Source organism: Stenotrophomonas sp. 05N423 (assembly GCF_056397145.1).
Genome location: NZ_JBFTMV010000004.1, coordinates 1 through 57,671, shown reverse-complemented (window position 1 = coordinate 57,671; position 57,671 = coordinate 1). Strand labels below are relative to the sequence as shown.

Below are 57,671 nucleotides of genomic sequence, written 5' to 3'. Positions count from 1 at the left end.
CAACCCGGCGGTGATCGCCGACAACGTCGGCGACAACGTCGGCGACTGCGCCGGCATGGCCGCGGACCTGTTCGAGACCTACGCGGTGACGGTGATCGCAACCATGCTGCTGGGCGGGCTGATGATCGCCGAGGCCGGCCACAACGCGGTGCTGTACCCGCTGGTGCTGGGCGGCGTGTCGATCATCGCCTCGATCATCGGCGCGTTCTTCGTCAAGGTGAAGGCCGACGGCTCGATCATGGGCGCCCTGTACAAGGGCGTGATCGTCTCCGGCGTGCTGGCGGCGATCGCGTTCTGGCCGGTGACCACGCAGCTGATGGCCGACTCCAGCTACGGCGCGACCAACCTGTACCTGTGCGCGCTGATCGGGCTGGTGCTGACCGGGCTGATCGTGTGGATCACCGAGTACTACACCGGCACGCAGTACAAGCCGGTGCAGCACGTGGCGCAGGCCTCGACCACCGGCCACGGCACCAACATCATCGCCGGCCTCGGCGTGTCGATGAAGTCCACCGCGCTGCCGGTGGTGGCGGTCTGCGCGGCGATCTGGGGCGCGTTCCACTTCGGCGGGCTGTACGGCATCGCCATCGCCGCCACCGCGATGCTGTCGATGGCCGGCATGATCGTCGCGCTCGACGCCTACGGCCCGATCACCGACAACGCCGGCGGCATCGCCGAGATGGCCGAACTGCCCAGCGAGATCCGCGACATCACCGACCCGCTCGACGCGGTGGGCAACACCACCAAGGCGGTGACCAAGGGCTATGCGATCGGCTCGGCGGCGCTGGCCGCGCTGGTCCTGTTCGCCGACTACACCCACAACCTGCAGGCCGCGCACCCGGGCGAGACCTTTGCCTTCGACCTGTCCGACCACACGGTGATCATCGGCCTGCTGATCGGCGGCCTGATCCCCTACCTGTTCGGCGCGATGGCGATGGAAGCGGTGGGCCGTGCCGCCGGCGCGGTGGTGGAGGAAGTGCGCCGCCAGTTCCGCGACATCCCCGGCATCATGCAGGGCACCGGCAAGCCGCAGTACGACAAGGCGGTGGACATGCTCACCCGCTCGGCGATCCGGGAAATGATCGTGCCCTCGCTGCTGCCGGTAGCGGTGCCGATCATCGTCGGCCTGCTGCTGGGGCCGCGCGCACTCGGCGGACTGCTGATCGGCACGATCGTGACCGGCCTGTTCGTGGCGATCTCGATGACCACCGGCGGCGGCGCCTGGGACAACGCCAAGAAATACATCGAGGACGGCCACTTCGGCGGCAAGGGCAGCGAGGCGCACAAGGCAGCGGTGACCGGCGATACCGTCGGCGACCCCTACAAGGACACCGCCGGCCCGGCGATCAACCCGCTGATCAAGATCATCAACATAGTGGCGCTGCTGCTGGTGCCGTTGCTGTAGCCGAAGCTGGCGGCGTGCGGTCCTTTACCCTTCCCCCGCCTGCGGGGGAAGGGAACGGGAGCGGACCACGGGGCACGGATCGGGATCATCGACGTCGCCGCGCGGTTGCCGGCGACGGTGCAGGAGCACGCCTTCCCTGCCCCGCACCGGCGCAAGGGCGTCCAACGAGCGGCCCGCCTGGGCCCGCGGGCTGCCCACCCATGCGGGAGAGCAGCCATGCTGCGCGCCGCGTTCAACGTGCGCGAGGACGCTTCACCGCATGCACCCGGCCATTGCGGCCGCCACCGCAGTAGAACAGCTCGCCGCCATCGGCCTCCAGGCCGCTGACGCTGATTCCCGCCGGCATCTGCAGCCGCTCCAGCACCGCACCGGTTTCCGGGTCGATACGGCGGATGTCGCTCTCCTCGCCTTCGCCGGTGGCATGCCACAGCTCGCCATCCACCCACGTCACGCCGGTGACGAAACGGTCCGATTCGATGGTGCGCAGGATGGCGCCATCGGCCGGGTCGATCTGGTGGATCCGGCGCTGCCGGTACTGCCCCACCCACAGGCTGCCCTCGGCCCAGGCCATGCCGGAATCGGCACCGGCGCCGGGCGCGGGAATCGAGGACAGCACCTCGCCGCTGCGCGGATCGATCCTGTCGATGCGCGCTTCGGCGATCTGGTAGAGGTGGGTGCCGTCGAAGGCGGTGCCGGCGTCGCAGGCCAGCGCCAGCGTGCGGACCGGCGCGCCATCGCGCGGGTCGAAGGCCACCAGCGCCGCGCCGGTGGCCGCCCATACGTTGCGACCGTCGAAGCTGACGCCGTGGATGCAATCCGAACCGGCGAACGGGCCGTAGTCGCGCACCACCTCGGCCGGGCGCACCTGCGTCGTGGTCTTTTCGGGGGCAAGGGTTCCAGTGTTCATCGCTGCAGTCTCCTGGCATGTCCGGGATTCGGTGCCTGCCGACGACACTAGTCAACCGGCAGCGCGGCAGGGAGTAACAAGATCGTCGTGAATCCGCCCGCGGGCAGCGACCACCAGCGCTGCGCCCGCCCGCGTCCGCTCGAACGCACGCGCCCGGTGGCCTCCAGCTCCACCAGGGCGCGCTGCACGTTGCGCTGGCTGCCGCCCAGCGCCAGGGCCAGCGCCGAAGTGGACCAGCCCGCGCCGTCGGCAAGCAGCGCCGCGAGCGCAGCCTGCTCGCCCTCGAAGGGCGGCGCCAGCACCCTCACCGTCTCCGCCATGCGCGGCGCGAGCCGGAAGCCGCCCGGCGTCGCCTCGATGCCCGCCTGCGCGGCGATCAGGGCGCGCAGGCGGCCGATCTCCACCCGCAGCCGCACACGCAGGCTGTCGTCGCAGTGGCGCATGCCGAACACGCGGCCGATCAGCGCATCGCGCTCGACATCGGCGGGCCAGGCTTCGGCCAGCGCGCGGACCAGGGCGAACAGCACCGGGCGCCTGGCCAGCGACTGCCAGCGCTCCCCCAGCCGCAGGCCACGGCGGCATGCATCCACGATCAAGCCGCCGGAGTCCAGCAGATCGCGTACCTGCCCGATGTGCAGCGGCGTGTCGACGCCGCCACCGAGGCAGCGCGCGGCGGGTTGGTCGAGCTCTGCGCTGGCGGCGTCGACTTCCGCCTGCAGGGCCGCGATGCCCGCGTTGCGCGCAGCCATGCGTGCGGCATCGAGCGCGGCGCGGGCCTCGGCGACCTGCAGCGAGCGCAGCGCCAGCGCCGCGGCGGTCAACCCGGCCATGGCCGCCAGCGCCGGCGGCATTCGCTGGCCGTGGAGGCGGGCCAGCGCATCGGCCGCCTGCGGCAGCTTGCCGAGCAGCAGCCAGCGGCGCGCCAGGATCAACCAGGCCTGCAACGCGTTGCCATGGTCGCCGCGCGACTCCAGCTGCGTCGCGACGGCCAGCAGCGGCTCCGGCGAACCACCAAGTTCGCGCATCGCCAGCGCCACCTCCGCATCGGCCAGCGCACAGCGCGCGCGCGACAGCACCTCGTGCGCCCCGAATCCGCGCTGGGCCCTGCGCAGCAGTTCGCGGGCGCGGGCCAGCTCGCCGAGCCGGGCCATGGCGATGCCGCGCAGGGCCAGCGCCGCCGGGTCCTCGCGCAGCGCGACGTGGTTGAGTGCCGCCAGGACATCACCCGTGGCCAGGGCCCGCGCGGACGCGGCGATCAGCGAATCCATCGCCGCAGGCTACCCGCCTGCTCCCGTACGTGCATGCGAAGGAGCGTACGGAGCGCATCGCCGGCTGCGGCCCCGCTACTTCCGGCCGGCCCTTTGGTGCGCCGCACCAGCGGCCGGCGTAGAATGGCGGCCTTCTGTCAAACGTACGATTCGGAGCAGCGCATGGGTCTGGAACTCGTTTCCGCGGGCAAGAACCCCCCGGAAGAAATCAACGTCATCATCGAGATTCCGAAGGATTCGGAACCGGTGAAGTACGAAGTGGACAAGGAATCGGGCGCGATCTTCGTCGACCGCATCCTCTCCACGCCGATGCGCTACCCCTGCAACTACGGCTACGTCCCCAACACCTTGGGCGGCGACGGCGACCCGGCCGACGTGCTGGTGGTGCTGCCGCTGCCGCTGGTGCCCGGTTCGGTGGTGCGCTGCCGCCCGGTCGGCGTGCTGAAGATGACCGACGAGGCCGGCAGCGACGAGAAGATCCTGGCCGTGCCGGTGTCCAAGATCTTCAGCGGCTACGGCCACGTGGAAGACATCGCCCAGGTATCCAGCCACTGGCTGGAGCGCATCGGCCACTTCTTCGAGCACTACAAGGACCTGGAAAAGGGCAAGTGGGTCAAGATCGAGGGCTGGGGCGACGCCGCCGAAGCCAAGCGCATCCTGGTCGAGGCCCAGCAGAGCTTCGCCGCCAAGCAGGATTGAATTGCGCCGGCGGCGGCCCCCGGGGCCCTGCCGCCGCCAGCGACGACGATCACGTTTCATCCGCGCGGGGCATGACCTCGGCGGGGTGTTCCGCTACATTGGCAGGCCGGTTTACCGGCCTGTTCCAGTCGCGGCCGGACGGTTCCATTGGGGGAAATGTCGTGCGTATCCTGCTAGTCGGTGACGAAGCCAGCCTGTCGGCCGATCTCCTCGAGTACATCACCGACCTGGGCGAGGACTGGCAGGTCCAGACCGCCCCGGACGGCAATGCCGCCATCGCCACGGTGGCGTCCAGCACGATCGACGCGGTCATCGTCGCCCCGGTCCTGCCCGACCTCACCCCCGCCACCCTGCTCGGCCAGATCCGGACCCTGCGCCCGGAGACGATCCGCATCGCGCTGATCGACGCCGCGCAGAGCCAGCGCGCGCCCGCGGCCCGCATCATCGGCGTGGCGCACCGCTTCCTGCCGCTGCCGCTGTCGCCGGAAGTGCTGCTCGAGGCGCTGACCAGCCTGGAGGAACTGCGCGACCTGCTGGACAGCCCGCGCCTGCGTGCCGCCATCGGCCGCATCGAAAAGCTGCCCTCGCCGCCGCACCTCTACCTGAGCCTGATGCACGCGCTGGAAGAGGACGAGAACAGCGACGCCAACGACATCGCCAAACTGGTGTCGGCCGACCCGGCCATCGCCGCCAAGGTGCTGCAGCTGTCCAACTCCGCCTTCTTCAACAGCGGCCGCGCGATTTCCGACCTGCGCGGCGCGGTGACCCGGCTGGGCCTGTCCACCCTGCGCGACCTGGTGCTCGCCAGCGAAGTGTTCTCGGTGCCGTCGGTCTCCCCCACCGAGCGCAACGCACTGCAGGCGCGCGCCCTGGCCGCCTCGCGCCTGGCCGCGAAGATGCTGCCGTCCTCCAGCGCCGAGCTCGGCTCGACCGCGGCGCTGCTGGCCGACATCGGCCTGCTGCTGCCCGGCGTGCGCGACGAGCGCGAGCCCGCGGCCGAAGGCGACGAACGCCCGGGCCATGCCGAGGCCGGCGCCTACCTGCTGGGCCTGTGGGGCCTGCCGATGCCGATCATCGAAGCGGTCGCCTTCCACCTGCAGCCGCAGCGCTCGAACGTGCGCAGCTTCTGGGTCACCGGCGCGGTGCACGTGGCCACGGCCCTGGCCAGCGGCAGCCAGGTGGACGAGCAGTACCTGGAACGCACCGCGGTGCTGCCGCGGCTCGACGGCTGGCGCGAGATGGCCAACGATCTCGCCGGGCTGGCCGCCACCGCCTAGGCGGCGCCCAGCGCATGCCCTCCGCAACGGCCGCATTCGATGCGGCCGTTTTTTTTGCGCTCTGAAACACTCGGCAACGGCGGAAGCAGGGGCTTGGCCTGCCCGGCATGCAAGCCTCGACAGGATGGCCCATGCGGGGCGAGCCCCGTATCTACGGTTCCACGTGCTTCTGCAGGAACGGGAAGAAAAAAGGCGACCCTTGCTGCACCCGGGACCGGAAGCAGGTGCCGGCTCCCGGCACGCAAGCTCCGACAGGAGGAGGCCCATGCTGAGCGAGCCCCCGTGTCCACGGCTCCAGGTGCCTGCAGGAGCGAAAAGAAGAAGGGCGGGCCTTGCGGCCCGCCCTTCGTCATGCTGCACAGAACTTCGATGGATCAGAAGCGCTGGGTGTACTTCATGTAGATGAAGCGACCGATGTCGAAGCCGCCGTAGTAGGCGAAGTCGCTGTTCGGTGCCGAGTACTGCAGCGCACCGCGGTGGTTGAACACGTTGTTCGCACCGACGGCGATGGTGGCATCCCACGGCGCCTTCCAGTTGACCTGCAGGTCGTGGAAGGTGTTCGAGCCGGTCTTGCGCAGCGGATCATCCTCGCCATTGGCGATGTGGTCCGGAGCGTTGCACCAGAACGAATCCAGGTCGATGCAGCTTTCCTTCATGCCGGAGTAGTAACGCGCGGTGTAGTTGACACCGAAGTCACCGTAGGTCCAGTTCACGCCCACGTTCGAACGCAGGCGGAAGATACCCGCGGTACCGACGTTGCCAATGGTGATGTTCTCACCGGTGGAGTTCTGGCCGGCTTCGTCGTACTTGGCGGTATAGGTGGTCTGCCAGTCGATGCTGAACTGACCGATCGCCAGTTCCGGCAGGCGGTACTTGATGCCCAGGTCGTAGCCTTCGGTCTCCATCTGGCCCAGGTTGGCCAGACCGTAGAACATCTTGCTGATGTGGCCGTCGGCTTCGCGCACGATGCCTTCGCAGCGGGCGCTGTTGCCCAGGGTGTAGCAGTCGCGCAGGATGCGGTCGACGCTGTCCTGGATGATCATGTCCTTGATCTGGTAGTTGTACCAGTCAAGCGAGATGTCCAGGCCCTGCACCCAGCGCGGGCTCCACACCAGACCGGCGGTCTTGCTCTTGGAGGTTTCCGGCTTCAGGTTCGGGTTGGAACCGTTGATGAACTGGTCCGGGGTCGCGCACGGATAGGTCGAGCACGGCACCAGGCCCTGGCCGACCTGGACATAGCCCAGCGGCACGCCAGCGGCGTTACAGGCGGCATTGCCGTTCACGCTGGCCGGAGCGCCCACGCCGCACGGATCGATGTACTTCTCGAAGCTCGAGCCGGTACCGCCGTACATGTTGTCGATCGTCGGGGCGCGGAAGCCTTCAGCGTAGGTACCGCGCACCAGCAGGTCGTCGGTCGGACGCCAGGTGATGCCGAACTTGCTGTTGGTGGTGCCGCCGAAGTTGCTGTAGTCCGAGTAACGGCTGGCAACGTTCACGGTCAGTTCCTTGGCGAAGGCCATGTCGGCCAGCACCGGAACATTCAGCTCCAGGTACACCTCGTCCAGGCTGTATTCGCCACTGGTCGTGCTCGACGCCAGGCCGGTGTACTCACCCGACTGCGCGAACGCGTCCGGAACGTAGCGGCCTTCTTCCTTGCGGTGTTCCACGCCGACGGCGAAGCCCAGGTCGCCCGCCGGCAGGGTCACGATCGAACCGCTCAGGTCGGCGGTGAACGAGGTGGTCTTGCTCACGCCGGTGGTGGTGAAGATCGGGAACAGGAAGTTGCGCAGTTCCTGGCTGTCCAGCGAGCCCGGACCGGCGACACCGGCTGGCAGCAGCGGATTCCATGCATAGCAGCCGTCGATCGGATCAGCGGCCGTACCACAACGGGCAACACCGTTGGCATCGATGAACGACGGGCCGAGTGCCTGGCGCGCGGCGATCAGGCTCATGTCGCCATAGTTGGTCTTGGTGACTTCGTTGCGGTTCCACAGCGCGCCGACGTTCCAGTCGAAGCTCTTGTCGGCAAACTCGAAGAAACCGCTGATCGACGGCGCGAAACGCAGCGTCTTCAGCTTGCTCTCGGTGGTGCGCGGCACTTCCCACAGACGGCGGCGGAACTCGATGTCCTGGCCGATCGGGTTGAATGCGCTGTCGGCCGACAGCGGGGTGCCGAACGACTGCGACTGGTACGGGTAACCGGCGATCTGCTGGTCGGTGGTGCGGTCGTTGTACAGCAGGTCGGCGTTGAACGTCACCGAATCGGTGAAGTCGTAGTTGCCATTGATATACACCGACTTACGCTCGATGCCGGTCTGCAGCATCATCTGCTGGTTGGCGTTGGCGTATTCGGCCGGCGTCAGCTGGTGATAGTCATTCGGGTTGTTCGGGTTGCCGCCCGGGTTGAGCGTCTGCCAGATCGGGGTCGGCTTGCCCTTGGCCGGCTTGCAGTCGCCGAAGACGCGCGGGTCGCACCACACGCTGTTCGGGCCGACCGGGCTCCAGTCTTCATTGGTGGTGTTCGGACCCAGGCCGCCGTCGCGCGAGAACCAGCGGTCCTTGGCCCACACCGGATCCTGCTTGGAGTATTCGGCCGACAGGGTCACGCCACCGCGCTCGCCTTCGGCGCCGAGGGTGAAGGAGTACTGGTCGGTCTTGCCGTCGCCTTCGCTGAACTGGCCGACATAGGCGCTGGCTTCGGCGCCGTCGAAACGCTTGCGGGTGATCACGTTCACCACACCGGCGATGGCGTCGGAACCGTAGATGGCCGAAGCGCCGTCCTTCAGGATCTCGATGCGCTCGATCGCCGACATCGGGATCTGGCTCAGGTCCTGGTAGCCGCCGCTGGTGGCGCCCAGGCGCTTGCCGTTCATCAGCACCAGGGTGCGGGTCGCGCCGAGGTTGCGGATGTCGATGTAGTAGCCGCCCACGTTCTCGCCCGAGGCCAGGGCTTCGGAACGGGAGATCGCCGGGGAACCGGCCGAGGTCAGGTTCTGCAGCACGTCGGCGACCGAGGTGAAGCCCTGCTTCTCCAGGTTCTCACGGCTCAGCGTCATGATCGGCTGCTGGGTTTCCATGTTCGCGCCACGGATGCGCGAGCCGGTCACTTCCAGACGATCCAGGGTGGTGGCGCCAGCGGCGGCATCCTGCGCGGAAGCGAAGGCAGGCGTCAGCGCAATCGCGATGCCGGCCGGGAGCAGGCCCAGCCGCACTGCGGGAGTACGAAAATTCATCAATCTCTCCGGTTACGTTAGTGGTGCGTTAAACACCCCTGAACGTTACGTTTGTACCGAAGTGATGGGTTTGCGCGAACCAGTCGCAGACTTTGCCGATTGTGGCGAAAGAAGGGCGGGGGTTTCACGGTAGCGCGTGGCCGACATGCCGAACCGCGCGCGGAAGGCGCGCGCGAAACTGCAGCAGTTGTCGAAGCCGCTGGCCGAAGCGACCTCGCCGATCATCATGTCGGTATCGCGCAGCAGCATCGCGGCCCGCTCCAGGCGCAGGCGCGCGGACAACGACTGTGGGCTTTCCTCGTACAGGCTCTGGAAGGTCTTGGACAGGTACCAGCTGGAGAAGTTGGTCAGTTCAGCGAGCTCGCCGATGCGCACAACGCGGTGGCTGTTGCCTTCCAGGTACATGCGCGCGCGCTGCATGCGCCCGAACACCTGGCGCTTGCGGATGCGCGAGCGCCCCGGGCAGCGCTGCACACCGTCGGAGAAGTCCCGCTGCAGCGAAGCCACGTGCAGCAGCAATGGCCGCAGGACATGGGAGCCGGGCCCCTTGGCCTGCGCTTCACGCCACAGGTGCAATGCCGTTCGCGCCTCGGTCCGGCTCATGAGGCCATGACCGGCATAAAGCGCACTGTCGGCCAGGTCGCCCAGCGTGCGCAGCGCCCCGGCATCCAGGGCCACGCCGATGCAGAGCCCATCGCGGCTGGCCTGGATCAAGGGCCGCGACTCCTTTTCGAACGCGATCCACTCGCGCTGCCTCAGGCGGAAGCGGCCTTCCTTGGATTCCACCCAGGCGCTGCCGCGCAGCTGCATCCAGACGGTGAACACCGTCCCCGAGGTCTGCAGGCTGCCCAGCCGGGCGACACCTACGCAATTGGGACGCGGACCGTCCTCCGGCTGCTTCTCGAACGAAACCGACTGACCGCGATCGACCCAGGCCACCTGTCGCATGACTCACCATCATTTGCCTTCAATGGCCGATGGTTTTGCCAATTCTGGCCGCAGGCGTCAGGAAGTTCCCACGATAACCTCACGAATTCTTCCGGAACGCCGGACGAAGAAATCACGAATCCGGTTTTCCCAATGCCGGCAACCACTTGAGGACACCAAGCAGGGGCCGCGATGCGGTTTCCGGCACCGGCATGATCCCGATATCAGTGCCGTCCGCCACTGCCAGCGCCACGTAGATGGCGCTGCCGTCGGGCGACATGCTGAATCCATTGGTCGCGCTCGCCGCATCGGCTTCCAGGCAGCGAGGCGCCTGCGACTGGTCGAGCCGGCTCATCTGCACGGAGCAGCCAGCCTCCTGGTGCAGATAGGTCACCCTGCCGTCATTGCCCACGGCCCAGGTGCGGAAACGCCACCGGCTCGGCACCTCTCCACTGAGCTCGCGGAGACTGGCCGGCAACAGGTCGGCATCGGCCGACCACAGGCCGCCTTCCGCCAGCCGGGTGAACAGCACCCGCTGCGTCCGGCCGTCGTAGCGCACCTGCGACGCACCGGGCACCTGGGCAAGGCGCCGCCAGTTGCCGCCGCTGCGATCGAACAACGACAAGGTGACCGGGCCTTCCCCCTCCCGCCCGATCACGAAGAGCAGGTTGGACGTGGGGCCATATATCGCCTGCAACGGCTCGGAAACGGGAATCGGCAGCCGCTTCCATTGTCCCTGCTCCGGCGCCACCTCATAGATGCCCGGCTGCCCGGCATCATCGCGCCCGCTGACCAGCACCTGCTGGCTGTCGGCCGACCAGTCCGGCGATTGCCGCGCCTCGGGGCGCAGGCCTTCCACCAGATGCAGGGAGTCAGGCTGTCCCAGGCGCGCCCACCACAACGCGAACGCCCCGGAGCGGCTCGAGCTGAAAACCAGTTGCTGCCCATCGGGCGCGATCATCGGCTGCGCATCGCGCCCCGACGATGCGAACAGCCGCTCCTTGCGCTCCGGATGATCGAGCGGGATCCGGAACAGGCCGAACTGCGGCGCACGATGCACGAAGGCGAGCAGCTTGCCCATGCCGGCCACGTTCGGGCTCTGCGCGTCGTCCACTCCCAGGTCCTTCAGCAGGCCCGATCGCAGATCCACCTGGTACAGCCTGGATTCGCTATCCACCCGCCGCCCGAACACGATGGTGTTCTCCCCCAGCCATCCCCAGCCACGTATTTCCGCACTGCCGCCGGTGACGCGGCGGGCAGCGCCGCCGCTCGCCGCCATCACCCACACGCTGCCCATCTGCGGGTTGCGCGTGAATCCGAGCTGGCGCCCATCGGGCGAATAACGCGGCGCGTAGTCGAAATCGCCCTCGCCTCTTTCGTAGTCCAGCGCCGTCCAGCGTCCCGTCGCCAGATCCAGCGTACGGATGCCGGGCGCTTGGTGGCTGCCGGTCATCGAGCCGAACACCAATCCGCGCCCATCCGGCGTCCAGTTGAAGCTCAGCATCTCCGCACCATCGCAGACAGTGGCGCGGCGGGCGCTGCCGCCGGTGGCGCCGATCACCAGCACCTCGCAACTGCCATCGACACGGAAACGCGCGAACGCGATCTCGCGCCCATCCGGCGACCAGGCGGGGAACCGGTCCATGGCCTCCGCAGGCGCCTCCACCAGCGTTGCCGAAGTCGCACTGCCGGTGCTCTGCACCTTGAGCGTCGAGCCGCCATCGCTTTCGTCGGCAAAGGCGACCAGCGCGCCATCCGGCGACAGCGCAGGAAACGTCCCGAACCCCTGCCTGGCGGTGATCAGGCGATAAGGGCGCTCCGGACTGCCGATCACGCCGGTACCATCGGCCGTCGCCGCGTCCAGCGCGCTTTCCTTCACCGGGCTGTGCCACAGCAACCAGGCCATCGTCACTGAACTGCACAGCAGCAACAGTCCCACCGCCAGCAGCAGCCTGCGCCGCGCCTGGCGCCAGAATCCGCCGTTCTTCCGCTGGCCGGGGAGATCCGCGGCCACCTGCGCGGCAGGCATCGGCGCGGCTGGACTGGACGCAGGCCCGTCCACCTCCGCCGTTTCGCTGGTCTCCGGGACCTGTTCTTCCTCTGTTCCCCATGTCACGGGAGCCAGCAGGCGATAGCCTGTCTTGGCGATCGTCTCGATGTATTCCTGCCCTTCCGGGAACACGCCGCCGGCGGAGAAGGCCTTGCGCAGCTGTGTGACCGCCTGGGTCAGCACATCGTTGGTGGGAAGAGTGTCGGGCCACACCTGCGCGAACAGTTCATCGCGGGTAATCACACTGCCCGCGCCTCGGGCCAGCACCAGCAACACGCCGATCGCCTTGGGCGTGAGCCGCGCGGGACGACGTGCGCCGGGTGCATGCACCTCGCGCGATGGCAGGACGATCAGGCAATCGCCGATATGCAGGCGATCAGTGAGGAGGAGGCCGCTGTCGATGGTTTCCATGCCGGTCAGGGAATGAAACGCTGGAGGGCATCGTCCTGAGCCCGCCCCCTGGAGGCGCCGCCACCAGTGAACCGCCAAACTCCGCAAGTGGCGTCAACGCAATGAGCAAATGTTTCAAGGCGCGCGGATATTAGCCTATGCACGTTACCTGTATAGCCATGCGGGTCGACATCAGGCTCTCTCTCGCCGACGCAATCCATATAATCCGCTTCAGAATTCGCGCCCCAGGGCGCGATTTTTTTATCTACCGTTCATCCTGCGACAGCTCTGGCGAAGCGGTGCACGCAGCGCGAAGCCCTTTGAATGCTGGTACGCAGGCCCATGGACGCTTTGCCGCAACGCAGTGCGGATGCCGTCACTTCAACAAGCTGAAGAAAACCTAAAGGGCCGGTCAAACAGCACAGCTGCCTGGCGCCTGCCGAAGCGTGCGCACCATCCGCCCGCCGCCAGCCAGACGGCGCGGAGCGAACGCTCACTCCGCGCATTCATCCAGCGTCACTCCACGCGATACACCTCGGCGCCCTGCGCGCGGAATTCGGCCGACTTCGCGGCCATGCCCATCTCCAGCGCGGCGGCTTCGTCGATGCCCTGCCCGGCCGCGTAGTCGCGCACGTCCTGGGTGATCTTCATCGAACAGAAGTGCGGGCCGCACATCGAGCAGAAGTGGGCGAGCTTGTGCGCGTCCTTCGGCAGGGTCGCATCGTGGAATTCCCTGGCCTTCTCCGGATCCAGGCCGAGGTGGAACTGGTCTTCCCAGCGGAACTCGAAGCGCGCCTTGCTCAATGCGTTGTCGCGCACCTGCGCACCGGGATGGCCCTTGGCCAGGTCGGCCGCATGCGCGGCGATCCTGTAGGCCATGATGCCGTCACGCACGTCCTGGCGGTTGGGCAGCCCCAGGTGTTCCTTCGGCGTCACGTAGCAGAGCATGGCCGTACCGTACCAGCCGATCATCGCCGCGCCGATGGCACTGGTGATGTGGTCGTAGCCGGGCGCGATGTCGGTGGTCAGCGGCCCCAGCGTGTAGAACGGCGCCTCGCCGCATTCGCGCAACTGCTTGTCCATGTTCTCCCTGATCAGCTGCATCGGCACATGGCCGGGACCTTCGATCATGGTCTGCACGTCGTGCTTCCACGCGATCTTCGTCAGCTCGCCCAGCGTCTCCAGCTCGCCGAACTGCGCGGCGTCGTTGGCGTCGGCGATGCAGCCCGGGCGCAGCCCGTCGCCCAGCGAGAAGGCCACGTCGTAGGCCTTCATGATTTCGCAGATGTCCTCGAAGTGGGTGTAGAGGAAGTTCTCCCTGTGGTGCGCCAGGCACCACTTGGCCATGATCGAGCCGCCGCGCGAGACGATGCCGGTGACCCGCCTGGCGGTCAGCGGCACATAGCGCAGCAGCACGCCTGCGTGGATCGTGAAGTAGTCCACGCCCTGCTCGGCCTGCTCGATCAATGTGTCGCGGAAGATTTCCCAGGTGAGCGCCTCGGCGCGGCCATCCACTTTTTCCAGTGCCTGGTAGATCGGCACGGTACCGATCGGCACCGGCGAGTTGCGGATGATCCACTCGCGGGTTTCGTGGATGTGCCTGCCTGTCGAAAGATCCATGACGGTATCGCCACCCCAGCGGATCGCCCATACCAGCTTCTCCACTTCCTCGGCGATGCCCGAGGACACCGCGCTGTTGCCGATGTTGGCGTTGATCTTGGTGAGGAAGTTGCGGCCGATGATCATCGGCTCGCTTTCCGGGTGGTTGATGTTGTTGGGCAACACCGCACGGCCACGCGCGATCTCATCGCGCACGAACTCCGGCGTGATGATCTTCGGGATGGACGCACCGAACGCCTCGCCCGGGTGCTGCTGCAGCAAGTCCGTATCGCGGATTTCCTCCAGCCGCTGGTTCTCGCGGATGGCGACGAACTCCATTTCCGGCGTGATGATGCCGCGCCGCGCGTAGTGCATCTGGGTGACGTTGGCGCCGGCGCGTGCGCGGAGTGGCAGGCTGCGCGCGGGGAAGCGCACCGCGTCGAGCTTCGGGTCGTGTTCGCGGTCGCGGCCGAACGAAGAACTGGGGCCGTCGAGCTGCCCGGTGTCGCCGCGCTCCTCCACCCAGCCGCGGCGCAGTGCCGGCAGGCCGGCGGACAGGTCGATGTGCACGCCCGGATCGGTGTACGGGCCCGAGGTGTCGTAGACGGTAACCGGTGCATTCTCTTCGCCGCCGAACAGCGTCGGCGTGCGGGTCAGCGCGATCTCGCGCATCGGCACCTGCAGATCCGGGCGCGAGCCGGGCACATGGATCTTGCGCGAACCGGGAATCGGCCGGGTCACGGATCCGGAGAGTTGCTGCGCCTGCTGCTGCAGGGCGGAAAGCGGTGCGTTCATCGGGCGTCGTCCTGTTGGAGGCCCGCGCGGATGCACGGGCCGGACGAAGCGAAGGCGCACTGCCGCAGGCGCATGGATGTACCTTGGGCAGGCATCCACGCACGATGGGGCATTGCGAAGCTTCCCTACGCCGGTATCAACCGGATCAGGTTCCAAGGGACTGTCTCAACCGCGGCGCCATGGCCGCGGTACCCCCGCTTCGGGCGGCATTAGAGCATGAAGCCGGGAACAATGGCACCGGCCTCCAACAGCGCGCGTACAGGAGCGCGCTTGGTGCAGGAACGCACTTCAGTGCGCGATGGAGCCGTCCCCTCTGGACCTTGGCACAGGTTGCGCGAGCTGTTGCGGAAAGGCCTTCATGCAAGCCCCATCGCGCACTGAAATGCGCTCCTGCGGCGCATTCCACGGTGGAAGCATGAAGCGGGTTCTAACGGAATCGTGACATCCCTTTCAGTAGGATGCGCCGCTGCCGCATTCATGCCGCCCTCGTGCCGCCACGCCGGCCTTCCATTTCCCGCCCCTTCGTGGCCGGTTCCGCTGCAAGCCCTGGCTCGCTCCATCCCCAGATCGGAGAAGCTCCTCCATGGTATTTCGTGTTTCCATCGCATTGGTCGCCGCACTGGTGCTGCTGGCCGGCATCGCGCCCGGCCCTTTCAACGACGTCGTGCAGGCCGCACTGGTCGAGGTCGTGCGCAGCGTCGGCTGGTTGTACCTGCTGATCGTGTTCCTGACGCTGACCTTCCTGCTGTACCTGGCCATCGGCCGCTTCGGCACCCTGCGCATCGGCGGCGAGGATGCCGAGCCGGATTTCTCGCGCGCCAGCTGGCTGGCGATGCTGTTCGCCACCGGCATGGGCATCGGCCTGGTGTTCTGGGGCGCGGCCGAGCCGATCTCGCACTTCAGCAAGCCGCCGGAGGGCCTGGCTCCGCAGAGCGTGGACGCGGCACGCGCGGCGATGCGCTACGCCTTCTTTCACTGGGGCCTGCACCCCTGGGCGATCTATGCGCTGATCGGCCTGGCGATGGCCTGGTTCCAGTACAACCGCAACGGCCGCGGCCTGATCAGCGACATGCTGCAGCCGCTGATCGGCCGCCATCACCGCGGCGCCATCGGGCATACGGTCAACATCGCCGCGGTGGTCGCCACCGCGATCGGCGTGGCGACCACGCTGGGCTTCGGCACCATCCAGATCGCCGCCGGCCTGCAGCGCGTGTTCGGCATCGCCGCGACGGTGCCGGTGCAGCTGACCATCATCGCCATCGCCTTCGTGCTGTACATGGCCTCGACCCTCAGCGGTGTGGAGCGCGGCATCAAGTGGCTGTCCAACTTCAACCTGCTGCTGGCGGCCGTGCTGCTGGCCGCACTGCTGGTGCTGGGCCCGACCGGCTTCATCTTCGATACCTTCACCACCACGCTCGGCGCCTACCTCAACCAGCTGGTGACGATGAGCCTGCGCATGTCGCCGTTCTCCGGCAGCACCTGGGTGGCGGACTGGACGATCTTCTACTGGGCCTGGTGGATCGCCTGGGCGCCGTTCGTCGGTGCATTCATCGCGCGCGTGTCGCGCGGCCGCAGCGTGCGCGAATTCGTCGTCGGCGTGGTGCTGGCGCCGACCCTGCTCGGCTTCCTGTGGTTCTCGGTGTTCGGCGGTACCGCGCTGTGGGCGCAGATCACCGGTCACGCGGACCTGCTGCAGGCACTGTCCAACGGTTACGAGACGGTGCTGTTCGCCCTGTTCGACAGCCTGCCCGGCCCGCTGCTGCTGTCCATCGTCGCGCTGGTGCTGCTGGTGATCTTCTTCGTCACCTCGGCCGATTCGGCGGTGCTGGTGCTGGCGAGCATGTCCACCGACGAGGCCGGCGATCCCCCGCTGTCGCGCAAGGCGGTATGGGGCGTGGCGGTGGCGCTGATCGCCGCGGTCCTGCTGCTGGCCGGCGGGCTGGACGCGCTGCAGGGCATGATCACCATCGCAGCGCTGCCGTTCGCGCTGCTGATGGTGCTGGTGATGGTCAGCCTGTACCGCGTGCTGGACGCCGAACACAACCGCCAGCGGCGCCTGGCGCAGCGCGCGCGGCACATGATCGAGGCGTGGATTGAGCGCGAGAAGGCCGCGCAGGAGGAAACCCGCATCGAAGCGGCGCGCGCGCAGGATCCTGGTTGACGGTAGGGAGCCTGGCGATGCCCGGCTCCTCCTGCATCAATATCAATAGCCGGCAGCCTGCCCGTCCTTGCGGCTTTCCGAAGCGCCGTAGTACACGCCGGTTGCCGCGTCGCGCATGATCGCCTGGTAACCGCCGTACGGGCCGTCGGCGAACACCACGCGATGGCCCTTGCGCATCAGCGCGCGGATGGTCTCGTAGGGGAAACCGGTCTCCAGGTTGACCTCGCCGCCGTCGCGCATCGCCTTGCCCTGCCCGGTCGGCTCGGTGGAACCGTCATGCTGGATGCGCGGCGCGTCGCCGGCTTCCTGCAGGTTCATGCCGAAATCCACCAGATTCATCACGATCTGCGCGTGCCCCTGCGGCTGCATCGCACCGCCCATCACGCCGAAGCTGGCGAACGGCTGGCCGTCCTTGGTGATGAAGGCCGGGATGATGGTCTGGAACGGGCGCTTGCCCGGCGCGTAGCCATTGGGATGGTTCTTCTGCAGCACGAACATCTCGCCGCGGTCCTGCAGGATGAAACCCAGCCCCGGCGGCGCCATGCCGCTGCCCATGCCGCGGTAGTTGGACTGGATCAGCGAGACCATCATGCCGTCGGCATCGGCCACGGTCATGTAGATGGTGTCGCCCTCCTCCAGCTGCTTCGGCGTGCCCGGCTGCGCCTCCTTCAACGCCTTGTCCATCGAGATCAGCGCGCGCCGCTGCGCCGCGTAGTCCTTGGACACGAGCCGCTGCACCGGCGCCGGTGAGAACGCCGGATCGGCGTAGAAGCGCGCGCGATCGGCGAAGGCCAGCTTCTTGGCCTCGACGAACAGGTGCACGTGTTCGGGCGAGCCGAACGGGATCTTCGAGAAATCGTAGCCTTCCAGGATGTTGAGGATCTGCAGCGCGGCGATGCCCTGGCTGTTCGGCGGCAGCTCCCACACATCGTAGCCACGGTAATTGCTGCTCACCGGCTCGACCCATTCGCCGTGGTGGCCGGCCATGTCCTCGTAGCCCAGGAAGCCGCCGTTGGCCTTGAAGTAGGTGTCGATGGCGCGGGCGATGTCGCCCTTGTAGAACGCGTCGCGGCCGCCATCGGCGATCTTCTGCAGTGTGTCGGCCAGGTTCGGGTTGCGCCACAGCTCGCCCTTGCGCGGCGCGTGGCCGTCGATCGTGAACTGCTCCCTGAAGCCGGGGTACTGCGACAGGCGCGGCACCGAGCGGTCCCAGTAGTACGCGATCACCTCGGCCACCGGATGGCCCTCGCGCGCATAGCGGATCGCCGGCGCCAGGTTGTCCGCCATCGGCCTGCGTCCAAAGCGCTCGTGCAGGGCGAACCAGCCATCGACCGCGCCGGGCACGGATACCGGCAACGGCCCGGTGGCGGGGATGTCCTTCAGCCCGCGGCGCTGGAACTCGGCCAGGGTGAGCGACTTCGGCGAGCGGCCGGAACCGTTGTAGCCGTAGAGCTTGCGCGTCTTCGGGTCCCACACGATGGCGAACAGATCGCCGCCGACGCCATTGCCGGTCGGCTCCATCAGGCCGAGCGCGGCGTTGGCGGCGATCGCCGCATCCACCGCCGAGCCGCCGGACTTCATCACGTCCAGCGCGATCTGCGTGGCCAGCGGCTGCGACGTCGCCGCCATCGCATGCGGCGCGATCACCTCCGAGCGGGTGGCGAAACCGGGGCCGGTGATGCGGTCGGCGGCATGCAGGGCGGGAATGGCGAGGCAGGACAGGAGCAGCAGCGGGAGACGTTTCATCGGCGCAACCGGGAGCAGAGGCGGACCCGGAAGATAACCGGCCCACCGGTATCTGCACACCCGGCACGCCATACGCAGCCGTGTCCATGGGCCGGCATCCGGATACCGGGGCTTGCCGCACAAGGCCCGTCCGTGCCCGAAAGACGGGATCCGGGTGCTCTTACGTTCCTCTTACGTCCGTGCACTATCAAGTTGCCCCGAAACAACACACGCCCGCCGGAACCTCCATTTCGGGTGGGCCGCGCAGGTTTCCATCAAAGGGGCAATCCAATGCAAATGTCTTCCAAGCGCCGCCAGGGCGGCTTCACCCTTGTCGAAATGGCCGTGGTGCTGGTCATCATCGGCGTGATCATCGGCGCGGTGATGATCGGCCGCGACGTGCAGCGCAACGCCGAATACACCCGCATCAAGCAGAAGTTCGTCGACCAGTGGGTGGTCACCTACAACAGCTACCACCAGCGTTACGGCGCGCCGATCGGCGACAACCAGTCCGCACCGCAGCTGATGGTCAATGGCACCCACTTCACTGGCTTCTCCGGCGGCGACATGAGCCAGAACGCCACGGAGCCGTCATTGATCTGTTCCGGCACCGATGCGCTGCCGACCAGCAACGGCTTGACCCGCACCCGCGAAGGCGACACCGGCTTCGACCTGCGCGACCTGGTCCGCAAGGCCGGCATCACCCTGCCACCGGGCCGCGGCGAGGGCAAGGAAGACCGCTACGCCTACCTCGACACCAACGGCAACCCGCAGGAAATCCGCGTGTGCTTCGGCTGGAACAGGCCCGGCACGCTGTGGGGCTCGGGCAACTCGATGATCATCACCGGCCTGACCCCGGATCTGGCCCGCGCACTGGACCAGATGATCGACGGCAAGCCGGACGCCAGCAACGGTGCCTTCCGGCAGGTCGGCATCCAGTCCCGCACCGCCACCGCTTCCGGCGGCGCGACCACGGCCAACGCCATCGGTGCCGAATGGGGCGGCAACAACACCGGCTCGATGTCTTCGGCCGTCAACGATGGCAAGACCTTCGGCGCCGGCACCGACGACGACCAGGTGATGACTGTCGTCGCCAGCTACAAGATGAACCAGTAAGCCGATGCGCCCGCCCTCCCTGCTCGTCCGCCTGCGCCACTCGCGCCGCACCTCGCTGCTGCTTTTCTCCGCCACCCTGGCCTCGCTGGTGGTGGCGGCAGTGTGGTTCATCAAGGAACGCTCGGCCTTGGCCGACGCCTACCAGCGGCTGGGCGACCGCAACCAGTTGTTGTCCGAAGCGAAGGTGCGCGAGCAGGAGACACGACTGCGCGTGGAGCACGCGAACTCCGCGCGCCAGCTGCTCGACACCGCCCGTGCCAATGGACTGGTGCCCGAAGCATGGGGCGAACGCCTGATCAATCTGCGCCAGAGCCAGATGAGCCGCGAGGAGGCACTGCCGCTGCTGGCCACCGTGCAGCGTTCGTCCGACCACCTGTTCGGCGCCGAGTCCTTCGAGATCTCCGTCTCGCATCCTGACGAGGGACTGTTCGATCCCCCTGGCAGTCTCGACCGCCGGCCTGCGCCGCTGTCACTGACCCTGCGCGGCAGCCTGCTGTTCCAGACCGCCAGCGACACCGGCAACCACGGGAATCTCCTGCCATGAGCCTGCTCCACGTCATCCAGCAACAGGGCCAATGGCTGCTGTTCGACGGCGCCACCGTCGCACGCAGCGATGGCCGTCCACGCCTGTCGGGTGCGGCGGTGGTGGTGAGCGATTTCGAGAATGCAGTCAGCAACGTCATTTCGCTGGAAGGTAGTCCTGCGCATGCGGTGGCCCTGATCGAACGGCGACTGCGTTCGGACGGCATGATCGATGGCGAAAGCAAGATCCTGATCCACAAGACACGCAGCATCGGCGCCGGCTACCAGACCCTGTTCACCGCGGTTCCATTGGATCTGTGGCAACAGACCTATGCCTGGGCGGAGGCGCAGCCGGACCATTGCCTGCTGATCCCTTTCACCTCCCTGCTGTTCAAGTCGCTCCGTCCGGGCCTGGGGCTGGTGCTGCAGTCCGGCCGCCAGGTCAGCGTGCTGGCCGTGCTCAAGCACGACATGGTCTACCGCACCGCACTGGCCTACAGCGAAGATCCTTCCGATCTGGCAATGACCGTCGGGGCGCTCGCCGAGCAGTTCGCCGAGGACCTCGGCAATGGCGAGGACAGCCTCGAGCCGCTGTCCCTGCAATGGTGCCCGGTACTGGTGCCGCGCCCGGCCGAGGACCAACCTTGGGTCGACGATGCCCTGCGCGAAGTCTTTTCCGCGCGCAGCGGCCTGAAGGTCGACAGCGTGCCGCTGCGCGTGGTGCGCGATGCGGATGGCAACGAGTACCGCAGCGGCATCGGCTGGATCCAGTCCCAGGCCGGCCCGGGCATCGCCGTCAACCCGGCGGCCAGCCGCCTGGCCTGGAGCGCCGAATCGCTGCTGCCCGTGGCCAGCGCCGCTTCGCTGGTATTCGCGCTCATCCTCGCCGCGCTCGGCGCCCGCTGGGCGTTGACCGGCAGCGAGGCCAATGCACGCGCCGACCAGCTGGGCACCGAGATCGACGCCATCGAGCAGCGGATCGCCGCGATGCAGGCGCAGGAAGCCATGCCGGAAGGGTTCGCCCCCGTGCAGGCCTTCATCGAGCGCGCCACGCGCCTGCAGGACGGTGCCGATCCGAGTGCCAGCCTGGCGCTGGTACGCGATGCCGCTGCCGGGCAGGTGCGCATCCTGCGCGTGAAGCTGGAAGAGCCACCCGTCGCCGTCGTCGCGCCCGGCATGCCTGCCCCGCCGGCCCCGCCCGCGAGCGACTACACCCTGCGCGTGGACGGCGTGGCCGATGCCTGGCGCGGCACGCCGGGAATGCAGGTACCGGCCTTCGTCGAGGGCCTGCGCCGGGCCGGGTTCGATCCGCAGCCTGTCGATCCGCAGGGCGGCGGCATGAATACCCGTTCGGCTGGCGGCTTCTTCTCCTACCTGCTCAAGCGCCCGCCGGCTCCGGCGGCTGAGGTCCGTCCATGAAGATCAAGTTCATCGCCGCCATCGCCATTGCGATCTGGCTGGCGGTCACCGGCTGGCTGGCGACAATGGTTGTGGTCAAGCCCGCCGTGCTGCAACTGGGCAACGACGCCGACGAAACCGCCGCCATGGTGGAGCTGCGCGCGGCCGTCGCGCACAACCAGCGGATGCAGGCGCAGGTCGAACGCCTGCGCCGCAGCGCATCTGTCGGCGACGGCCAGCCACTGCTGGCGCTGCCACTGGCCACCCCGCCCGCCAGCGAGGCCGGGCCGTCGTCCGCCCTTGCCGGCAATACGGAAACAGACGCCACACACAACGTATCGCTGGTGCTGATCACCGATGGTCGCCATAGCGCGGTCGTCGATGGCCAGCGCGTTCAGCGCGGTTCGCGCCTGGCCGGTGGCGCGCGCGTGGTCGCCATCGGTCCGGACTGGGTACGCATCAGCAACGCGGCGGGCGAACAGACCACCCTGCCGGTGCCATCGCCCTTCAAGACCGATGCCGGGGCACGCCGATGAATCCCGCTTACAGGAAACCCCTGCTCTGGGGCGCTGGCCTGATCGCCGGCGGCGCGCTGGCAATGCTGGCCGTACGCCAGTTCGGCAAGGATGCCGCTCCCCCGGCTCCCGCACCGATCGCGGCCACTGCCGCCACGGCCGGCACCGCTACCGGCGCGCAGCCTTCGAGCGAAGACACCCCGCCGTGGATGCAGGCCGAGTCCATCGCTGGCGGTACCGCCATGCAACGCGCCGCGGCCGCCGCCGCGCCTCCCGCATCGGTGGCGGACATCGGCCGCTCGTTGAGCGACATCCGCCAGAAGTCCGACCACAACGTGCGCATGGCCGACGACCTGCTGGCCCAGCTCGACCAGCTCGAGAAATCCGGCAAGACGCCACCGGATGTGCGCCTGGACGCGCTGCGCAACAACCTGCTGATCGCCAAGCGCGCGCAATCGCTCGCCGTGGAACTGGCCGAGTCCACGCAGAAGCCGGACAGTCCCACGCAGCGCCAGCGCAATGCCGACATCCTGGCCGAACTGCAGCAGCTGCAGGGCCAGCTGCGCTACGACGTGGCCCCCGCCGGCCTGCCCGCCGCCCCGGGCCGGATGCAGTGACATGCATCCACGCCACCGCCCCGCACGGCTTGGCCATGGGACGCGCACCGGCTTTTCGCTGGTGGAGCTGGCGGTGGTCGTGGGCGTGCTCGGGTTGCTGACCGTGACGGCACTGTCCTCCTTCGACAACCTTGGCCAGGCACGCCGCCACAACACTGCCCGTGCCCATGCCGAAACCGCGCGACAGGCGCTGTACGCGTTCGCACTACGCAACAAACGCCTGCCCTGCCCCGACCTGTCGAGCAACGGCGATACCGGCTTCGAAGGCAGCAACGGCAGCTGCACCGCCAACGCCAATGTCGGCTGGCTTCCCTACGCCAGCCTCGGGCTGGATGTGCCGGTACGCGGTGAGCGCCTGCGCTATGGCGTCCATCGCGGGGCGAGCACCACCGACCTGGTCGCTCCCACGCGCGAATCAGCCGACCAGCCGGACCTGGAATACATCGGCGGCTTCGGTTCGGCGCTGTCGCGCATGGTCGCCAGCACCACTACCGCACCACTCGCCAGCCAGCCGCATTACATCAGCGGCGGCACACCCACGCAGTGCGGCAGCGGTGGTGCCGGTACACGGATGGTCAACCCCGCCTTCGTGCTGGTAGCCCCGGTCAGTGCACGCGATGGCGGCACCGGCGATGCCGGCTTCGACGGCGCCAACAACCGCGCCTTCGCCCAGGGCAATGGCAAGTGCGTCACCCCTCCCGACTATCCAGGCGATGAGTACTACGACGATCTCGTCGTCGCCGAAAGCGCCACCGTCCTGCTCGGTTGGCTGATGGCCACCACGCGCTGACCGCCGATGCCCTTCCTTCTGCATTCCACCGCATCCTTCCAAGGTACAGAACCGATGAATCCCAACGCCCGCACCGCCCGCGTCCCACACCGCCCCACGGTCAGAACGCTCGTCAGCGCGATCGGCGCGTTGGCGCTGACCGCGTGCAGCAACATGCCGCCGCGCAGCGTCCAGGAACTGCCGCCGACCGAGTACAAGGCGCTGGAACGCAGCGGCACGGCCATCGTCGAGGAGTCGAAGAAGCTCGCCAGCCAGCAGGACCGCATGCGCGAACAGGTCGAACAGCGCCTGCAGCAGCGGGCCGAATCGACCGCACCGGTCGCACCGGCCTACGACCCGCTGGAAAACACCGTGGTCAGCATCAGCATGTTCAACGCCGACGTCGGCCAGCTGCTGTGGGCATTGGCCGACGAGCTGAAGATGAACCTGATCGTCGACCCGCAGGTGCTGGAACAGCGCCAGCGCACCAGCCTGCATCTGCGCAACGTCAGCGCGCGCGAGGTCTACAACCACATCCTCGAAGCCTTTGACCTGCACGGCGAGATCCGCGGCGGTACCCTGGTGGTCGGGCAGATGCGCGAACGCATCTTCAACGTGGACCTGCTCAATTCCAGCACGTCCTTCGACCTTTCCACCGGCGGCGACGTGTTCGGTGCCGGCATCCAGAGCGCCGGCGGCGGCGGCCAGTCGCTGCGCGGCACCCTGACCATGACCGGCAGCGTCGGCAAGGACAACGATCCGTACAAGCAGCTGGACGCCGCACTCAAGGTGATCCTGGGCAGCGACGAACAGGCCGCCACCGCGCGCGGCCCGGACGATCCGCCGCCGCCGGAGAAGGGCCGCTACAGCCTGGATCCCAGCTCCGGCACGCTGTTCGTCCGCGCCCGCCCCTCGCAGATCCGTGCAGTGGAGGAGCTGGTCGGCCACACCACCAGCAAGATGCGCCGTCAGGTGCTGGTCGAAGCGCAGATCCTGGACGTGTCGCTCAACGACAACTTCCAGTACGGCGTGGACTGGAACCTGCTGCGCAACCGCGTGGCCGGCATCTATGGCGACAGCCCGGCCACCATCGCCCCGCTGCCCGGCACGCCGGCCAATCCCGACCTGGGCATTCCCGAGAACCCCAATCTTCTGCCTTACCAGCGCTACGGCCGCTATGGCGACCAGGCCCGCAACATCATCTTCCCCAACCAGACGCTCGGCTCGGTGGCCGGACGCGGGCTGGGCATCAGCTACCTCACGGACACGTTCTCCGCCGCGCTCAACGCGCTGCGCACCTTCGGCAACGTCAAGGTACTGTCCAATCCCAGCGTGCGTGTGCGCAACGGCAGCCCTGCCTACCTGAGCGTGGGCTCGAACATCCGCTACGTCACCAAGTCCACCAGCAACTTCTCCAACACCGGCGGCGGCAGCGCCTACAACCAGTCCACCGACATCCAGACCGACTCGCTGTTCTCCGGAGTGGTGATCGGCGTGGCGCCGATCGTGCACGACAACGGCGGCGTCGAACTGCTGGTGCACCCGATGCAGACCGAAGTGGTGCCCGGCAGCCTGGAACTGCAGAAGTTCCCCAACGGCAACGCCGTCACCCTGCCGGTGGTCAACGTCAAGGGCATCACCACCACGCTCAACCTGCACGATGGCGACACCGTGCTGCTGGGCGGCCTGATCGACCAGAAGGCCAACCTCAACGACAGCGGCATCCCCGGCCTGTCCGATGTGCCGGCCTTCGGCAAGCTGTTCGGCTCACGCGCCAAGCAGCAGAGCACGCGCGAACTGGTGCTGGTGCTGCGGGTGAAGGTGATATGAGCCTGATCCACGACGCGCTGCGGGAACAGGACGGGGCGGCCCTGCCGCCCCGTCCCGCGCCGCGCGCGTCCTGGTGGGCGCGACAGCCCGCGTCCGCGCGCGGCCCCCTGCTGTTCACCGCGGCCGGCCTCGCCGGCTTCCTGCTGGCTGGCGCCCTGCTGCTGACCTTCGGCAAGCGCGGGGAAGCCGGACCATCGGCGCATGCCGGCCGCCCTGATGTCGCCAGCCCGGCGGTACCGACGGTCGCCACCATCGCCGCGGAACCTGCGGTCGCCGCAGCTCCGTCCGCCTCCCCGGCCGTGGTCCGCACACCGGAACCTGGCCTCCCGTACGCGGAAGCAACCATGGCCCCGCAGGCGCCGGAAGGCCTGGCCCCGACGGCCATCGCCGGGCAGGCGGAACATCCGCAGCCCAACGCAGGACGAAACGCGGAGCCGGCGCCCGCCGCACCGACACCCTCCCCCGCCGCTCTCTCGCCGACGCCCGCGACCGCCACCAGCGACGCCGCTGCGCCTGCGATCCGTATCAAGGTCGAACGCCGTTCCGGCACCGCGCCTGCCGATACCGGCATGGAAAACCGTGGAGTGGAACAGGCCGTAGCCGACGTCGAGAGCGCGATGACCGGCGGTGACCTGGGCACCGCCCGGCAGGCGCTGGCGCGACTGGACGCCCTGCTGCCGCCCGAAAGCCTGACCCTGCTGCGCATGCAGGCGTGGATCGCGCACGCCGGCAATGACACCGCGCGGGCCGAGACGCTGTACCGCCGGATCGCCGAGCGCGTTCCCGAAGACGTGAACGCCGGCGTCAACATCGCACTGCTGGATGCCCGCCGTGGCGATGCCGATGCTGCCCGCCAGCGGCTCACGCGGCTGTCCGGCCGCTACCCTCGCTCGCCGCAGGTTGCGCGCGCGCTGGCCGAGCTGGACAGCACCGCGCCATGAACCCCGCCCTCGCCCGCCACCTGCAGACGTTGGGGCTGGAACGCGCACCGTTCCCGCCCACGCCCGATGCGGCGGCGTGGTTCCAGACCGCACGGCTGGAAGCCGAACGGGTCGAGGCCGCGCACTGCCTGCGCACCCGTGCCGGCTTCGTGCTGTTGACCGGCGAGATCGGCACCGGCAAGAGCACCTTCCTGCGCCGGCTGCTGTTCTCCCTCGATGGCGAAGGCGTGGTCACCTCGATGGTGTTCAACACCTTCCTGCAGGGCCCGGACCTGCTGGCGGCAGTGCTGCGCGATTTCGGCCTGGACGCTCGCGGCACGCCGGCGGCCGACATCGAAACCCTCAACCGCTTCCTCGTCCAGCAATGGCGCGCCCAGGTCACCTGCGTGCTGATGATCGACGACGCGCAGAACCTGACCCTGGAAAGTCTGGAACTGCTGCGCCTGCTCACCAACCTGGAAACCGGGCAGGAAAAGCTGCTGCAGATCGTCCTGGCGGGCCAGCCGGAACTGCGCGACAACCTGGAACAACCCGGCATCCGCCAGTTGACCAGCCGCATCTGCAAGCACGTGCAGCTCGACGTCCTGGCCGCCGACGAGGTGCAGCGCTACGTGCACTATCGGCTAGACGCGGCCGGCAATCCCAGCCCCGGCATCCGCCTGCGCGCAGACGCCGCGCAGGCTTTGCACCGCGCCAGCGGCGGCAACCCACGCCGCATCCACCAGATCATGGACCGTTGCCTGTACGGCCTGTATCCATTGCCGGCGCAAGCGCGGGTGATCGATCCGGCGCTGGTCCATACCGCCGCTGCCGAAGCCGGCGCCCGTCCGTTGCCGCGCCGTTCCCGGCGCGCGCGACTGCCGCTGGCGGCCGCGGCCTCGCTGACCGGTGCGCTGATCGCGACCCTGTTGACCTTTACCTTGCGCGGAGCCGATTCGCGGGCCGACGACACACTACCCCCCCGCCACGTCGCCCTCGCCCCGGCCGTCATCGCCGCCAGCCATGACGACGCGGACTGGAACACCTGTCTGCGCGGCCTCGGCCAGGCCGACGTGCAGGTACAGGCGGTCACCGACACCTGGCTGGCGCGGCTGCCCACACGCGACGGCCTGTGCCTGCGGCGCCTTGCCGATGGCTGGCAGGCAGGTTGGCGCACCCGGTTGCGCGCGGAGGACTTCCTTGCCGCGCAGGACCAGCGTGCGCGACTGCAGGCGGTGCAAGCCCTGCTGCATGCCGACGGCCTATATGACGGCGCGCTCGACGGTCTGTACGGCCCACGGATGCGCACCGCCATCGCGCTCTTCCAGCAACGCAACGGCCTGCCGTCCAGCGGCGCGCCCGACCCGGCGACGCTGTTCCTGTTCGACATCCTGCTGGCGGCACGCACCGCCGCCTCGCCCACCTCCCCGGAAACGCAGCACCATGGCAACGGTTGATCCCATCCCCGCCCGCCCCACGACCTCCGCCGTACAGAAGGACGGCCCGCGCCTGGGCGAACGCCTGCTCGAACGCGGCCTGATCGACGCGACCCAGCTGCAGTACGCCCTGCAGAAAAATGAAGTCGAGAAGCAGCGCCTCGGGCGCGTGCTGATCCGCCACGGCCTGGCCAACGAATCGGACATCGTGCGCGTACTGGCCGAGATGAACGGCATCGAGTACGTGCAGGTGGATACGCTGCCGCATGCCGAGCCGCAGGTGCTGGCGATGTTCAACCGCGAACTGTGCCAGTTGCGCCAGTTCTTGCCGCTGCGGCGCGCCGGCGACGCGCTGGAAGTCCTGCTCGGCGACGCCGACACCCAGGCGGTGGCGCAGTTGGTGCTGCAGCGCTGCGGCCTGCGCTGCAGCTTCCTGCAGGGCGAATACGGCAAGGTCGCGCGGCTGATCCGCCACACCTACTACTTCGCGCAGAATCCGGTGGAGAGCCTGCTCGAGCGCGAGATCAAGCGGCTGTCGGTGGACAACGACCACGCCTACAGTCCTGAAAAACTGCTCGACTACCTGCTGCACTACGCGGTGCGCGAACGCACCACCGACATCCACCTGGCCCCTTCCGACGACAGCCTGCACGTGCTGTTCCGCGTCGATGGCGTACTGCGGCCGATGTTCGCCATGCCCACCACGCTCAACCGCCTGCTCGGCTACATCAAGCTGGCCGCGGAAATGGACATCTCCGAACAACGCCGCCCGCAGGACGGCAGTTTCCGCGCGACGGTGCTGGATTCGGCGGTGACCGTGCGCGTATCCACCATCATCACCGACGCCGGCGAGCGCACGGTCATGCGCCTGCTGCCCGAGCACAGCGATCTGGCCGGGCTGGAGGAGCTGGGCTTCTTCGCCGAGGATGTGGCTGTGCTCGAGCGCCTGTTCGCCCGTCCCGCCGGACTGGTGCTGATCACCGGCCCTACCGGTTCGGGCAAGAGCTCCTCGCTGCACGCGGCGCTGCGTATGCAGTCGCTGATCGAGCGCAACGTGCTCACCGTCGAGGATCCCATCGAATACCGCGTTCCCGGCGCCGGCCAGACCGAGGTCAACCGCCGCGCCGGCTACGAATTCGGCTCGGCGCTGCGCCATTTCCTGCGCCACGACCCCGACGTGATCCTGCTGGGCGAAATGCGCGACGCCGAGACCGCGCAGGCCGCGCTGGAAGCAGCGGCCACCGGCCACCTGGTGCTCTCGACCCTGCACGTCACCACCGTGTTCGGCGTGGTACCGCGCCTGCGCCCGCTGGGTCTGGAAGCACAGGTCATCGCCGACAACCTGCTGGCCGTGGTCAACCAGCGCCTGGTCCGGCAGAACTGCCCGTTCTGCGTCCATGAAGCTCCGTTCAACGAGCGCGAACTGGAATGGCTGGACCTGCCGGCTGGCAGCTGCGGCAAGCGTGGCGCCGGCTGCGAGCGCTGCCGTGGCAGCGGCTTCCGCGGGCGCCTGCCGGTATACGACATCATGGTCGTGGACGAGGCACTGGCCAACGGCATCGCCGACGACGTCAACCGCGAAACGCTGCGCAACCTGGCCATGAACGCCGGCTTCCGCGGCATCGAGGATGTCGCCAAGGCACGCGTCATTGCCGGCCAGACCACCAGCGAGGAAGTGATGCGCGTGGCCGGCGTGGGGCCGGCGCCATGAACGTCTACTACTACCGCCTGCTGCTCTCCAGCGGCCGCGTGCGCAGCGGCGTCACCCAGTTGTCGGTCGAGCACGACTCATCCGCAAGGATGTGGCTGGAAAAGAATTTCGATGCCGTGGTGCTGACCCTGTACCGCTTCCCAGGCTGGCTGGCCGAGGCTCAGCGCTCGGTCTTCCAGCTGGTGAAGCCCAGCATCCGCCCGGTCGAACTGGCCGGCATGCTGCGCGACCTCGGCGTGATGACGTCCAGCGGCATTCCGATCATGGAAGCCCTGCGCGCGGTAGCCAACGAAGTTGGCGGCGGGCATACCTCCAACCCGGCCAAGCTGGCGCGGCGGCTGCTCGACGAACTCGATGCCGGCGCCACCTTCAGCGAGGCATTTTCGCGCTACCCGGACGCCTTCCCGGAAACGGTGCGCAACCTGGTGATGATCGGCGACGAAACCGGCACCATGGACAAGATGCTGATGGAGGCCGCCGACCACATCGAGCGCATCGCCAAGATGACCGCCGACACGCGCCAGGCGCTGATCTATCCGGCCTTCGTGTTCGCGGCGATCTTCGCCGCCGGTGGCTTCTGGATCTACTACGTCATCCCCAACCTGGCCGACCTGTTCAAGCAGATGAACGCCAAGCTGCCGCCGCTGACCATCGCGGTGATGAAGGGTTCGGAATGGCTGATCGGCCATATCGGCTTCATCATCACCGCGATGCTGGTGTCGGTCTTCGTACTGTGGGTGGCCTGGCGCTACAGCCGCGGCTTCCGCCGCGCCGCGCACTACACCCTGCACAAGCTGCCCATCGCCAGGACCATCATGTTCTCCTCGGGCCTGGCCTTCTTCACCGAGTACATGTCGCTGCTGATCCGCGCCGGCGTGGACATGGTCAGCAGCCTGCAGGTGATGGAGCGGGCCATGCGCGACGAGTACTACCGCGACCGCATCATCGCCATCCGCCAGGTGCTCGAGCGCGGCGACCGCGTGTCGGCGGCGATGCGGCAGGTGGGCGGCTTCCCCTCGATGATGGTGCGCATGATCGGCGTGGGCGAGGAGACCGGCACGCTCGACTCGCAGTTCGCGCGCCTGTCGGCCGAGTACAGCCTGCGCCTGCAGCGGCTGATCACCAACCTTTCCGAAGTCATCAAACCGGTGGTCGTACTGCTGGCTGGCGGCATGTTCGTGTTCCTGATCGTCGCCCTGCTGCTTCCCGTTTACGACCTGGTCAAGCAGGCCATCGCTTCCCCGCAGTTCTGAGGATCCCGCAATGCACCGTCCTTCCCGTCCCCTTCCGTCGGCAGCCGGCTTCACCCTGATGGAGATGTCGGTGGTGCTGGTGATCATCGCGCTGATCATCGGCGCAGTCAGCGTCGGCCGCGACGTTTACCGCAGCGCGGAGGCCGAACGCATCGGCAGCGAGTTCGTGCAGGGCTGGCTGGTCGCTTATGACCGCTACGTGCAGCAGAGCGGCGTGGTGCCGGGCGACAACCCGGCAAATCCCAGCGGACGCATCAACGGCGAGCTGGACCGCAATGGCCGCGAACTGTGCGACGCCCCGGGCAATTTCGCCCTGCGCAAGGCCATGCTCGAACGCGGGGTCGCCCTGCCGCAGGGGCGCGCCGAAGGCATGGAGTCGTTCTATGTCTACCGCGACAGCCAGGGCAATCCGCAGCAGCTGCAGGTGTGCTTCAACACTGTCATCGACTGGGCCGAACCCAAGGCCAACGGCGGCTACCAGCCGCGCGTGCGCAACGTGATGGCACTCAAGGGCCTGACCCCGGAGCTGGCCAATCAACTCGATGCGCGCATCGACGGCCGCATCGATGCCTGCTTCGGTCGCCTGCGCGAACAATCGCCGACGCCGAAGTACAGCGGTGGCAGCAGCCTGTGTACTGTCGTCATCGGCGGCGGCAGTCAACCGCAACCGCGCCCATGGAGCGAAGACGATACCCAGACCCGCGATGGCCGCCAGGACGGCCAGGTCAAGGTGATGACGGGCTATCTGCGGATGAACCAGTGATTCCCCCGCTCCTTAGCTCCTCACGGCCCTCAGGACGCACGTCATGAACCAGCCCATGCATAGAACCCACCCTGCCCCGGCCACCGCCCAATCCGGCATCGGCCTGCTCCAGGTCATGCTGATCCTGCTGCTGGTCGGCAGCGCATTGGCCGCCGGAGCAATACTCTGGCAGTCCAAGCGCGCGCCCGCACAGGCCCTTGCCCAAGAACAGGCACTGCGCTGGGCGGACGAGGCCATCGCCGCCTTCGCCGCCGCCAATGCGCGCCTGCCCTGCCCGGCAGATACCGTCAATGGCGAGGAGAACTGCGCTTCTGGCAACGCCAAGGGCTGGCTGCCCGCGCGTACGCTGCTCGGCGCCTCCGGCAACGGCATGCGGTTCGGCCCGGTGGCCTACATGGTCTATCGCGGCGACGCCGCCGCACATCTGGACCTCACCGCTCCTGGCAATACCTATCAACCGCCACTGACCGACGGCAGCGCCCGCGAGATCATTTCCAAGGACAAGGACGGCAAGGAAACCGGCCGCCGCGCGTTCGTCGCCATCAACGGCCTGGACCTGTGCCGTACGCTGGAACTGGTGCAGGCCCTTCCGCACGATCCGCTGAAAGCCGGCACCACCGGCGTCCCGTGGAATGTCGCCTACGGCATCGCCGCCGCGGGCCCCCAGTCCGGGCAATCGCGCCTGGACGATGCCAATACCGGCGGCAGTGCGCAGATGGCGGCACCCTGGGAGGAATGGGACGGCGGCTACGACGACCGCGTGCGCGTGCGCACCTTCGATGGCGCCGGACAGATGCTCGGCTGCCGGCTGCTGGGCGGCACCACGCCGGCACCGGTCGCGCGCGCCTATGCCACCCCGCTGGGCCTTCCCGGTGCGGCCGCGGCTACCGCCGCGCCCTACAACGTCTCGCTCGCGGGCATGGACGTGCTGGCCGCCGCCGTCACCCTGCACGATGCATTGGGCGAACTGCAGGCCAGCAACCTCGACGCCACCGAGTCGGCGGTGCAGGGCGCGGTCGCAGCGCAGATCTCGGTGATCTTCAAGCTGGTGACCACCGCCGTCAGCCTGTCGGACAACATCACCACACTGATCACCTCGTCGGTGTCGCTGGTGCGCTCCATCGTCACCTGCATCGCCTCGCTGGGCGCGACCTGCGCCGAAGTACCGCTCAAGACCGCCGCCGTGGTGACCTCCATCGTCGGCCTGGGCACCAAGGGCGTGACGTTGGCGGCCAAGGCCGCCTCGCTGCCGTTGGTCACGGCGGCGCTGGCAGCCACGATCAAGGCACGCGACATGGCCAAGAAGTCGGCCATTCCACCAGTCAGCAATCCCGAAGAGGCACGCCGGCAGCTCGAGTGCACGCTGTGGGCACGCAACTGCGCCAGCGACGAGGGCGTGGTCAAAACCGAGCTCAACCCCGACTGGAAGGACGGCGACGACCCCAAGGACAAATACCGCATCGTTTACCGGCGCGACGCCAGCGGCAACCTGATTCCCAAGCTCGACGCCGACGGCAACCCGATGCGCGACAGCAGCGGCAACCCCCTCTATGAGCCGGAATACGAAGCCGGCGCTCCACGCAAGGGGCTGGAGGACGAGACCCTGGAAGCCGAGAAGAGTTGGAAGACATTGCAGAAGCAGGTGGACGCGCTGGAAAGCTGGCGCCTGGCTCCCTGGGGTGTGGGCGTGGCCAACAACGGCGACCTGACCGAGAACGGCCGCATCGTCGAACGCATCGATGTGAACACGACGCGCCAGCAGATCTGTGGCGGCGACTGGAAGAACTGCCGCTACGGCAAAGCCGAGGTGCGTGTGGAATGCCCGTACGTCGGAACGAACAAGGGCGAATACGTGCTCAATGGCAGCGACTGCACTTACGTCGGCACCGAGACCATCACCGAACCGGATCCGAACGATTCCACCAAGACCATATCCGTCACCCGCGGCAAGGGCGACCGCAACCGCGTGGAGATCACCGACTACGTCTACAACCAGGACCAGGCCGTAGCCGACGCCATTGTTCTTCGCAACCTCACCCAGGACTGGTCAGGCCTGCGGATGCGCAAGGAAGAACTGGACAAGGAAATCAAGCTGCGCGAGGACAATTTCAAGAGCTGGTTCAATGGCAGCAATGCCATCCTGTCCAAGATGAAGGCACAACGGGACGACAACCAGCATTGCGGTGCCAGTCCCGCTACTGCCATGACCCGGCAGAAATGCGAGAACGCCAAGCTGACGGTCCTCTATATAGAAACCTGCCAGAAGCCGGAGCCGGTACGCATATGTACCGCTGTCAGCCCCGGTACGGGCCGCTATCGGGACGCGGTGTGCACCGACCGCAGCGGCAGCGATGCCGACAAGAACTACGGCTGGGTCGAGACCCTGCAACCGCCTCCGTATCCGCGGGACCCAACGCCGGATGCCGTCTGCAAGCCCAACATGCAGGACCGGATCGATGAGCTGAAAACCGAGCAGGCCGGACTGCAGCAGGGCATGGACAATGCCCGCGACGCCTACAACGGGCAGATCAGCCGCAAGGAAGCGCCGTGGCTGACCTATCCCACCAGTTCCAGCTACAACTGGTTCCAGTGGGCCATCGAGATCAAGAAGGACAAGGACGGCAACCCGGTCAGCTATGACTGGAAGCAGTCGCCAATCATCGAGACGTACCAGGTCTCGGTCCAGGTGCCCGACAACAGTACCGATCCGCCGGGAACAAAGTGGGAACTTCAGGATCGCCAGCGCCGCCTGCCCTTCTATGCCCCGGAGCCATATCTCGGTGGTCGTCCGCCGTTGCTGATCACCACGCAGGTGAACGAACCCCTGTTCGGGAGGCTGCAACTGTATGAACTGCTGCCCGAACGCGCCTGCGCCTACTTCAGCGGCCAGCAGTGGGATGGCAGCAAGTGGTGGTGGCCCAACAGCATCTGGGGCAATACAGGCACCGACACGCGGGGTCTGTACTGCCAGCGCTATCCCTACAGTCGCGCCTTCGAGGACTGGAAGCGCGCCAGGCTCGGCGCAAGCAACGCCAAGAAACACTACGAGGACCTCAAGGCCCAGTACGAGAAGCTGAAGCAGGAATACGAGGACATGCGCAGCGGCAGCGCCAACGGCGGCGATGAGATCCCCATGGCGTTCGGCGCGGAGCCAGCGCTGGAATGGGCCGATTCGCGTGGCTCGGCAGGTCCGCAACCGCTGGTGCAGCCATGAGCCGTCCGGTTCCACGCAAGGCCCCTGCCGGTTTCACATTGGTGGAACTGGCCGTGGCCCTTGCAATCGCCGCGCTGCTGACCGTGCTGCTGTTTACCCTGTTGCCGCTCGGCAACAAGGTGCTTGATGCCGAACGCCAACAGCAGGAACTGGCGCAGGCCGAACAGGCGCTGCTGGGCTACATGCGCAGCACGGGCCACCTGCCCTCGGCGGATGGCGACGGCAACGGCCGCGGTACCGGCGTCGCCGACGGCTGGTTGCCAGTGTCCGACCTCGGACTGCCCTCGCGGATGCGCATCCATTACCAAGTCCAACCGCGCCTGATCCTGGCATCCGGCAATGCATTCGATCCGCTGCTGCCCGAAAGCGATCCGCTGGCGATCACGGGCAGCAGCAACGGCCTGGATTTCTGCATGCAACTGTTGCTGGAACAACGCAGCAACATTCCGCTGGCCGGACTGGGCATGCCGGTAGCCTACTATCTGGGCCATTCCGGCATGGCCGGGCATGGCCGCGCCGACGCCGACGCGCAATGGAAGCCGGCGGCGCAGAGCATGCCCGGTGCCTCCACCGCCAGCGACCTGGCCACGATCGCCGCCGGCCCGGGGGAACTGGCCAGCCGGCTTTCCTGCACCGACCGCCTGGCCCGCACCCAGGGCAGCGCACAGGCCGCGCAGGCCGCCTGGAGCGCGCTGGGGATGACCAAATTCAACTTCGAATTCCGCGAATTCGATATCCACATCGCCGAAACCACCCGCGACCAGGCCAGTGTCGGCCTGGCGCTGGCGGTCTATGCCATGGCCGAGGCCATCACCAACGAGGCCATCGCCATCACCCTGTTGGCCTCGGGCTGGCCGCCGGACGGGCTGACCATTTCCGCCGGCGCCAAACAACTGGCCAAGTCGGTGGTATCCATCGCCAAGGCAGCCAAGAGCCTGGCCAGCGCCATCAAGACCTTGAATGAAGCCAAGGATGCCGTGGACGACGCCAAGACCCGGCGCGACCAGGTCAGGAACTTCATGAACAAGGTCGACACCCTCTACCAGGATGCCCGCGATACCACCCTTACCCTGGATCGCGCAGGACTGAACCCATGACGCCTCCTTTCCCTCCTATCGCCGGCATGCGGCAGCGCGGCTTCTCGCTGATCGAACTGACCGTGGCCCTGGTCATCCTGGGCATCATCGGCATCCTGTTGGCACGCTGGTTGAGCGATACCGCACATGAGCGCAGCCAGGTGGCACAGCGCGACCTGCTGCAGCGCGCCGACGACGCGATGATGGGCTACGCCGCCATAAACGCGCGCCTGCCCTGCCCGGCCAGCCCTCTCAGCGATGGTCGCGAGGACTGCGCCCAGGGAGAAGTCGGCACCCTGCCGTGGCGCACATTGAGTCTGCCCGACAACCGTGCCGGCAACATCCGTTACGGCGTACTGCGCCGCACCGGCGACAGCGCGTCATTGGCCGGCTGGAGCACGGCTACCCAGCGCGTGGCCAACGTCGATACCGCGCTGCCGGCCGACCTCGCCCATATCGAGGACCAGGCCGTTCCGCTGCAGGTGACTATCAACGCCCCGCGGTTCGTCCCCTTCAGCAAGATCGAGCCTTGGGACAACTGCAGCGTCGTCGATTGCGCGAACCTCCCGCACAGTGGTCAGAACAGCCTGAACAGCATGGATTTCTGCGATGCGATCCGCAACGCGGCGATGCTGCCGGCCAGCGCCCAGCACGTGCATACCCGCCGCGAACTGGATCCCGGCCAGATTGCCGGCAACGTCGCCTACGCCCTGGCCATCGTCAATCCGCTCTCGCCTGCACACGACGCCACCTCGCCGGTCTTCCAGTCTCCGCGCCGTCCCGGCGGTGGCGTGGACGACTACCAGGACAAGGTGCTCGCCGTGGGCATCGACCAGTTGTGGAGCCGCCTGCGCTGCGGCGAGCACTACGCGCCGGCACTCTACGCCCACGCCAACGTGGCCATGGCCGCACGCCTGACCACACCGGCCATGGCAAACCACAAGATACAGCTGGACATCATGGTCGAACTGGGCGTGGCCGAGGCCATGAACGCCTCGGTGGCGCTCATCGACGCCACCGCCGACCTGATCAACACCACCTCCGAGACCCTGGACACCATCGCCGAGATGTTCGAGACCTACGGCGGCTGGAACTGGCGCGTGGCCGTTGCCGGCGGCAGCATCGGCACGGCCGTCGGCAGCACGATTGCCGCGGGTGCCGCGCTGGTTGAAGCAGGCATCTACGCCGAGAGCTCCAGACGTTACAGGGACCAGTTCGCCGCCCGTTTCCCCGCCGAGTCCAAGCGCCTGGAAGACGAGATCGTCAGCAATGCACGTCGTGCGGACATGCTCGGAGGATTCCCCGATGCCACGGTGCGCACCGCGGCGAAGAACCTGCAGTACACGGCCCCCTGACCGCAAAGCGCGCCGATCGTTGCACGTTACCGGCCCAGCGCAGGTGGTCCGGTCACACCGCCTGCTGCTTCCCGGATCCAGCGTACTCGCTCGGCTGTCGCATCTTCCGAAGCTGCCGCACCGCAGGGCCGCGACAATCCGCGAACAAAGAAGCCGCCATCAACCAACGATGGCGGCTTGCTTGTGGCCAGAGGCCGGCCTGCACACGACCCAGGATATCGACCTGCCGCCAATCGCGGCAGTCGCTGCACGGGGGTCATCGCATCAGGCGCGTATGGCCTTGCCCAGCAGCGTCGCATGCAGGAGGCGCGTGCGGCCATAGCCCCGCAGCGGAACCACATGCGCCTGTCGTTGCGCGATCTCCATGGCCAGGGTGCGCGTCGCCGTCTGTGGCTGCACCGCCAGTTCCTGCTCCAGGCCACGCTCCAGTATCCGATAGCAGTCCAGGGCCATGTCCGGTTCGCCACGACATGCGTACAGGCGCATCAGGCTTCGCTGCTGCGCTTCGTCCCACGGATCGAGCATCACCTGGCGGCGGGCGAGACTCAGTGCGGCATCCAGGTTTCCGGCAGTGGCCGCCTCTTCGCATGCCCGCTCCAACGCCTTGAGCAGACGCTGCTGGACCCACGTCCTCGCCCCCGGCAGCCATTCGCTGAACTCGTCGCACTGTTCCAGCGCAACGCCTTCGAGCAGCTCGCCGGCATCTTCCAGCCATGCCTGCGAGCGCCGGCTGGCCGGCATCGCGCCAACCAGCGCAACCGGCTCCAGCAGGTCGATATCGAACAGCCCCTGCGACGCCTCCGGGCACAGGCGCACGGTCTCGCGGTCGATCAACAGCACGCCTTCGCCGACCGCCGCGACGATCGCGCGGTTCAGGTCGGTCAGCACCTGGCGGAGATTGGTCAACGCGGCGCCGTGCGGCAGATCGGGCCACAGCATCGCCGCGATCCGGCTGCGGCGGTGGATCCGCGGGCGTTCGATCGCGAGGTAGGCCAGCAGCGCCCAGCCCTTTCGGTAGATCAGCCGCCCGGCACTGCCGATGCAGCATTCCCCGAGCAGGCGGATCAGGGGCTGGGCATCGCCCGGCCACGCACTCACGGCGTCGCTCCCGCGGCGAAGGTCGGTGGTGTGCACGGGCTTCCATTCCCCATACGGCAGGCGAGAAAACAGTTCATGCGATTCCCCAGCTTTCGGATTGGCGGCCCGCTGTTTTCGCGGGGCTCACTAACCAGACCGTGAAAAGCGTCCGGTTCCTATCATTTGCTTTCGATTCCTTCCCGCCGCCATTGCGGCAGGCGCATGGTCCGATCAGGGCGGACACGCACGCTTTCGACGGACGCCCACCGACGTACTGCCACGGCGCGATCTCACGAAACAGGACGGCAGCCACAGCGATGAAACCGCCATGATCCGCGCAGGCAGCCCTTTGCCCGCATCAACCCGGGTCGCCGTCAAACAACTTTCAACAGCAACCATGCCGCAGCGACAACCCTTTCCGGAGAACGCGGCCATGCGCGTGACCGCGATCGGTCGCCACGCTTGACAACGCCGAAAGCGCCGTGGTTATCTCGACCCCATGCTGCAACGCCACACCACCGCCAACCCGACCCGCACCCCGGCCTCCGCCGCGGCGTCGCTGCTTGTACTCGTGCTTATTACCGAACCCACAGGTGCGGGACGAGCTGGCGCGTAGCAGAAAAAAGCCAGATTCGATCAAAGACCCCGCACCGGCCCCGGTGCGGGGTTTTTCGTTTCCAGCATCCATTTCAACTGAAACCATGTTCACTACCGATACCGCCACGCAGAAACACACCGCCCGCGATGCCATGCGCACCGCCGCGGCGTGCATGGCGCTCCTCCCTCCCCCGGCGGCCGCCGCGTCCTGATGACGCGACGGCCGTTTTCTTTTGCGCTCCATCCAATTCACTGCAAGGAACCAAGTCCCATGAGCTCCAACGAACTGCCCCAGATCAAGATCGCCGTCATCGGTTACGGCAGCCAGGGCCGCGCCCATGCCCTGAACCTGCGTGAGTCCGGCTTCGACGTGACCGTCGGCCTGCGTCCGGGCGGCCCGACCGAAGCCAAGGCCCAGGCCGACGGCTTCGCGGTCAAGACCCCGGCCGAAGCGGTCAAGGACGCCGACCTGGTCGCCGTGCTGACCCCGGACATGGTGCAGAAGAAGCTCTACGAGGACGTGCTGGCGCCGAACATGAAGCAGGGCGCGTGCCTGCTGTTCGCCCATGGCCTGAACGTGCACTACGGCATGATCGCCCCGCGCGACGACCTGGACGTGGTGCTGGTCGCGCCCAAGGGCCCGGGCGCGCTGGTGCGCCGCGAATACGAGATCGGCCGCGGCGTGCCGTGCATCTATGCCGTCTACCAGGACACCAGTGGCAAGGCCGAGCAGTTCGCGCTGGCCTATGCGGCCGGCCTGGGCGGCGCCCGCGCCAACATCATCAAGACCACCTTCAAGGAAGAGACCGAGACCGACCTGTTCGGCGAGCAGGCGGTGCTGTGCGGCGGCGCCTCGGCGCTGGTGCAGGCCGGCTTCGAAACCCTGGTGGAAGCCGGCTACCAGCCGGAGATCGCCTACTACGAAGTGCTGCACGAACTGAAGCTGATCGTGGACCTGTTCTACGAAGGCGGCATCACCCGCATGCTGGAGTTCGTCTCCGAGACCGCGCAGTACGGCGACTACGTCAGCGGCCCGCGCGTGATCGACGCCGGCACCAAGGCGCGCATGAAGGACGTGCTGACCGATATCCAGAACGGCACCTTCACCAAGAACTGGGTGGCCGAATACGAAGCGGGCCTGCCGAACTACAACCGGTTCAAGCAGGCCGACCTGGAGCACCCGATCGAAAAGGTGGGCAAGGAACTGCGCGCCAAGATGGTCTGGCTGCAGGCGCAGAGCGCGTAACCCGCGGTCCCCCACCCGCACAACGCAAAGGTCGCTGCATGAACACTCCCGTCCACGGCGCGCCACGCAATGGCGCACGCTGGCTGACGCAGGCCCTGGAGGCCGAAGGCGTGCAGACGCTGTTCGGCTACCCGGGCGGCACCATCATGCCGTTCTACGACGCATTGGTGGATTCCACCCTCAAGCACATCCTGGTGCGCCATGAGCAGGGCGCGGCGCTGGCCGCCAACGGCTACGCCCGCGCCAGCGGCAAGGTCGGCGTATGCGTGGCCACCTCCGGCCCCGGCGCGTCCAACCTGGTCACCGGCATCGCCGACGCGATGCTCGACTCGGTGCCGATGGTGTGCCTGACCGGCCAGGTCGGCACGCCGCTGCTGGGCACCGATGCGTTCCAGGAGCTGGACGTGTTCGGCATGACGATGCCCATCGTCAAGCACAGCTGGCTGGTGCGCAGCGTCGACGACCTGCCGCAGGTGCTGGCCGAAGCGTTCCGCGTGGCCCGCGAGGGCCGCCCGGGGCCGGTGCTGATCGACCTGCCCAAGGACGTGCAGCTGGCCGATGCCACACACCTGCCCGACCACGTGCCGGCTTCGGTCGATCCGGTGCCGGCGCCGGACGCGCAGCGCCTGGCCGCGGCGGTGGAGATGATCGCCGCCGCCGAAAAGCCCGTCATCTACGGCGGCGGCGGCATCGCCCTGGCCGAGGCGGTGGAGGAGTTCCGCCAGTTCGTCGAGGCCTCCGGCATTCCCACCGTGCTGACCCTGCGCGGGCTGGGCGCGCTGCCGGCCAACCACCCGCAGTACCTGGGCATGCTGGGCATGCACGGCACCCGCGCCGCCAACATGGCGGTGCAGGAGTCGGACCTGCTGATCGTGGTCGGCGCCCGCTTCGACGACCGCGCCACCGGCAAGCTGACCGAGTTCGCGCCGTTCGCGCGCGTCATCCACCTGGATGCCGACGCCTACGAGATCAGCAAGCTGCGCGATGCCGACATCGGCGTGCCCGGCGACCTCAAGGCCGGCCTGCGGGCGCTGTCCGGCATCCGCGGCAACTGCAACGGCTGGCGCGCGCGCTGCGCCGCCAACCGCGAGAAGTTCGCCGCGCGCTACGACGCGCCCGGCCAGGACATCTACGCGCCGGCGCTGCTCAAGCGGCTGAGCGAAGTGGCCCCGGCCGACACCGTCATCGCCTGCGATGTCGGCCAGCACCAGATGTGGGTGGCCCAGCACTGCCGCTTCAACCATCCGCGCAACCACCTGACCTCCGGCGCGCTGGGCACGATGGGCTTCGGCCTGCCGGCGGCGATGGGCGCGCAGTTCGCCTGCCCGGACCGCACCGTGGTCCTGGTCTCCGGCGACGGCAGTTTCATGATGAACGTGCAGGAGCTGGTCACCATCGCCCGCTGCCGCCTGCCGGTGAAGATCGTGCTGCTGGACAACTCCTCGCTGGGCATGGTCCGCCAGTGGCAGGAGCTGTTCTTCGCCGAGCGCTACAGCGAGATCGACCTGTCCGACAACCCGGACTTCGCCGCGCTGGCGCAGGTGTTCGGCATCCCGGCCACGCGCATCACCCAGCGCGCCGACGTCGAGGACGCACTGGCCACGCTGCTCGACACCCCCGGCCCGGCGCTGCTGCACGTAGCCATCGACGCGCGCGCCAACGTGTGGCCGCTGGTGCCGCCGAACAACGCCAACAGCACCATGCTGGAAGGCAACCCCGCCCACGCCAAGGCCACTCAGGAGAGTTCCAATGCAATACCGGCTTGACCTGGTGCTGACGCCCGCCGAAGGCGCGCTGCTGCGCGTGCTGGGCATGGTCGAGCGCCGGGGCTTCTCCCCGCGCAACATCGCCGGCAGCCGCGAGGCCACCGGTGCCGGCCGCTGGCTCGTGCAGCTGGAAGTCAGCGGCGAACGCCCGCCGGAAACCCTGTGCCGGCAACTGGAGAAGGTCTACGACTGCGAGTCGGTACGGATCGTGGCGCTGGACCATGCCGGGGTAGCGGCATGAATCCCGATGTAGGCGACGTACCGGTATTCCCCCGTCACCACCGGCCGCGGAGGCGTCTTCTTCGACGCCCGCCGCGCACGCCGGGCCATGGCCACGTACATGCCTGACCGTGGCCGTCCCGTCGCCGTTGCACCCGCCGCTGGCGAGATGAACGTCAGCGTCGCTGATGTATTGGCCGCGCAGGCGCGCCTACGCCGCTTCCTGCCGCCCACCCCGCTGCACTACGCCGAGCGCTTCGGCACCTGGCTCAAGCTCGAGAACCTGCAGCGCACCGGCTCGTACAAGGTGCGCGGCGCCTTGAACGCGATGCTGGCCGCGCTGGAGCGCGGCGACGAGCGCCCGGTGATCTGCGCCTCGGCCGGCAACCACGCCCAGGGCGTGGCCTGGGCCGCCTTCCGCCTCGGTGTGCAGGCCATCACCGTGATGCCGCACGGCGCGCCGGCCACCAAGATCGCCGGCGTGCAGCACTGGGGCGCCACCGTGCGCCAGCACGGCAACAGTTATGACGAGGCCTATGCCTTCGCCCGCGAACTGGCCGAGCAGAACGGCTACCGCTTCCTGTCCGCTTTCGACGATCCGGACGTGATCGCCGGCCAGGGCACGCTGGGCATCGAACTCGCCCCGCACGCACCGGACGTGGTGATCGTGCCGATCGGCGGCGGCGGCCTGGCCTCCGGCGTCGCGCTGGCGCTGAAATCGCAGGGCGTGCGCATCATCGGCGCGCAGGTCGAGGGCGTGGATTCGATGGCGCGCGCGATCAAGGGCGACGTGCGCGAAATCGCGCCGGTGGCCACGCTGGCCGACGGCGTCAAGGTCAAGATTCCCGGCTTCCTCACCCGCCGCCTGTGCGCCAGCCTGCTCGACGACGTGGTCATCGTGCGCGAGGCCGAGCTGCGCGAAACCCTGGTGCGGCTGGCGCTGGAAGAACACGTCATCGCCGAGGGCGCCGGCGCGCTGGCGCTGGCCGCCGGCCGCCGCGTGGCCGGCAAGCGCAAGTGCGCGGTGGTCTCCGGCGGCAACATCGACGCCGCCGTGCTGTCCACGCTGTTGTCGGAAGTGCGCCCCAGCCCGCCGCGCAAGCCGCGACGGCGCAACGCCGAACGACTTAGAAGCCGCGTCGCCCCCAACGCGCCGCGGCCACCCCGAAACGAACATCCCAACATCATCGCACCCGCTGTCGAGGAGACCCTCTGGTGAATACTCCAACCATCAACATCCCCCGAATTACCATCTTCGACACGACCCTGCGCGATGGCGAACAGTCACCGGGCTGCAGCATGACCCCACCGCAGAAGCTGGTGATGGCGCGCGCCCTGGCCGAGCTGGGCATGGACGTGATCGAAACCGGTTTCCCGGCAAGCTCCCAATCCGACCGCGAGGCCATGGCGCTGATCGGCCGCGAGGTACGCGAGCCGGTGCTGGCGGTGCTGTCGCGCTGCCTGCCCGGCGACATCGAGACCTCGGCCAAGGCACTGGAGGCGGCCGCTCGGCCGCGCCTGCACGTGTTCCTGTCCACCAGCCCGCTGCACCGCGAGCACAAGCTGCGCATGAGCAAGGAGCAGGTACTGGAATCGGTGCACAAGCACGTGAGCATGGCGCGCGGCTACATCGACGACGTCGAGTTCTCGGCCGAGGACGCCACCCGCACCGAGCTGGATTTCCTGACCGAGGTGGCGCAGGTCGCCATCGCCGCCGGCGCGCGCACCATCAACCTGCCCGATACCGTCGGCTTCACCACGCCCGACGAGATCCGCGCGATGTTCCAGCACGTCATCGGCCACGCCGCCGGCGCCGACAAGGTCATCTTCAGCGCGCACTGCCACAACGACCTGGGCCTGGCCGTGGCCAACTCGCTGGCCGCCATCGAAGGCGGCGCGCGCCAGGTGGAAGGCTCGATCAACGGCATCGGTGAGCGCGCCGGCAACTGCGCGCTGGAAGAGATCGCCATGGTGCTGAAGGTGCGCAACGCCTTCTACAACTTCGACACCGGCTTCGACACCCGCCGCATCGTGCCGACCTCGCAGCTGCTGCAGCGGCTGGTGGGCATGCCGGTCCAGCGCAACAAGGCCATCGTCGGCGCCAACGCGTTCGCGCATGAGTCGGGCATCCACCAGCACGGCATGCTGCGCAACCGCAACACCTACGAAATCATGCGCCCTGAAGACGTGGGCTGGGAGTCTTCGCAGATGGTGCTGGGCCGCCACAGCGGCCGCGCCGCGGTCGAGGCGCGCCTGCGCGCGCTGGGCTACTGGCTGGAGGAAGAAGAGCTGAAGCTGGTGTTCGACCAGTTCAAGGCCCTGTGCGAGCAGCAGCGCGTGGTCACCGACGCCGACCTGCAGACCCTGATGCAGGGCAACTCCGGCAGCGACGGCTACCGCCTGGCGTCGATGACCATCAGCGACGTCGGCAGCCGCGCCAACGCGCTGGTCGAACTGTCCGATCCGGAAGGCAACCGCGTGGCCGAGACCGCGCAGGGCGACGGCCCGGTGGATGCGCTGTTCTCGGCGCTGTCGGCCGCCACCGGCGTGCAGCTGACCCTGGACAGCTACCACGTGCACAGCGTCGGCATCGGCGCCGACGCGCGCGGCGAGGCCAACCTGGGCGTGCGCCACGAGGGCAACATCTACGAAGGCACCGGCACCAGCCGTGACATCATCGAGGCCAGCGCGCTGGCCTGGCTGGACGTCACCAACCGCCTGCTGCGCCAGCGCGAAGGCAGCAAGACCCAGGAAGCCGTCAGCGCCTGAGCGCGACGGCCCCGCATAGGCAACGGAACAAGACGCAATGAGCTCCGCACCCAAGACCCTGTATGACAAATTGTGGGACGCGCACGTCGTCGTCCCCGAAAGCGACAGCGCACCGGCCGTGCTGTACATCGACCTGCACCTGATCCACGAAGTCACCTCGCCGCAGGCCTTCACCGAACTGCGCGAGCGCGGCCTGAAACCGCGCCGCCCCGACCGCACCAAGGCGACGATGGACCACTCCACGCCGACCCTGCCGGCCGGCGCCGACGGCAAGCTGCCGTACGCCAGCAAGGCGTCCGAAGCGCAGGTGGAGATGCTGGCGAAGAACTGCGCCGAATACGGCATCGAGCTGTTCGACATGGCCTCGAGCAGCCGCGGCATCGTCCACGTCATCGCGCCGGAACAGGGCTTCACCCAGCCGGGCATGACGATTGTCTGCGGCGACAGCCACACCTCCACCCATGGCGCGTTCGGCGCGCTGGCCTTCGGCATCGGCACCAGCGAAGTGGGCCACGTGCTGGCCACGCAGTGCCTGCTGCAGCGCAAGGCCAAGACCATGTCGATCACCGTCGATGGCGAACTGGCGCCGGGCGTCGGCGCCAAGGACGTGGTGCTGCACATCATCGGCGTGATCGGCGTCAACGGCGGCACCGGCCACGTGCTGGAATTCCGCGGTTCCACCATCGCGGCGATGGACATGGAACAGCGCATGACCCTGTGCAACATGTCCATCGAGGCCGGCGCGCGCGCCGGCATGGTCGCGCCGGACCAGGTCACCTTCGACTGGGTAGCCAGGACCCCGCGCGGCCCCAAGGGCGCCGACTTCGACAAGGCGGTTGCCTACTGGAAAACGCTGCGCAGCGACGACGGCGCGCGCTTCGACGTGGACGTGCGCATCGACGCCGCCGACATCCGCCCGACCCTGACCTGGGGCACGCACCCAGGCACGGCCATCGCCGTGGACGCGCCGATCCCGGCGGCCAACGACACTGCCGCGCAGAAGGGCCTGGACTACATGAAGTTCGAAGCCGGCCACGCGCTGGCCGGTACGCCGGTGGACGTGGTGTTCGTCGGCTCCTGCACCAACGGCCGCCTGAGCGACATGCGCGAGGTGGCGCAGGTGCTGCGCGGCCGCCGCGTCGCCGACGGCGTGCGCATGCTGGTGGTGCCGGGCTCGGAGATCGTCAAGCGCGACGCCGAGGCCGAAGGCATCCACGAGATCGTGCGCGCCGCCGGCGCCGAATGGCGCGAACCCGGCTGCTCGATGTGCATCGCCATGAACGGCGACCTGGTCGCACCGGGCCAGCTGGCGGTGAGCACCAGCAACCGCAACTTCGAGGGCCGCCAGGGCCCCGGCTCGCGCACCCTGCTGGCCTCGCCGATGAGCGCCGCCTGGGCGGCGGTGAACGGCAAGGTCGCCGACGTGCGCGAGCTGTTCAACAAGGAGGTGGCGTGATGGCCGGTTTCCGTACCCTGAGCTCGCGCAGCGTGGTGCTGCGCCAGACCAACATCGACACCGACCAGATCATCCCGGCGCGGTTCCTGTCCACCACCGAACGCGCCGGGTTGGGCAAGAACGCATTCAACGACTGGCGCTGGCAGGCCGACGGTTCGCCGAACCCGGAGTTCGCCTTCAACCAGCCACAGAACGAAGGCCGCTCGATCCTGCTGGCCGGCCGCAACTTCGGCTGCGGTTCCTCGCGCGAGCACGCGCCATGGGCGCTGACCGACCTGGGCCTACGCGCCATCGTCAGCAGCGAGATCGCCGACATCTTCCGCGGCAATTCGCTGAAGAACGGCCTGCTGCCGATCGTGCTGGACGAAGCCGACGTGCAGGAACTGATGCAGCGCCCGGACGACGAACTGACCATCGACGTGGCCACGCGCGAACTGCGTACCCCGGCCGGCAAGGTGTATGCCTTCCCGCTGGACGGTTTCTCGCAGACCTGCCTGCTGGAAGGCGTGGACCAGCTGGGCTGGCTGCTGGGGCGCGTGCCGGAGATCGAGCGGTACGAAAGCCAGCGCCACGCCTGACCCCCTGCTCCCCGTAGGAGCGCACTTCAGTGCGCGATGAAGCTTTACCGGCAAAGCCTCATCGCGCACTGAAGTGCGCTCCTACGAACAACAAGACCACTGGAAGACCCCATGCAAGCCAACATCGTCGTACTGCCGGGTGACGGCATCGGCCCCGAGATCACCGTCGCCGCGGTGGACGTGCTCAAGGCCATCGCCAACCGCTTCGGCCATGACTTCACTTTCGCCGAGCACGACATCGGCGGCATCGCCATCGACAAGCACGGCGAGCCGCTGCCGGCCGCCACGCTCGAAGCCTGCAGCAAGGCCGACGCCGTGCTGCTCGGCGCCGTCGGCGGGCCGAAGTGGTCCGACCCCAACGCCAAGGTGCGCCCGGAACAGGGCCTGCTGGCGATCCGCAAGGCACTGGGCCTGTTCGCCAACCTGCGCCCGGTGCGCACCCACCCGGCCGCGCTGCATGTCTCGCCGATCAAGGCCGAACTGCTCGCCGACGTGGACTTCGTGGTCGTGCGCGAACTGACCGGCGGCATCTACTTCGGCGACAAGACCCGCGATGCGGAAAGCGCCAGCGACCTGTGCCGCTACACCGTGGCCGAGATCGAGCGCGTGCTGCGCAGCGCCTTCCGCCTGGCGCAACAGCGCCGCGGCAAGCTGACCTCGGTGGACAAGGCCAACGTGCTGGAGACCTCGCGGCTGTGGCGCGACGTGGCCGCGCGCATCGGCCGCGAGGAATTCCCGGACGTGGAACTGGAACACCAGTTGGTCGATTCCATGGCCATGCACCTGATCGCCAAGCCGCGCGCCTACGACGTGATCGTCACCGAGAACATGTTCGGCGACATCCTCACCGACGAGGCCTCGATGCTGGCCGGCTCGCTGGGCCTGCTGCCGTCCGCCTCGCTGGGCGAGCAGGGCAAGGTCGGCATCTTTGAACCGATCCACGGCTCGGCGCCGGACATCGCCGGCAAGGGCATCGCCAACCCCTACGCCACCATCCTCAGCGCGGCCATGCTGCTGCGCCACTCGCTGGGGCTGGAGGAAGAAGCCGCCGCCGTCGAGCAGGCGGTCGCGTCCGCACTGGACGACGGCCTGTTCACCGCCGACCTCGCCGCACAGGGACGAGCGCTTTCCACGCACCAAGCGGCGCAGGCGGTACTCGCCCGCCTCCAATGACTCCATGACGCGGCCTACGGGCCGCGTTTTCGTTCCGGCTGTCCTTTTGCTGTCCCTTCCCCACCTTCAGGAGGAATGCCCTTGAACCACCGTAGTCCCGATGAGTTCCTGGCCTATGTCGCCAGCCGCGACCCTTACCAGCCCGAGTTCCTGCAGGCGGTCAAGGAAGTCACCCACAGTCTCTGGCCGTTCCTGCAGCAGCACCCGCAGTACGCACGGCATGGCCTGCTGGAGCGCCTGGTGGAGCCAGAGCGGGTCATCCAGTTCCGCGTGGCCTGGGCCGACGACAGCGGCCGCACCCACGTCAACCGCGCCTTCCGCGTGCAGCACAGCGCGGCCATCGGCCCGTTCAAGGGCGGCATGCGCTTCCACCCCTCGGTGAACCTGTCGATCCTGAAGTTCCTGGCCTTCGAGCAGACCTTCAAGAACGCCCTGACCACCCTGCCCATGGGCGGCGGCAAGGGCGGCTCGGACTTCGACCCCAAGGGCAAGAGCGAGGGCGAAGTGATGCGCTTCTGCCAGGCGCTGATGCTGGAGCTGTACCGCCACCTCGGCCCGGACACCGACGTGCCGGCCGGCGACATCGGCGTGGGCGCGCGCGAGGTCGGCTTCATGGCCGGCATGATGAAGAAACTCAGCAACGACGCCGCCTGCGTGTTCACCGGCAAGGGCCTGGCCTACGGCGGCAGCCTGATGCGCCCGGAAGCCACCGGCTACGGCACCGTGTACTTCGTCGAGCAGATGCTGCACCACGCCCGCCGCGAAACCCACGGCGCCAAAGTGCTGATCTCCGGCTCCGGCAACGTCGCCCAGTTCGCCGCGCTCAAGGCCGCCGAACTCGGCGGCAAGGTCCTCACCTTCTCCGACTCCGGCGGCACCCTCTACGCGCGCGACGGCTTCGACGAACAGGGCATGCAGGACGTGATGGCGCTGAAGAACGAACGCCGCGGCCGCCTCTCCGAACTGGCCGGCGACAAACGCTTCGAGTTCCTCGAAGGCCGCCGCCCCTGGCACATCCCCGCCGACATCGCCCTGCCCTGCGCCACCCAGAACGAACTGGACGAAAGCGACGCCCGCACCCTCGTGCACAACGGCGCCCTGTGCGTGGCCGAAGGCGCCAACATGCCCTCCACCCTGGAAGCGGTGGATGTGTTCCTGCAGGCCGGCACCCTGTACGCCCCCGGCAAGGCCAGCAACGCCGGCGGCGTCGCCACCTCCGGCCTGGAAATGAGCCAGAACGCATTGCGCCTGTCCTGGCGCCACGCCGACGTGGACGAACGCCTGCACGTGATCATGAAAGAAATCCACGCCAACTGCGTGCAGCATGGCAAACGCGCGGATGGCAGCGTCAACTACGTCGATGGCGCGAATATCGCGGGGTTCGTGAAGGTGGCCGATGCGATGCTGGCGCAGGGGTTGTATTGAGGTTTGCGCGTTCCTTCTTCCGTCTGGAGGAAGGGATAGTGCCGGTACCCGGCCCAAGTAGCCCATCCCTTCAATAGCATGAGCCCTTGCGTTATGCCGAGCAATTCGGGGTGTAACCGATATGGTCGCAAACGCGCGGCGTTTGACCTCAGGCTCCCGGCTGCACCACGCCCCCTATCCTTTCCAACCCGTTGATCTTTTGGGCATCACCCATCTTCACATTAGCGCCGGAAAGCAGGACACTTGGGCAACGGCGCGATTAGGCGGCCGAACAGGCGTTAGGCGTCACAATCACTAATAGGGGGGGGGAGATGAAAGTCCAAGAACAAGATCAGTATCACGGCATCGCGCTGACCCAGCTCGTAGAGCATGAATCCTTCAAAGCGCTCAATCGCTCCTCCGATCACTACGGCCATTACAAGGTCAATACGGATCGAGAGGTGTTCGTGAAGTATCGAAAGACCGGAACTAGCTCTTGGCAATTCGTGTTTCAGCCTCACGAACTCAAAGCCATCAAGGCTGCAATGGCTACAAAATCTGACATCTTTGTGTGTCTTGTTTGCGCACGCAGTACGGTCTGCGCGTTAAGCGAGGATGAGATAAATGCTCTCATTGATGTGTCAAGCGGCACGAGCCAGAGCATCACTATCAGCGTTCCACCACGTTCCAGCTGCCGCGCTCGGGGTTCAATTGGGACGCTCGGGTACACAATCCCTCACAACTCGTTTCCCAACAAGGTCTTCGAGTGACGCCTAACAATTCATTCAAGCCGACGCCGCTTCGCGGCGCGGCTTAATTCAGGCGTTAGGCTCAGTTTCAGACTACAACCGATCACAAATGAAAGAGCCCCGCGCTAGCGGGGCTCTTAAACTTCCATGTGGGCGCAAAAAGCTTCCCAGTTGTGTCACACGCAAGTTGTCACGCGACGGAGAAAGACAACGTCTTTCCCATGGCTTTAAACGCCTCGGCCAAGGTGTCGATCTTGGTTGCGTGATGCAAATCAACTATACGAGTAATAGTTTGAGGTGATGCGTCCAGCTTCTTAGCGAGCTTTGACGGGGTCACGTTCTCTCTAAGCATTTCGTTCAGCAGGAGAACCTTAACGGCAACACTGGCCGGAAGAGTAATTAACTCTTCGCCATCACGTGCCTTTGTGGGCATGGGTACTAGCCGGCGGTCTTCGAAGTAGAACTCCATTGCAGTCGCAAGCGCGTCACCAGCCATTTCGGTGGCTTCCTTTTTGGTACTACCCCCGGTTGTGGCCTCGGGGATATCCCTAAAGGTAACCACGTACCCATCCCTTTCCTTTTGAAAGCGGGCGGGATACATGAACATCATTAACTCCATTGTCTATATTTAATCAGAGATAGTTCTTAACAATAAGTTTAGTCTTCGAGTGAGCTATGGCAGTCTTGTCTAGATCAACTGGCCGCCCTTCTGGGCGGCCATGCACCACTTTCCGCTTCATTTCTTATCAAACGCCAAGCTGATTCTTAATCACCTTAGCGAGTTGATTCGGGATTTCTTTGTGCCTCGGAATGGTCGCCTGCTTACCGTTGAGATATACCTTGGTATGCTTGCTTCCTTCCTTAAACGCTGCCCCCAGCGCCGCCAGTTCCCGCTTAAAGCTTGCCGTATTCATCCACTCGAACTCCTGTCATAGGCATCAAAGTCGCATAGGACTCTCCGTTACGTGGGAACATCCCCACACCATTAGAGTACACAAATTTGTGTAACGTGTCAACACTTTTGTGGACTATCCGGTTGCCGCGTTCCGAGCAGGCTGGTCCCTAGCCAGGGGTCAGGGACTAGGGCCTAACAATTCATTCAAGCCGACGCTGCTTCGCGGCGCGGCTTAACTCAGTCGTCAGACCAGCACTGGAGAGTTCTCGGATGTCGGATCAGACAGAGCACGATTCAAGGCTAAGGGAGATTTGGCAGCAAACACTCGTTCCCGTTGTTTACCGAAGAGAGAAGCCAAATCCACTTCTTGTGCGACTTCCATTTGCGTCTAACAACTTCAATACCTTGCGCGGAAAGAACCAGCGCAAGCCGACTTGGGATCAGCTTCGGAAGCGTTGGGAAACACCAGTTGCTTGGTTTGATGACCTTATCAAACGCCTAGCAAAGCACTACGGCCAAGTCTATGTGATCCAGCTATACCGCGAACAACAGAAATGTGCGCCCGCTTGCTGGAATGCAAAAGGGTTACATTGTGAGTGCTCCTGCATGGGAGCCACGCACGGCACTGGTCATCCCGGCGGGAAATGGTATGAAGTCTCAGAGACATTTGCATGCCATTGGGGGCCAAAGGAGTACTCATGCCGTCTAATAAAGGCCGCCTGAAAGCGGGCGGGCCTAACAATTCATTCAAGCCGATGCCGCTTCGCAGGTCGGCTTAACTCAGACGTTAGCCGCCAGATTCACATCGACAAATGCCATGGGCGGGCTTCGTCCGCCCATGGCCATCAAGCAAGGCTACTCGTCAGCGGCAATCACTATGCCGCGCCGGGTCACTATCACCCGCGCGTTCTGGCCGACTTTGAGGCCTGCAGCCTCCAGCCAATCGCCGCACAGTCGCAGGTAGGGCACCTGTCGGGTCTTGAAGATGCGCGATGTAAACCGGGGTTCGGTCTGTTCGGTCATGATGATCTCCTACGATTCGTTCTGTCTATTTCGCCTCCTGTTCAGAGAGGCGGCCGGGTGCTTGAACACGGTCGTAGGGCCGCCCGCAGCTTTTCCCTTTCGGGTGTTGCATGACTGCGCGCCACCCGGCCATAGAAAACGCGGGGCACAAAAAAGCCACTGGGCTGTCGGGAGTGGCTTCCGCCTACGAAGGTGTGTTCAGCACCTGCGCAGGATGTAATCACCACCTCGCGAAGAGGTCAACGTCAGACAATCCCCCGCAGCCGCCCCAGAGTTACCCGATCCCGCTGCTCCAGGTCCTGCACGGTTTCCACTTCGTCGAAGCCACCCTGCTTCAGCAGCGCGCGGATGGCCGGGCCCTGGTCCCAACCGTGTTCTAGCAGCAGCCAGCCGCCGGGGACGAGGTGGTCGGGGGCGCCGGCGATGATCTCGCGGATGGCGTCCAGGCCGTCGGCGCCGGAGGCCAGGGCCGGGGACGGTTCAAAGCGCAGGTCGCCCTGCTGCAGGTGCGGGTCGCCGGCGGCGATGTAGGGCGGGTTGCTGACGATCATGTCGAAGCGGTCCGCGCCCAGCGCGGCGTACCAGTGGCCGCGGCGGAACCATACGTTGTCCAGGCCGTGGGCCTGGGCGTTCTTCACCGCCACCGCCAGGGTGGGGCCGAGCAGGTCGGTGGCCATCACCGTGGCCAGTGGGCGTTCGCTGGCGATGGACAGGGCGATGGCGCCGCTGCCGGTGCCCAGGTCGGCGACGCGCGCCATGTGCTCGGCCGGCAGCCGTGCCAGCGCCTGTTCGACCAGCAGTTCGGTCTCCGGGCGCGGGATCAGGGTGGCGGTGTTGACCTGCAGGTCCAGGGTCCAGAAGCCGCGGCGGCCGGTGAGGTAGGCCAGGGGGTGGCCTTGGGCGCGGCGCTGCAGCAGCAGCTCGAAGCGCTGGCGGGCGGCGGCGTCCACCGGGTCGGTGGCATGGGCGAACAGCCAGGCGCGGTCCACGCCCAGCACGTGCAGCAGCAGCTGTTCGGCCTCATGGCGGGCATCCTCGCCCGGCAGGGTGGCGGCGCCTTCCCGCAACAGCTCGGCAACCTTCGGGCTGGACACTTCACTACCTCTTCGCGGGACGTTTCCGGGACCGGGAGGATAGTCACCCGGCCTGTCGCTGCCTACCGCGGCGGCGCCGGCCGGGATCGAGCCTGCCTATGCCTGCCCGTTCAGTTTGGCGGGTGCGGTGGCTTGGAAAGCCGGAAAAGTGCCCGATATCGGGGTCAGGGCCTGCCCGGCGGGCTGAATCAATAGCCAATACCTATTGATGCGATGCATTCAATTCATTTGTTTTATTAGGCACTGCCTATTAGCCTGTGCTCCACGGTTCACCACCCGTCCCTTCAACCAAGAGGAAGTTCCATGTCCCTTATCAACACCCAGGTCCAGCCGTTCAAGGCCAACGCCTTCCACAACGGCAAGTTCATCGAAGTCACCGAGGAAAGCCTGAAGGGCAAGTGGTCGGTGCTGATCTTCATGCCGGCGGCCTTCACCTTCAATTGCCCGACCGAGATCGAAGACGCGGCCGAGCATTACGCCGAGTTCCAGAAGGCGGGCACCGAGGTCTACATCGTCACCACCGACACGCACTTCTCGCACAAGGTGTGGCACGAGACCTCGCCGGCCGTGGGCAAGGCGAAGTTCCCGCTGGTCGGCGACCCGACCCATCAGCTGACCAACGCCTTCGGCGTGCACATTCCGGAAGAAGGCCTGGCCCTGCGCGGCACCTTCGTGATCAACCCGGAAGGCGTGATCAAGACCATGGAGATCCACTCCAACGAGATCGCCCGTGACGTGTCCGAGACCCTGCGCAAGCTGAAGGCCGCCCAGTTCACCGCCGCGCACCCGAACGAAGTGTGCCCGGCCAAGTGGAAGGAAGGCGAGAAGACCCTGACCCCGTCGCTGGACCTGGTCGGCAAGATCTAAGCCGTCCCTCGCTCCCACCCCGCCCCTGCGGCGGGCGTGGGGGTGAACCGGAACCGCGTCGAGCCAGCCCGCTCGTTGCCCGCCAGACGCGGTTCCGGTTCACCCCTACTTTCCCGGCGCGTTGCCTTCCGCAACCGCGCCCTCCCCCCGTTTTGCCTCGAACAAGGAGTTGCGCCGTGCTCGACGACACCCTCAAGACCCAGTTGCAGCAGTACATGGGCCTGCTGCGCCAGCCGCTGCGCCTGGTGGCCTCGCTCGACGACAGCGCCGCGAGCGCCGAGATGCGCGGCCTGCTGGACGACATCGTCGCCGCCGGCAACGGCAAGATCACGCTGGATGCCTCGGGCACCGATGCACGCAGGCCGTCGTTCGTGATCGCCCGCGAGGGCGAGAGCCATGGCGTGCGTTTCGCCGGCCTGCCGCTGGGCCACGAGTTCGAATCGCTGGTGCTGGCACTGCTGTGGACCGGCGGCCATCCGCCGAAGGTGGCGCAGGAGGTGATCGACAGCATCAAGGCGGTGGACGGCGAGTTCGCCTTCGAGGTGTACATGTCGCTGACCTGCCACAACTGCCCGGACGTGGTGCAGGCGCTGGCGCTGATGGCCATCCTCAACCCGAAGATCAGCACCACGGTGATCGAGGGCGGCGCGTTCCGGCAGGAAGTGGAGCAGCGCCAGGTGATGGCGGTGCCGATGGTGTTCCAGGGCGGTGAGATGTTCGATTCCGGGCGCATGACGCTGGAGCAGATCGTCGCCAAGCTCGACACCGGCGCGGCGGCGCGCGATGCGCTGAAGATCAATGCCAAGGAGGCATTCGACGTGCTGGTGGTGGGCGGTGGCCCGGCCGGTGCGGCGGCGGCGATCTATGCCGCGCGCAAGGGCATCCGCACCGGCGTGGCGGCCGAGCGTTTCGGCGGCCAGGTGCTGGACACGCTGGCGATCGAGAACTTCATCTCCGTGCAGCACACCGAAGGCCCGAAGCTGGCCGCGGCGCTGGAGCAGCATGTGCGCGAGTACGAAGTGGACATCATGAACCTGCAGCGCGCCACCAAGCTGGTGCCGGCCGGCGCCGATGGCCTGGTGGAAGTGCAGCTGGAGAACGGCGCTTCGCTGAAGTCCAAGAGCGTGATCCTGTCCACCGGCGCACGCTGGCGGCAGATGAACGTGCCGGGCGAGAACGAATACCGCAACAAGGGCGTGGCCTATTGCCCGCACTGCGACGGCCCGCTGTTCAAGGGCAAGCGCGTGGCGGTGATCGGCGGCGGCAACTCCGGCGTCGAGGCGGCCATCGACCTGGCCGGCATCGTCAGCCATGTCACCGTGTTCGAGTTCGACAGCAAGCTGCGCGCCGACCAGGTGCTGCAGGCCAAGCTCAACAGCCTGCCCAACGTGAAGGTGGTGCTCAACGCGCAGACCACCGAAGTGCTGGGCGACGGCCAGAAGGTGACCGGCCTGGCCTACACCGACCGCGTCGGCGGCGATTCGCACCGCGTGGAGCTGGAAGGCATCTTCGTGCAGATCGGCCTGCTGCCGAACACCGAGTGGCTGCGCGGCACGGTGGAGCTGAGCGGGCGCGGCGAGATCGTCATCGATGAGCGCGGCCAGACCAGCGTGCCGGGCGTGTTCGCCGCCGGCGACTGCACCACGGTGCCGTACAAGCAGATCATCATCGCCATGGGCGCCGGTTCCACCGCCGCGCTGAGCGCGTTCGATCACCTGATCCGTACGCCGGCGCCGCAGCCGGTGGCGGCGGTGGCCGAGACCGCCTGAACCACGATGCCGCCGGCCCGCCCGGCGGCATCTCCCGTAGAAGCGGTTTCAGCCGCGAAGGGGCTTTCATGCGGCTCTCTCCCCCAATGAAACTGCCTGGTCAATGGGCAGGCCCCTTCGCGGCTGAAGCCGCTCCTGCGATCCCGTCCGCTGTTGCGAGGCCAACCCGATGAACCTGCGTGACCTCAAGTACTTGGTGGCGCTGGCCGAGCACAAGCACTTCGGCCGGGCCGCGGCCGCCTGTTTCGTCAGCCAGCCCACGCTCTCCACCCAGATCAAGAAGCTGGAGGAAGAGCTGGGCGTGCCGCTGGTGGAGCGCGCGCCGCGCAAGGTCATGCTGACCCCGGCCGGGCGCGAGGCGGCGGCGCGTGCGCGCGGCATCGTCGCCGAGGTCGAGCAGATGAAGGAGGCCGCGCGCCGCAGCCGCGACCCCGAGGCCGGCACGGTGCGGCTGGGCATCTTCCCGACGCTCGGCCCCTACCTGCTGCCGCACGTGGTGCCGGCGATACGCGAACGCTTCCCGCAGCTGGAACTGCTGCTGGTCGAGGAAAAGAGCGATGTGCTGCTGACCCAGCTGCGCAACGGCCAGCTCGACGCCGCGCTGCTGGCGCTGCCGCTGCACGACGACCAGTTGCACGCCGAGTTCCTGTTCGAGGAACCGTTCGTGCTGGCCGCGCCGGAAGGCCACCCGCTGGCCGCCCACGCCACGTTGAGCATGGGCGACCTTACCGACCAGCGCCTGCTGCTGCTGCAGGACGGCCACTGCCTGCGCGACCAGGCGCTGGATGTCTGCCACCTGGCCGGCGCACTGGAGAAGTCCGAATTCCAGGCCACCAGCCTGGAGACGCTGCGGCAGATGGTGGCGGCCAATGTCGGCGTCACCCTGCTGCCGATGCTGGCGGTGAAGCCGCCGGTCGCGCGCTCGGAGAACATCCGCCTGCTCGGTTTCGCCGGCGAGGATGCGCCCAGCCGGCGCATCGCCATGGTCTGGCGCCGCAGCTCGGCGATGGGCGATTTCCTGCAGCAGCTGGCGGGCATCTTCCAGAGCCTGCCGCCGGATCTGCTGGCCCTGTAGGAGCGCGCCTTGGGGTGCGAAGGGGCCCGCCCGGAAAACCATGTGCCGGGCAAGCGCGGCACCTCCGACCGGCCGTGCCATGCGGTGGCGCGTTGAGCCATGGTTACGGGGGGTCAGCCCCCGTCTGGAGCCCTGCCGGCAAAGCCGCATCGCGCACCAAGATGCGCGCCCGCGCACGCCTGAACCGGCGTCTCCCACGCATTGCATCCCCGCCGCCCCGCCCCCATGATCGGGGTGGGTCGCATCCGTTCCACAATCCCCGCACAATAGGCCCGGGCGGTGCCGGCTTGGCGCCGCCTTTTGCATGTCTCTCAACAATTGCAGGAGTTTTTTCCATGCCGACCAACAGCGGCCTGCCCCCGTCAATCATCGTGTCCAGCCGTGACATGGCCCGCCTCGAGGCCATGCTCGATTCCCCGGCCCTGAGCCGGCACCCGGCCGCCGTCGCCCTGTCCCAGGAGCTCGAACGCGCGCAGGTGCTGCCGCCGGAGGAAATCCCCGCAGGCATCGTCACCATGCACTCGCGCGTGGACTGCGTGGACGAACTGCATAACGAAGAACATTCCCTGACCCTGGTCTATCCGCACGAGGCGGATTTCGACAAGGGCCGCGTCTCGGTGCTCGCACCGGTCGGCAGCGCCCTGCTGGGCCTGTCCGTCGGCCAGACCATCGACTGGACCGCTCCCGGAGGCCGCCAGCTGCGCCTGCGCGTGACCGCCGTCCACTACCAGCCCGAAGCCGCGGGCGATTTCCACCGCTGAGCGCCGCGCGCCGGCCCCCGTACCAGGAATTCCGCAATGACCCGATCCAAGCTCGCCCAGCTGCGTGAACTGTCCGTCGTCGTCGCCGACACCGGCGATTACGACGCCATCAAGCGCCTGCGCCCCGTCGACTGCACCACCAACCCGACGCTGGTGAAGAAGGCGCTCGACCTGCCGGTCTACGCCGGGCTGATCGAGCGCGAGCTGGAATGGGGCGGGGCC

Annotated in this window: 46 protein-coding genes and 1 riboswitch (1 of these 47 running past the window's edge); of the genes, 34 read left to right on the top strand and 12 right to left on the bottom strand. The window is 67.2% G+C overall.

Features of this window, described 5'->3' with window-relative positions; all coding sequences use genetic code 11:
* Nucleotides 1-1,405, top strand: the 3' portion of a protein-coding gene (locus AC1DGW_RS08535) for a sodium-translocating pyrophosphatase (RefSeq protein ID WP_478021625.1). Its footprint begins 626 nt before the window's first position; only the last 1,405 of its 2,031 coding nucleotides appear in the window; its start codon lies beyond the left edge, outside the window; it ends in the stop codon at nucleotides 1,403-1,405.
* A gap of 232 nt (nucleotides 1,406-1,637) precedes the next feature.
* On the opposite strand, the gene AC1DGW_RS08530 is transcribed toward AC1DGW_RS08535, so the two are convergent.
* Complete coding sequence (locus AC1DGW_RS08530; protein WP_478021623.1) at nucleotides 1,638-2,312, bottom strand: Vgb family protein; 675 nt, start codon at nucleotides 2,310-2,312, stop codon at nucleotides 1,638-1,640.
* Nucleotides 2,313-2,359: 47 nt separating this feature from the next.
* Nucleotides 2,360-3,580, bottom strand: coding sequence for a helix-turn-helix domain-containing protein (locus AC1DGW_RS08525; protein ID WP_478021621.1), 1,221 nt, complete (start codon nucleotides 3,578-3,580; stop codon nucleotides 2,360-2,362).
* Between the two features lie 162 nt (nucleotides 3,581-3,742).
* On the opposite strand from AC1DGW_RS08525, the gene ppa reads away from it, so the two are divergent.
* Nucleotides 3,743-4,279, top strand: a complete 537-nt coding sequence (ppa, locus tag AC1DGW_RS08520) for an inorganic diphosphatase (protein WP_478021619.1) — start codon at nucleotides 3,743-3,745, stop codon at nucleotides 4,277-4,279.
* A gap of 161 nt (nucleotides 4,280-4,440) precedes the next feature.
* Nucleotides 4,441-5,556, top strand: coding sequence for an HDOD domain-containing protein (locus AC1DGW_RS08515; RefSeq protein ID WP_478021615.1), 1,116 nt, complete (start codon nucleotides 4,441-4,443; stop codon nucleotides 5,554-5,556).
* A gap of 374 nt (nucleotides 5,557-5,930) precedes the next feature.
* On the opposite strand, the gene AC1DGW_RS08510 is transcribed toward AC1DGW_RS08515, so the two are convergent.
* The 4 genes from AC1DGW_RS08510 to thiC form a co-directional block, all read right to left on the bottom strand.
* Nucleotides 5,931-8,789, bottom strand: coding sequence for a TonB-dependent receptor (locus AC1DGW_RS08510; RefSeq protein ID WP_478021611.1), 2,859 nt, complete (start codon nucleotides 8,787-8,789; stop codon nucleotides 5,931-5,933).
* 45 nt (nucleotides 8,790-8,834) lie between these two features.
* On the bottom strand, nucleotides 8,835-9,737 hold the full coding sequence (locus tag AC1DGW_RS08505; protein WP_478021607.1) for a helix-turn-helix transcriptional regulator: 903 nt from the start codon (nucleotides 9,735-9,737) through the stop codon (nucleotides 8,835-8,837).
* A 112-nt stretch (nucleotides 9,738-9,849) separates the two neighbouring features.
* Entirely contained in the window at nucleotides 9,850-12,177 is a 2,328-nt protein-coding gene (locus AC1DGW_RS08500; protein WP_478022212.1) for a winged helix-turn-helix transcriptional regulator, read from the bottom strand.
* Nucleotides 12,178-12,672: 495 nt separating this feature from the next.
* Nucleotides 12,673-14,550, bottom strand: a complete 1,878-nt coding sequence (gene thiC / locus AC1DGW_RS08495; protein WP_478021605.1) for a phosphomethylpyrimidine synthase ThiC — start codon at nucleotides 14,548-14,550, stop codon at nucleotides 12,673-12,675.
* Between the two features lie 104 nt (nucleotides 14,551-14,654).
* Nucleotides 14,655-14,756: riboswitch (TPP riboswitch) on the bottom strand.
* 377 nt (nucleotides 14,757-15,133) lie between these two features.
* On the opposite strand from thiC, the gene AC1DGW_RS08490 reads away from it, so the two are divergent.
* Nucleotides 15,134-16,711 (top strand): BCCT family transporter, encoded by a 1,578-nt coding sequence (locus tag AC1DGW_RS08490; RefSeq protein WP_478021601.1) that lies wholly within the window; start codon nucleotides 15,134-15,136, stop codon nucleotides 16,709-16,711.
* A 42-nt stretch (nucleotides 16,712-16,753) separates the two neighbouring features.
* On the opposite strand, the gene ggt is transcribed toward AC1DGW_RS08490, so the two are convergent.
* Nucleotides 16,754-18,457: a gamma-glutamyltransferase gene (ggt, locus tag AC1DGW_RS08485; RefSeq protein ID WP_478021599.1), complete on the bottom strand. Its 1,704-nt coding sequence runs from the start codon at nucleotides 18,455-18,457 to the stop codon at nucleotides 16,754-16,756.
* Between the two features lie 276 nt (nucleotides 18,458-18,733).
* On the opposite strand from ggt, the gene AC1DGW_RS08480 reads away from it, so the two are divergent.
* The 15 genes from AC1DGW_RS08480 to AC1DGW_RS08410 are packed head-to-tail and all read left to right on the top strand — an operon-like array spanning nucleotide 18,734 to nucleotide 36,931.
* Nucleotides 18,734-19,552 (top strand): prepilin-type N-terminal cleavage/methylation domain-containing protein, encoded by an 819-nt coding sequence (locus AC1DGW_RS08480; protein ID WP_478021596.1) that lies wholly within the window; start codon nucleotides 18,734-18,736, stop codon nucleotides 19,550-19,552.
* 4 nt (nucleotides 19,553-19,556) lie between these two features.
* Entirely contained in the window at nucleotides 19,557-20,096 is a 540-nt protein-coding gene (locus AC1DGW_RS08475) for a hypothetical protein (RefSeq protein WP_478021594.1), read from the top strand.
* The gene (locus AC1DGW_RS08470; RefSeq protein WP_478021591.1) at nucleotides 20,093-21,493 is read left to right on the top strand and encodes a hypothetical protein; all 1,401 of its coding nucleotides are present in this window, start codon (nucleotides 20,093-20,095) and stop codon (nucleotides 21,491-21,493) included. Before AC1DGW_RS08475 ends, AC1DGW_RS08470 begins: the two co-directional genes overlap by 4 nt.
* The gene (locus AC1DGW_RS08465) at nucleotides 21,490-22,008 is read left to right on the top strand and encodes a hypothetical protein (RefSeq protein WP_478021587.1); all 519 of its coding nucleotides are present in this window, start codon (nucleotides 21,490-21,492) and stop codon (nucleotides 22,006-22,008) included. The genes AC1DGW_RS08470 and AC1DGW_RS08465 overlap by 4 nt, the downstream gene beginning before the upstream one ends.
* Nucleotides 22,005-22,604 (top strand): hypothetical protein, encoded by a 600-nt coding sequence (locus AC1DGW_RS08460; RefSeq protein WP_478021583.1) that lies wholly within the window; start codon nucleotides 22,005-22,007, stop codon nucleotides 22,602-22,604. The genes AC1DGW_RS08465 and AC1DGW_RS08460 overlap by 4 nt, the downstream gene beginning before the upstream one ends.
* Before the next feature lies 1 nt (nucleotide 22,605).
* Entirely contained in the window at nucleotides 22,606-23,394 is a 789-nt protein-coding gene (locus AC1DGW_RS08455) for a hypothetical protein (protein ID WP_478021581.1), read from the top strand.
* A gap of 54 nt (nucleotides 23,395-23,448) precedes the next feature.
* Nucleotides 23,449-25,203: a pilus (MSHA type) biogenesis protein MshL gene (gene mshL, locus AC1DGW_RS08450; RefSeq protein WP_478021579.1), complete on the top strand. Its 1,755-nt coding sequence runs from the start codon at nucleotides 23,449-23,451 to the stop codon at nucleotides 25,201-25,203.
* Nucleotides 25,200-26,144 (top strand): tetratricopeptide repeat protein, encoded by a 945-nt coding sequence (locus AC1DGW_RS08445; RefSeq protein WP_478021577.1) that lies wholly within the window; start codon nucleotides 25,200-25,202, stop codon nucleotides 26,142-26,144. Before mshL ends, AC1DGW_RS08445 begins: the two co-directional genes overlap by 4 nt.
* Nucleotides 26,141-27,580: an AAA family ATPase gene (locus tag AC1DGW_RS08440; protein ID WP_478021575.1), complete on the top strand. Its 1,440-nt coding sequence runs from the start codon at nucleotides 26,141-26,143 to the stop codon at nucleotides 27,578-27,580. The genes AC1DGW_RS08445 and AC1DGW_RS08440 overlap by 4 nt, the downstream gene beginning before the upstream one ends.
* A complete protein-coding gene (locus AC1DGW_RS08435) occupies nucleotides 27,567-29,270 on the top strand; it encodes a GspE/PulE family protein (RefSeq protein WP_478021573.1) in 1,704 nt (567 codons plus the stop codon). Before AC1DGW_RS08440 ends, AC1DGW_RS08435 begins: the two co-directional genes overlap by 14 nt.
* Nucleotides 29,267-30,523, top strand: a complete 1,257-nt coding sequence (locus tag AC1DGW_RS08430; RefSeq protein WP_478021569.1) for a type II secretion system F family protein — start codon at nucleotides 29,267-29,269, stop codon at nucleotides 30,521-30,523. The genes AC1DGW_RS08435 and AC1DGW_RS08430 overlap by 4 nt, the downstream gene beginning before the upstream one ends.
* 10 nt (nucleotides 30,524-30,533) lie before the next feature.
* Nucleotides 30,534-31,286: a type II secretion system protein gene (locus tag AC1DGW_RS08425; protein ID WP_478021565.1), complete on the top strand. Its 753-nt coding sequence runs from the start codon at nucleotides 30,534-30,536 to the stop codon at nucleotides 31,284-31,286.
* A 55-nt stretch (nucleotides 31,287-31,341) separates the two neighbouring features.
* Entirely contained in the window at nucleotides 31,342-34,500 is a 3,159-nt protein-coding gene (locus AC1DGW_RS08420; protein ID WP_478021562.1) for a hypothetical protein, read from the top strand.
* Nucleotides 34,497-35,597: a prepilin-type N-terminal cleavage/methylation domain-containing protein gene (locus tag AC1DGW_RS08415; protein ID WP_478021559.1), complete on the top strand. Its 1,101-nt coding sequence runs from the start codon at nucleotides 34,497-34,499 to the stop codon at nucleotides 35,595-35,597. The genes AC1DGW_RS08420 and AC1DGW_RS08415 overlap by 4 nt, the downstream gene beginning before the upstream one ends.
* Nucleotides 35,594-36,931, top strand: a complete 1,338-nt coding sequence (locus AC1DGW_RS08410; RefSeq protein ID WP_478021557.1) for a prepilin-type N-terminal cleavage/methylation domain-containing protein — start codon at nucleotides 35,594-35,596, stop codon at nucleotides 36,929-36,931. Before AC1DGW_RS08415 ends, AC1DGW_RS08410 begins: the two co-directional genes overlap by 4 nt.
* Before the next feature lie 264 nt (nucleotides 36,932-37,195).
* Here the strand turns inward: AC1DGW_RS08410 and AC1DGW_RS08405 are convergent, their stop codons facing one another.
* Nucleotides 37,196-38,029 (bottom strand): AfsR/SARP family transcriptional regulator, encoded by an 834-nt coding sequence (locus AC1DGW_RS08405; RefSeq protein WP_478021553.1) that lies wholly within the window; start codon nucleotides 38,027-38,029, stop codon nucleotides 37,196-37,198.
* Nucleotides 38,030-38,876: 847 nt separating this feature from the next.
* On the opposite strand from AC1DGW_RS08405, the gene ilvC reads away from it, so the two are divergent.
* From ilvC to AC1DGW_RS08355, 10 genes are all read left to right on the top strand, one after another.
* Nucleotides 38,877-39,851, top strand: coding sequence for a ketol-acid reductoisomerase (ilvC, locus tag AC1DGW_RS08400; protein ID WP_478021551.1), 975 nt, complete (start codon nucleotides 38,877-38,879; stop codon nucleotides 39,849-39,851).
* A 38-nt stretch (nucleotides 39,852-39,889) separates the two neighbouring features.
* On the top strand, nucleotides 39,890-41,617 hold the full coding sequence (gene ilvG / locus AC1DGW_RS08395; RefSeq protein WP_478021549.1) for an acetolactate synthase 2 catalytic subunit: 1,728 nt from the start codon (nucleotides 39,890-39,892) through the stop codon (nucleotides 41,615-41,617).
* Entirely contained in the window at nucleotides 41,601-41,858 is a 258-nt protein-coding gene (locus AC1DGW_RS08390; protein ID WP_478021545.1) for an ACT domain-containing protein, read from the top strand. The genes ilvG and AC1DGW_RS08390 overlap by 17 nt, the downstream gene beginning before the upstream one ends.
* Before the next feature lie 147 nt (nucleotides 41,859-42,005).
* Nucleotides 42,006-43,055, top strand: a complete 1,050-nt coding sequence (locus AC1DGW_RS08385) for a threonine dehydratase (RefSeq protein WP_478022210.1) — start codon at nucleotides 42,006-42,008, stop codon at nucleotides 43,053-43,055.
* A complete protein-coding gene (locus AC1DGW_RS08380; RefSeq protein ID WP_478021543.1) occupies nucleotides 43,052-44,605 on the top strand; it encodes a 2-isopropylmalate synthase in 1,554 nt (517 codons plus the stop codon). The genes AC1DGW_RS08385 and AC1DGW_RS08380 overlap by 4 nt, the downstream gene beginning before the upstream one ends.
* A gap of 37 nt (nucleotides 44,606-44,642) precedes the next feature.
* Complete coding sequence (leuC, locus tag AC1DGW_RS08375) at nucleotides 44,643-46,061, top strand: 3-isopropylmalate dehydratase large subunit (protein WP_478021541.1); 1,419 nt, start codon at nucleotides 44,643-44,645, stop codon at nucleotides 46,059-46,061.
* Complete coding sequence (leuD, locus tag AC1DGW_RS08370) at nucleotides 46,061-46,639, top strand: 3-isopropylmalate dehydratase small subunit (RefSeq protein ID WP_055771857.1); 579 nt, start codon at nucleotides 46,061-46,063, stop codon at nucleotides 46,637-46,639. Before leuC ends, leuD begins: the two co-directional genes overlap by 1 nt.
* 111 nt (nucleotides 46,640-46,750) lie before the next feature.
* A complete protein-coding gene (leuB, locus tag AC1DGW_RS08365) occupies nucleotides 46,751-47,812 on the top strand; it encodes a 3-isopropylmalate dehydrogenase (RefSeq protein ID WP_478021538.1) in 1,062 nt (353 codons plus the stop codon).
* 81 nt (nucleotides 47,813-47,893) lie between these two features.
* Entirely contained in the window at nucleotides 47,894-49,237 is a 1,344-nt protein-coding gene (gdhA, locus tag AC1DGW_RS08360; RefSeq protein WP_478021536.1) for an NADP-specific glutamate dehydrogenase, read from the top strand.
* A gap of 311 nt (nucleotides 49,238-49,548) precedes the next feature.
* Nucleotides 49,549-49,986: a hypothetical protein gene (locus AC1DGW_RS08355; protein WP_478021532.1), complete on the top strand. Its 438-nt coding sequence runs from the start codon at nucleotides 49,549-49,551 to the stop codon at nucleotides 49,984-49,986.
* 169 nt (nucleotides 49,987-50,155) lie between these two features.
* Here AC1DGW_RS08355 and AC1DGW_RS08350 read toward each other — a convergent pair whose 3' ends face one another.
* The 4 genes from AC1DGW_RS08350 to prmC all read right to left on the bottom strand — a co-directional run bounded on the left by AC1DGW_RS08350 (nucleotide 50,156) and on the right by prmC (nucleotide 52,977).
* Nucleotides 50,156-50,572: a type II toxin-antitoxin system HicB family antitoxin gene (locus tag AC1DGW_RS08350; protein ID WP_478021529.1), complete on the bottom strand. Its 417-nt coding sequence runs from the start codon at nucleotides 50,570-50,572 to the stop codon at nucleotides 50,156-50,158.
* A 139-nt stretch (nucleotides 50,573-50,711) separates the two neighbouring features.
* Nucleotides 50,712-50,879 carry a hypothetical protein gene (locus AC1DGW_RS08345; protein WP_478021526.1) on the bottom strand — a complete coding sequence of 56 codons (168 nt, stop codon included), beginning with the start codon at nucleotides 50,877-50,879 and terminating at the stop codon, nucleotides 50,712-50,714.
* Between the two features lie 836 nt (nucleotides 50,880-51,715).
* The gene (locus AC1DGW_RS08340) at nucleotides 51,716-51,883 is read right to left on the bottom strand and encodes a SymE family type I addiction module toxin (protein ID WP_478021524.1); all 168 of its coding nucleotides are present in this window, start codon (nucleotides 51,881-51,883) and stop codon (nucleotides 51,716-51,718) included.
* Nucleotides 51,884-52,128: 245 nt separating this feature from the next.
* Entirely contained in the window at nucleotides 52,129-52,977 is an 849-nt protein-coding gene (prmC, locus tag AC1DGW_RS08335) for a peptide chain release factor N(5)-glutamine methyltransferase (RefSeq protein ID WP_478021521.1), read from the bottom strand.
* A 303-nt stretch (nucleotides 52,978-53,280) separates the two neighbouring features.
* Here prmC and ahpC point away from each other — a divergent pair, with 303 nt between their 5' ends.
* The 5 genes from ahpC to AC1DGW_RS08310 all read left to right on the top strand — a co-directional run.
* Entirely contained in the window at nucleotides 53,281-53,844 is a 564-nt protein-coding gene (gene ahpC, locus AC1DGW_RS08330; RefSeq protein ID WP_054667503.1) for an alkyl hydroperoxide reductase subunit C, read from the top strand.
* 176 nt (nucleotides 53,845-54,020) lie between these two features.
* Entirely contained in the window at nucleotides 54,021-55,613 is a 1,593-nt protein-coding gene (gene ahpF, locus AC1DGW_RS08325) for an alkyl hydroperoxide reductase subunit F (protein WP_478021518.1), read from the top strand.
* 169 nt (nucleotides 55,614-55,782) lie between these two features.
* Nucleotides 55,783-56,688: a LysR substrate-binding domain-containing protein gene (locus tag AC1DGW_RS08320; protein ID WP_478021516.1), complete on the top strand. Its 906-nt coding sequence runs from the start codon at nucleotides 55,783-55,785 to the stop codon at nucleotides 56,686-56,688.
* A 335-nt stretch (nucleotides 56,689-57,023) separates the two neighbouring features.
* Nucleotides 57,024-57,449 (top strand): nucleoside diphosphate kinase regulator, encoded by a 426-nt coding sequence (rnk, locus tag AC1DGW_RS08315; RefSeq protein WP_153192482.1) that lies wholly within the window; start codon nucleotides 57,024-57,026, stop codon nucleotides 57,447-57,449.
* 36 nt (nucleotides 57,450-57,485) lie between these two features.
* Nucleotides 57,486-57,671: transaldolase family protein (locus tag AC1DGW_RS08310; protein ID WP_478021513.1), on the top strand; the 186-nt coding region annotated here is incomplete at its 3' end.

Bases quoted from the DNA above. Each gene is read 5' to 3' on its own strand.
- AC1DGW_RS08530 (WP_478021623.1), bottom strand. From the start codon at position 2,312: ATGAACACTGGAACCCTTGCCCCCGAAAAGACCACGACGCAGGTGCGC.
- AC1DGW_RS08525 (WP_478021621.1), bottom strand. From the start codon at position 3,580: ATGGATTCGCTGATCGCCGCGTCCGCGCGGGCCCTGGCCACGGGTGAT.
- ppa (WP_478021619.1), top strand. From the start codon at position 3,743: ATGGGTCTGGAACTCGTTTCCGCGGGCAAGAACCCCCCGGAAGAAATC.
- AC1DGW_RS08510 (WP_478021611.1), bottom strand. From the start codon at position 8,789: ATGAATTTTCGTACTCCCGCAGTGCGGCTGGGCCTGCTCCCGGCCGGC.
- AC1DGW_RS08505 (WP_478021607.1), bottom strand. From the start codon at position 9,737: ATGCGACAGGTGGCCTGGGTCGATCGCGGTCAGTCGGTTTCGTTCGAG.
- AC1DGW_RS08500 (WP_478022212.1), bottom strand. From the start codon at position 12,177: ATGGAAACCATCGACAGCGGCCTCCTCCTCACTGATCGCCTGCATATC.
- thiC (WP_478021605.1), bottom strand. From the start codon at position 14,550: ATGAACGCACCGCTTTCCGCCCTGCAGCAGCAGGCGCAGCAACTCTCC.
- AC1DGW_RS08490 (WP_478021601.1), top strand. From the start codon at position 15,134: ATGGTATTTCGTGTTTCCATCGCATTGGTCGCCGCACTGGTGCTGCTG.
- ggt (WP_478021599.1), bottom strand. From the start codon at position 18,457: ATGAAACGTCTCCCGCTGCTGCTCCTGTCCTGCCTCGCCATTCCCGCC.
- AC1DGW_RS08480 (WP_478021596.1), top strand. From the start codon at position 18,734: ATGTCTTCCAAGCGCCGCCAGGGCGGCTTCACCCTTGTCGAAATGGCC.
- AC1DGW_RS08475 (WP_478021594.1), top strand. From the start codon at position 19,557: ATGCGCCCGCCCTCCCTGCTCGTCCGCCTGCGCCACTCGCGCCGCACC.
- AC1DGW_RS08470 (WP_478021591.1), top strand. From the start codon at position 20,093: ATGAGCCTGCTCCACGTCATCCAGCAACAGGGCCAATGGCTGCTGTTC.
- AC1DGW_RS08465 (WP_478021587.1), top strand. From the start codon at position 21,490: ATGAAGATCAAGTTCATCGCCGCCATCGCCATTGCGATCTGGCTGGCG.
- AC1DGW_RS08460 (WP_478021583.1), top strand. From the start codon at position 22,005: ATGAATCCCGCTTACAGGAAACCCCTGCTCTGGGGCGCTGGCCTGATC.
- AC1DGW_RS08455 (WP_478021581.1), top strand. From the start codon at position 22,606: ATGCATCCACGCCACCGCCCCGCACGGCTTGGCCATGGGACGCGCACC.
- mshL (WP_478021579.1), top strand. From the start codon at position 23,449: ATGAATCCCAACGCCCGCACCGCCCGCGTCCCACACCGCCCCACGGTC.
- AC1DGW_RS08445 (WP_478021577.1), top strand. From the start codon at position 25,200: ATGAGCCTGATCCACGACGCGCTGCGGGAACAGGACGGGGCGGCCCTG.
- AC1DGW_RS08440 (WP_478021575.1), top strand. From the start codon at position 26,141: ATGAACCCCGCCCTCGCCCGCCACCTGCAGACGTTGGGGCTGGAACGC.
- AC1DGW_RS08435 (WP_478021573.1), top strand. From the start codon at position 27,567: ATGGCAACGGTTGATCCCATCCCCGCCCGCCCCACGACCTCCGCCGTA.
- AC1DGW_RS08430 (WP_478021569.1), top strand. From the start codon at position 29,267: ATGAACGTCTACTACTACCGCCTGCTGCTCTCCAGCGGCCGCGTGCGC.
- AC1DGW_RS08425 (WP_478021565.1), top strand. From the start codon at position 30,534: ATGCACCGTCCTTCCCGTCCCCTTCCGTCGGCAGCCGGCTTCACCCTG.
- AC1DGW_RS08420 (WP_478021562.1), top strand. From the start codon at position 31,342: ATGCATAGAACCCACCCTGCCCCGGCCACCGCCCAATCCGGCATCGGC.
- AC1DGW_RS08415 (WP_478021559.1), top strand. From the start codon at position 34,497: ATGAGCCGTCCGGTTCCACGCAAGGCCCCTGCCGGTTTCACATTGGTG.
- AC1DGW_RS08410 (WP_478021557.1), top strand. From the start codon at position 35,594: ATGACGCCTCCTTTCCCTCCTATCGCCGGCATGCGGCAGCGCGGCTTC.
- ilvC (WP_478021551.1), top strand. From the start codon at position 38,877: ATGAGCTCCAACGAACTGCCCCAGATCAAGATCGCCGTCATCGGTTAC.
- ilvG (WP_478021549.1), top strand. From the start codon at position 39,890: ATGAACACTCCCGTCCACGGCGCGCCACGCAATGGCGCACGCTGGCTG.
- AC1DGW_RS08390 (WP_478021545.1), top strand. From the start codon at position 41,601: ATGCAATACCGGCTTGACCTGGTGCTGACGCCCGCCGAAGGCGCGCTG.
- AC1DGW_RS08385 (WP_478022210.1), top strand. From the start codon at position 42,006: ATGAACGTCAGCGTCGCTGATGTATTGGCCGCGCAGGCGCGCCTACGC.
- leuC (WP_478021541.1), top strand. From the start codon at position 44,643: ATGAGCTCCGCACCCAAGACCCTGTATGACAAATTGTGGGACGCGCAC.
- leuD (WP_055771857.1), top strand. From the start codon at position 46,061: ATGGCCGGTTTCCGTACCCTGAGCTCGCGCAGCGTGGTGCTGCGCCAG.
- leuB (WP_478021538.1), top strand. From the start codon at position 46,751: ATGCAAGCCAACATCGTCGTACTGCCGGGTGACGGCATCGGCCCCGAG.
- AC1DGW_RS08355 (WP_478021532.1), top strand. From the start codon at position 49,549: ATGAAAGTCCAAGAACAAGATCAGTATCACGGCATCGCGCTGACCCAG.
- AC1DGW_RS08350 (WP_478021529.1), bottom strand. From the start codon at position 50,572: ATGTTCATGTATCCCGCCCGCTTTCAAAAGGAAAGGGATGGGTACGTG.
- AC1DGW_RS08345 (WP_478021526.1), bottom strand. From the start codon at position 50,879: ATGAATACGGCAAGCTTTAAGCGGGAACTGGCGGCGCTGGGGGCAGCG.
- AC1DGW_RS08340 (WP_478021524.1), bottom strand. From the start codon at position 51,883: ATGACCGAACAGACCGAACCCCGGTTTACATCGCGCATCTTCAAGACC.
- ahpC (WP_054667503.1), top strand. From the start codon at position 53,281: ATGTCCCTTATCAACACCCAGGTCCAGCCGTTCAAGGCCAACGCCTTC.
- AC1DGW_RS08320 (WP_478021516.1), top strand. From the start codon at position 55,783: ATGAACCTGCGTGACCTCAAGTACTTGGTGGCGCTGGCCGAGCACAAG.
- rnk (WP_153192482.1), top strand. From the start codon at position 57,024: ATGCCGACCAACAGCGGCCTGCCCCCGTCAATCATCGTGTCCAGCCGT.